Genomic DNA, 57,671 nt, shown 5'->3' on the forward strand with positions numbered 1-57,671 from the left:
GTGTATATCGATGAGGTCGACAAAATTTCCCGCAAATCTGACAATCCCTCGATCACGCGGGACGTGTCGGGCGAAGGTGTGCAGCAGGCCTTGCTGAAAATCATGGAAGGCACGGTGGCTTCTGTGCCGCCGCAAGGGGGGCGCAAGCATCCACAGCAGGAATTCCTGCAGGTTGATACGACCAATATCCTGTTCATCTGTGGCGGCGCCTTCTCTGGTCTGGAAAAGATTATTGCGTCGCGCGGTAAGGGCTCTTCCATTGGATTTGGCGCGGATGTTCGATCCGAAGATGACCGCAAGGTCGGCGTGATCCTGCGGGATGTCGAACCGGAAGATATGGTTAAGTTCGGCCTTATTCCGGAATTCGTTGGCCGTGTGCCGATGATCGCAACCCTGGAAGACCTGGACGAAGAGGCATTGGTCGACATTCTGACCAAGCCCCGCAATGCGCTGGTCAAACAGTATGCGAAACTGTTTGAAATGGAAGATGTCGGTCTGGAATTTACCGCTGATGCCTTGCTGGCAATTGCCAAACGGGCGATTGAGCGTAAGACCGGCGCGCGTGGTTTGCGCTCCATCATGGAAGCGATCCTATTGGATACGATGTATGACCTGCCCAGCCTGGAAGGGGTGGAGGAAATCGTGATCAATAAGGAAGTCGTCGAAGGTCGGGCAGAGCCGCTCTACATCTATTCTGATCGCAAGAATGAAGTCGAAAGCAATGCTTCTTAATTGAGGTTTGCTGATGCATTTGGACCGCGCCTGATGGACTTGTCCACAGCGCGGTTCTTTTGTTTTCATAATCCGTATTCAAATGAGCAAAACTGCGAAAAAATGCCGGAATTCCGTTATGCTTTGCTTGAAGTGTGGGGCAAACAGCCCCACTATTAGTAAGGCCCGGCTGGCGTGGGTCTTTGAGTTCAAGATGGCGCCTTCAGCCGTTTGGTCTCCGGGTAAGGACACGCACAATCTCTGTGATTTTGTCTCACACACCCGATTATAAAAACGCGCGGGATTTCATTCCCTGAATGACCCCGCGCCATGGAGAGAATGATTATGCAAGAACTCAAAACCGCCGTGGAATTGCCTGTCCTGCCATTGCGCGACATTGTGGTTTTCCCTCATATGATCGTGCCGCTGTTTGTGGGGCGCGATAAATCTGTGCGCGCCCTGGAAGATGTCATGCAGGATGACAAACAAATCCTGTTGGTCACCCAGAAGAATGCGGGCGAAGACGATCCCAAAGCGGATGATATCTATGATGTCGGAACGGTCGCGACTGTTCTGCAGCTTTTGAAATTGCCCGATGGCACCGTGAAGGTGCTGGTCGAAGGGGTGCAGCGCGCCCGGATCACACAATTCACCGCCACGGATGATTTCTTCCAGGTTCAGGCGGAAATGATTGATGATCCCGAAGAACCCGAAGCGGACCTGCAGGCCCTGAGCCGCGCCGTGGTTGGTCAGTTTGAACAATATATCAAACTGAACAAAAAAGTTCCGGCAGAGGTGATGATTTCGATCAATCAGATCGAAGAAGCATCCCGCTTGGCCGATACTGTCGCGCAGCACCTGACGCTGAAAATTTCTGACAAGCAGGATTTGCTGGAACTGGAAACGGTTTCGCTGCGCATGGAAAAAATCTTCGGCTTCATGGAAGGCGAGATCAGCGTTCTTCAGGTTGAAAAGCGCATCCGCAACCGCGTTAAGCGGCAAATGGAGAAGACCCAGCGCGAATATTATCTGAACGAACAGATGAAGGCGATCCAGAAGGAATTGGGTGAGGGCGAAGACGGCAAGGACGAACTGTCCGAACTGGAAGAGCAGATTGAAAAGACCCGCCTGTCCAAGGAAGCGAAAGAAAAGGCGCTGGGCGAGTTGAAGAAACTGCGCTCCATGAGCCCGATGTCTGCGGAAGCAACGGTGGTGCGGAACTATCTGGACTGGCTGTTGTCGATCCCGTGGAAGAAGCGGTCCAAGGTTAAAACCGATCTGCGCGAAGCGAAGGAAACGCTGGATACCGATCACTATGGCCTAGAGAAGGTTAAGGAACGGATTCTGGAATATCTTGCGGTTCAGGCGCGCCAGAAGAAACTTAAAGGCCCGATCCTGTGCCTCGTTGGCCCGCCGGGTGTGGGTAAAACGTCACTGGGTAAATCGATTGCGAAGTCGACGGGACGTTCCTTTGTGCGGATGAGCCTGGGCGGCGTGCGCGACGAGTCGGAAGTGCGCGGACACCGTCGGACCTATATCGGGTCAATGCCGGGCAAGGTTATCCAGGGCATGAAGAAGGCGAAAAAGTCCAACCCGCTTTTCCTGCTGGATGAAATTGACAAACTGGGCGCTGACTGGCGTGGGGATCCATCTTCGGCTCTGCTGGAGGTCTTGGATCCTGAACAGAACAGCACGTTCAACGATCATTATCTGGAAGTGGATTATGATCTGTCCGACGTCATGTTCGTGACGACCGCCAATACCTTGCGGATGCCCCAGCCTTTGATGGACCGCATGGAGATCATCCGCATTCCTGGTTATACCGAGGATGAAAAGGTTGAAATCGCCAAGCGCCATCTGATCAGCAAACAGCGCGGTGAAAACGGTCTGACCGAGAAAGAATGGTCGATCACAGACGAAGCGCTGCGGGATCTGATCCGCTATTACACGCGGGAGGCCGGCGTTCGAAGCCTGGAACGGGAAATTGCGAATTTGGCCCGTAAATCCATCAAGGAAATCATGATGGGTGAGCGTGATTCGGTTGCCATTGATGTGGACAATCTGGGCACCTATGCCGGAATTCGGAAATTCCGCTTTGGCGAGATTGAAGATGAAGACATGGTCGGTGTCGTCACTGGCCTGGCCTGGACCGAAGTCGGCGGTGAGTTGTTGTCGATCGAAGGGGTTCTTGTGCCTGGTAAGGGCCGCGTTACAAAGACCGGGAAACTGGGCGATGTGATGCAGGAGTCCATTCAGGCAGCTGAGAACCTGATCAAGAGCCGCGCTGTCTCTTTCGGGATCAAGCCAACCATCTTCAACAAGAACGATATCCATGTTCACGTTCCGGAAGGGGCGACTCCGAAAGATGGTCCTTCGGCCGGTGTCGCGATGGTCACAGCAATCGTTTCCATTCTGACCAGTGTTCCGGTGAAACGGGATGTGGCGATGACCGGAGAAATCACCCTGCGGGGTCGCGTTCTGCCTATCGGTGGTCTAAAAGAAAAACTGTTGGCCGCTTTGCGTGGGGGAATCAAGACGGTCCTGATTCCGAAAGATAATGAAAAGGATCTGGCCGACATTCCCGATAATGTCCTCAAAGGCATGACCATTATTCCGGTCAGCACGGTCGATGAGGTTCTAGGCCATGCCCTGGTTTCCTCTTTGGTGCCGATTGAATGGTCCGCCGAAGATCAGGAACGGGCGGATGCGCCGGTTTGGTCTCGCGAATCGGGGGACGACCGCGATGGAGCAATTGCCCACTAGAATGCCAGATTTTGGGGTGTTTCCCCTAATGTTCGGGTGAAAATGGTATAAAACAGGGCGTCGGTGCTACTACACCGACGCCCTGTATTTTATTTCGGTCTCCCGACACCGAATTTACAAACAAGATATCTAAAAATCCGCAGAAAACCGGGGGAAATTGAGTGTTTCGCGTTGACGGATATCCTCAATTACCCTTACACTTTGCCTCGTTCGGATAATCCTATCCAATTTTTAACATCCCGAAACATTAGGGGGGTTCCTGTGAATAAGAACGATCTCGTCGCTGCCGTTGCCGATTCAGCCGGCCTGTCCAAAGCCGATGCCGCTAAAGCGGTTGACGGTGTACTCGAAGCCATTACCGGTCAGCTGAAAGCTGGTGGTGATGTGCGTATCGTAGGATTTGGTACATTTGCTGTTAGCAAGCGTGCAGCGTCTAAAGGCCGCAATCCTCAGACCGGTGCGGAAATCAACATTCCGGCATCCAATCAGCCGAAATTCAAGGCTGGTAAAGGTTTGAAGGACGCCGTCAACTAAGACCGCGAATCGAAGCAGGCAACTGTTTCAACGAATTAAAACCAACCGCTCTCATAAATTTTGAGGGCGGTTGATTTTTTTTGAAAGCAAGGTTTGATCCTTCGCCAAAGGCACGCTATAGACCCCCTCACACATGGGCGGTTAGCTCAGCTGGCAGAGCATCTCGTTTACACCGAGAGGGTCGGCGGTTCGATCCCGTCACCGCCCACCATGTGACCTTTTCCAACTGTTGACCCTGTGATAGCTCTTACCTGTTTTTATCAAATGGGGAGGACGCAGCATGACTGCAGTAAACCTAAATCAAAAATTAGCAATGTTTTCAGAACATTGGTCCCCAAAGATTGTGGCTGCTTTTAACGGTCACGATGTCATGGTGGTTAAGGTAATGGGGGAGTTTGTGTGGCATTCTCACCCGGATACGGATGATTTTTTCTATGTTCTACAAGGGCGCGTTGTTATCCAAATGAAGGCCGGAGATGTGATCCTGGAGGCTGGAGATTTATATGTCGTGCCAAAAGGTGTTGAGCACCGACCAGTGGCGGAAGTGGAATCACATCTGCTGTTGATTGAACCTCAGGGGGTACCCAATACCGGTGACGCGGGAACCGCGGCAAAAAAAGAAAAGCTATAAACGCCCGATTTTCGCACTCCCCCGCTTTTTCTTGCAAAAAATATGTCATGCGCGTCGTTGGTTGCTTGACAGGGGGGAGGTGGTGCAATATCACCCGTCTCGCTGAGGACGGATCGTTGCTCAGCCACCCATGCGGGGGTGTAGCTCAGTTGGTTAGAGTGCCGGCCTGTCACGCCGGAGGTCGCGGGTTCGAGCCCCGTCACTCCCGCCATTTTCTTAAATAATTTCAAATGTTTTGCGGAACTCCATCAGGGGTTCCGTATTTATATGCTGCGGCGCGTCAATTCGTCATGTTTGGAGACTTTTAAGTCCCACCAACAGCTACTATAGTAAACCATCGTCAGGGGTTGGGATGGCACGCGAAGCCTTGACCGGACCGGTCCGGCGTGCGAAATGGCGTTGCGTTAGAAGGGCGTGTTCAGTCTTCCCTGGTTTAAAGGGTGATCAGCTGAACCGTTTTGGGACATGGGGATTGTGGGGCGTTATTCAAGCTGCCTCGTATCCCCCTTTAACCGGTGCGGAGACCGCGATGGAAGAGCTGCTGAGCCAATACTTCCCAATCTTGGTTTTCCTTGGGATCGCGATGGGCATTGCGATACTCATGGTGGGTGGCAGCATGATTGCCGCGAAACAGCATCCCGACTCCGAAAAATTATCGGCCTATGAATGCGGCTTTGAGGCGTTTGACGACGCGCGGTCGCGGTTCGATGTCCGGTTCTACCTGGTCACATTGCTTTTTATCATTTTTGATCTGGAAGTTGCATTCCTCTTTCCCTGGGCTGTCGCCTTAGGGGATATCGGATTGTTCGGTTTCTGGTCGATGGTGGTCTTTCTGGGCGTGTTGACTGTTGGTTTTATCTACGAATGGCGCAAAGGGGCACTGGAATGGGAGTAACCACCGGTCAACGAGAAACCGTGCTGCCGCCTGGCCCCGGTCAGGATCTGGCGCTGGATGCGGTTACCGACGCACTGCAGGACAAGGGCTTTGTCGTCGCTAACCTGGACAAGCTGGTCAACTGGGCGCGTACAGGGTCGCTGTGGCCGATGACCTTCGGTCTGGCCTGTTGCGCTGTAGAAATGATGCATGCCTATATGCCGCGCTATGACCTGGACCGGTTTGGTGTCGTTCCGCGGGGCAGTCCCCGTCAGTCAGATGTCATGATCGTTGCCGGAACGCTGACCAATAAAATGGCACCGGCGCTGCGCAAGGTTTATGACCAGATGGCAGAGCCACGTTGGGTGATTTCCATGGGGTCTTGTGCGAATGGCGGTGGCTATTATCACTATAGCTATTCTGTCGTGCGGGGCTGTGACCGAATCGTCCCGGTCGATATCTATGTGCCTGGATGCCCACCCACCGCTGAAGCTTTGGTCTATGGTGTGCTGCAATTGCAAAAGAAAATTCGGCGTACTGGAACGATCCTGCGATAAGCGGTGTCGGGATGGCATGTCAGTCCGTTTTGATATGATGTTAGGGTGATCATGAGCGCGACACGCGAAGCCTTGAGAGACCTTGGGGCGTATATCGAGTCCAAATTCGGTGAGCAGATGCACAGCCAAACCCTGATCAATGGGGAACTGGTAGTGACAATCTCGTGCCAGAATTTACTGAAACTGTGTAAGTTTCTGCGCGATGATTCGCATTGCCTGTTCAGCCAGTTGGTCGACATTTGCGGTGTTGATTTTCCAGAGCGCGAAAAGCGGTTTGAAGTCGTCTATAACCTGTTGAGCATGAAGCATAATATCCGCTGTCGCGTGAAGGTTATCGCCGATGCGGATACGACGGTACCGTCCGTTGTGTCGATCTGGCCGGCGGCAGATTGGTACGAGCGTGAAGTCTGGGACATGTATGGTGTGTTCTTTGGCGATCACCCGGACCTGCGCCGCATTCTGACGGATTATGGTTTTGATGGGCACCCTCAGCGTCGTGATTTCCCGCTGACCGGTTTTGTTGAATTGCGGTATGACGAAGAACAGCGCCGGGTCGTCTATGAACCCGTCAAACTGACACAGGAATTCCGTAGCTTCGACTTTATGAGCCCGTGGGAGGGGATGACCCCGAAACTGCCGGGTGATGAGAAAGCCGAAGAGCAGGCGGAAGGGGATAAGGCATGAGCCTCACCGAGCCGTTCGATAGAAGTCTTGCAAGCAAGGCCCTGGGTGGGACCGATCAGGATCCGACCATCAAAACTCTGACGATGAATTTCGGCCCCCAGCATCCTGCGGCCCACGGCGTGTTGCGCATGGTGATGGAGATGGATGGAGAGGTGATCGAGCGCCTGGATCCGCATATCGGCCTGTTGCATCGTGGCACGGAAAAGCTGATCGAGTATAAAACCTATCTTCAGGCGATACCGTATTTTGATCGGTTGGACTATGTGGCCCCGATGGCACAGGAGCATGCCTTCTGTCTGGCGACAGAGCGTCTGTTGGGTCTGGAAGTGCCCTTGCGTGGCCAATATATGCGCGTCTTGTTTGACGAGATCAGCCGGATTTTGAACCATCTGCTGAACGTGCCCGCCTATGCCCTGGATGTCGGGGCCATGACGCCGATGTTGTGGGCGTTTGAAGAGCGCGAAAAGCTGATGGAGTTTTATGAAGGCGTTTGCGGTGCGCGGATGCACGCTGCCTTCTATCGTGTCGGCGGCGTTCACCAGGATATGCCGCCCCTGATGGCGGAGAAGATTTCCGAATGGGTCGATGGTTTTCCGAAATTCATCGACGATCTGGAAAACATGCTGACGGAAAATCGTATCTTTAAACAGCGGTCCGTCGATATCGGGATTATTTCGCCAGAAGACGCCATGGCCTGGGGCCTGACCGGGCCGGTATTGCGGGCGTCCGGTGTTGCCTGGGACTTGCGCAAGTCGCAACCTTACGAGGTCTATGACCGCTTGGATTTTGATATCCCAACCGGCAAGACCGGTGATTGCTATAGCCGGTATCTGGTTCGGGTTGAGGAAATGCGGCAATCCCTGTCGATTATTAAACAATGTCTGCGGGATATGCCCAGCGGGTCCGTCTTAACGGAAAACACGAAGGTTGCCCCACCACGACGGGGTGATATGAAGCGGTCGATGGAAGCATTGATCCATCACTTCAAACTGTATACCGAAGGCTTCCACGTGCCGGAGGGGGAAACCTATACAGCCGTCGAAGCACCCAAAGGGGAGTTTGGCGTCTATCTGGTCTCCGATGGGACGAACAAGCCGTATCGCTGTAAAATCCGGGCACCGGGCTTTGCGCATCTGCAGGTAATGGATCACGTCTGTAAGGGACATATGCTGGCCGATTCGGTGGCCGTGCTGGGCTCTTTCGATGTCGTGTTTGGAGAGATCGACCGTTAATCACGGTTTGTCCTGTAAGGGTAGGTTAGACGATGAGTGCTGAGAGCTTTGAATTCACCGGCGACTTCCTGAAGGAAGCCCAGCGGAATATTGCGAAATATCCGCAAGGGCGTCAGCAGTCTGCCGTGCTCGCCTTGTTGTTCCTGGCGCAGGAGCAACGCCACGATCAGGGCCACTATTGCGACGAAGCGGTTATGCGCACAATCTCTGAAATGCTGGATATGCCCTATATCCGTGTGATGGAGGTTGCCAGTTTCTTCACCCAGATCAATCTGGAACCGGTTGGCGAATTTCACATTCAACTGTGCGGAACAACGCCCTGCATGTTGCGTGGTGCAGAAGACATCAAGTCCGCGATTGAAACGAAGCTTGGCATTCATGCGGGACAGACCACGCAGGATAAGAAATTCACCCTGACAGAGGTTGAATGCCTGGGGGCCTGCTGTAATGCGCCGATGGTTCAGATCAATGATGACTATTTCGAAGATCTGACGCCTGAGATCATGACGGGCCTGATTGATAAATTGGCTAAGGGGGAGGCGGTGACGCCCGGTCCTCAGAATGGACGCTCCGGCTCTGAGCCAGAGGGTGGCCCACAAACCCTGCAAACCGGCCCTGCGCCGCAGATCAGAAGCTAAGGGGGCCGACAGATGCCAGATTGGTCGCCACTTCAAGACGAAGACCGGATTTTCAAGAATCTTTACGGATATCATTCGTGGAACTTGGAATCGGCGAAAAAGCGCGGTGCCTGGGACAATACCAAGGCGTTGATTGACCTTGGTCGTGACAAGATTGTTGAGATCGTGAAGGCATCCGGCCTGCGCGGGCGCGGTGGGGCAGGGTTCCCGACCGGCCTTAAATGGTCATTCATGCCCAAGGCCACGTCGGACAAACCGTCCTATCTGGTCGTGAATGCTGATGAATCAGAGCCCGGCACCTGTAAGGACCGGGAGATCATGCGCAATGATCCCCATACCTTTATCGAAGGCTGCCTGCTGGCTTCCATCGCGATGGGCGCGCATCATTGCTATGTCTATATTCGCGGCGAATATCGCTATGAATATAACATTCTGGAAAAGGCCGTCGCCGAAGCCTATGAGGCTGGTCTGGTCGGCCCGAAGGCCTGTGGTAGCGATTATCCGTTTGATATCTATATCCATCATGGCGCCGGCGCTTATATCTGTGGTGAAGAAACCGCGCTGTTGGAAAGCCTGGAAGGCAAGAAGGGCCAACCGCGCCTGAAGCCGCCTTTCCCGGCCATGGCGGGCCTGTATGGTTGCCCAACCACAGTGAATAACGTGGAGAGCATCGCTGTTGCGCCGGCCATCCTGCGCCGTGGGGCCGAATGGTTCCTGGGCTTTGGTCGCGAAAACAATGCTGGTACCAAGCTGTTCTGTGTGTCCGGCCATGTAGAGAAGCCCTGCAACGTTGAAGAAGCCATGTCGATCCCGCTGAAAGAACTGCTGGAACGGCATTGCGGCGGCGTGCGCGGCGGCTGGGATAATCTGAAAGCAGTGATCCCGGGTGGATCCTCCGTGCCGCTGCTGCCCAAGGATATCTGTGACACGGTGCTGATGGATTTCGATGCGCTGAAGGAACAAAAATCCGGTCTGGGCACGGCGGCTGTGATCGTGATGGATCAATCCACTGATGTCATCAAGGCGATCGCCCGATTGAGCTATTTCTATAAGCATGAAAGCTGTGGCCAATGCACACCGTGCCGCGAAGGCACAGGCTGGATGTGGCGCGTGATGGAACGCCTGGTTAAGGGGCAGGCAGAGATCGAAGAGATCGACACCCTGCTGGAAGTCACCAAACAGGTGGAAGGTCACACGATCTGCGCGCTTGGCGATGCCGCCGCCTGGCCGATCCAGGGGCTGGTCCGCCATTTCCGCGACGAAATCGAAGATCGCATCAAAAACCGTATCCGCGTCGCTGTTGGCGCGGTCGCGGCTGAATAAGGATAGGGCGCTCGATATGGCGACGATAACGATCAAGATTAACGGGCAAGAGCAAGAGGTCGAGCAGGGCATGACCGTGTTGCAGGCCTGTGAGCAGGCCGGCGTTGAAGTGCCGCGCTTTTGCTATCATGAGCGTCTGTCGGTCGCGGGCAACTGCCGTATGTGCCTTGTCGAGGTGAAGCCGGGCCCGCCGAAACCTGCTGCCTCCTGTGCGCTGCCGGTGGCCCCCAATCAGGAAATCCTCACCGAATCTGAAATGGTGGTGAAGGCCCGCAAGGGCGTGATGGAATTCTTGCTGATCAATCATCCGCTGGATTGCCCGATTTGTGACCAGGGCGGCGAATGTGACCTGCAGGATCAGGCCATGGCCTTTGGCCGCGACGGGTCTCGCTATACCGAGAATAAGCGCGCGGTGAAGGACAAGTATATGGGCCCGCTGATCAATACGATCATGACCCGGTGTATTCATTGCACGCGCTGTGTGCGTTTTGTCGCGGAAGTTGCTGGTGCAGAAGAAATCGGCCTGTTGAATCGCGGTGAGAATGCAGAGATTTCCAGCCTGGAGCAGGCTGTCGACAGCGAATTATCCGCCAATGTCATTGATTTGTGCCCGGTCGGTGCCCTGACGTCGAAACCTTATCAATACAATGCACGTCCCTGGGAATTGAAAAAGACCGAAAGCGTGGATGTGATGGATGCCGTTGGCTCCAACATCCGCGTCGATGCGCGGGGCAATGAGGTGCTGCGGGTCCTGCCACGTCTGAACGAAGACGTGAACGAGGAATGGATTTCCGACAAAACGCGCTATGCCTGTGACGGGCTGCGGCGTCAGCGTCTGGACAAGCCCTATATCCGGGGCATGGATGGCAAGCTGAAACCGGCAAGCTGGCAGGATGCCATGGCTGCGGTGGCAAAGGCGGCTAATGGTTTGAAGGGCGAGCAGATGGCTGCCCTGACGGGGGATCAGGCCTGTGTGGAAAGCGTCTATTCTCTGAAGATGCTGATGGAGATGCTGGGATCCCCCAATCTGGATTGCCGTCAGGATGGGGCCAAGCTAGACGCAGGCGTGCGTGCTGGTTACATTTTTAACACCACCATTGCCGGGATTGAACAGGCTGATGCGCTGTTGATCGTGGGGGCCAATATTCGGTGGGAAGCCCCGATTATTAATGCCCGCATTCGCAAGCGGTGGCTGACCGGTGCAATGCAGGTTGCGACCATAGGCGAACAGATCAAAACAACCTATGACAGCGACTATCTGGGGGCTGGCCCTGAGACTTTGAGCGAAGTCGCCGATGGCAGTCATCCTTTTGCAGAAATTTTGAAATCTGCTGAGAACCCGATGATCATCGTGGGGCAGGGGGCGCTTGCGCGTAAAGATGGCGCTGCAGTTCTGGCCGCAGCAAAGAAAATTGCCGATATGTGCGGCATGATTAAAGAAGACTGGAACGGCTTTAACGTTCTGCACACAGCGGCCAGCCGCGTTGGGGCGCTGGATGTCGGATTTGTCCCTGGCGACAAGGGGGCTGATCGTGACGGCATTCTGGCTGGTGCGGTAACGGGCGCGATTAAGCTGGTCTATCTGTTGGGAACCGATGAAATGGACCTGGCCCCGTTGAAAGACAGTGGTGCCTTTGTCGTCTATCACGGTCACCACGGAGATAAGGGTGCGCATGTCGCCGATGTGATCTTCCCGGGCGCGGCCTATACGGAAAAGAATGCGACCTATGTGAACACGGAAGGGCGCGTTCAACTGGCCCGCCGGGCGACCTTCCCACCAGGCGAAGCAAAGGACGACTGGGCGATTATAAGGGCCCTGTCCGAAACAGTGGGTAAACCTTTACCCTGGATCAGTTTTGACGAATTGCGCATGGCGATGCGCGGGGCCCATCCGCATCTGGCGCGCATTGATGATGCGGAAGCTGCAAGCTGGGCTGATTTTGGCACGCCCGGCGCAATGGACGCGGCCGCATTCACCACGCCGATTGAGAATTTTTATATGACCGACCCGATTTCGCGGGCGTCGGAGACGATGGCGGAATGCACACAGACATTTGTGCTGGACCGCAACGGGAAGGGGACCGGGACCCATGGCTGACCTGTTTGACGGCATTTGGTGGTCTGGCTATGTCTGGCCGACGCTGATCACGGTTCTTCTGATCCTGTGCATCATGATTCCGGTTATGCTGTCGGTTGCCTATCTGACGCTGGCAGAGCGTAAGGTCATCGGCTGGATGCAATTGCGCAAGGGCCCGAATGTGGTGGGACCCTTTGGCCTGTTACAGCCCATCGCCGATGCGTTAAAGCTGCTGATGAAGGAAACCATCATCCCGGCAGGTGCCAATCCGGTCCTGTTCCTGATTGCACCGATGCTGACCTTTGTACTGGCACTAATCGCCTGGGCGGTTATACCGTTTGATGACGGTATGGTGCTGGCCGATATCAATGTCGGGGTTCTGTATCTCTTCGCGATTTCATCGCTGGGCGTTTATGGCATCATCATCGCGGGCTGGGCGTCGAACTCCAAATACGCATTCCTAGGCGCATTGCGCTCTGCGGCGCAGATGGTGTCTTACGAAGTATCCATCGGATTTGTGATCGTGACGGTGCTGATCTGCGTCGGGTCGCTGAACCTCAGTGACATTGTGCGGTCCCAGGCCGGGGGTGGTTTCTGGAACTGGTACTTCCTGCCCCTGCTGCCGATGTTTGTGGTCTTCATCATTTCGGCACTGGCGGAAACGAACCGCGCGCCGTTTGATTTGCCAGAAGCGGAAGCAGAGCTGGTTTCAGGCTATAACGTCGAATATTCGGCGATGGCCTTTGCTCTGTTCTTTCTGGGCGAATATGCCAACATGATTTTGATGAGCGCGATGACCGTGGTTCTATTCCTGGGGGGCTGGTTGCCGCCGGTGGATGCGCAGCCCTTCACCTGGGTGCCTGGACCGATTTGGTTTGCCATAAAGGTTGCCTTCGTTTTGTTCATCTTCCTGTGGGTACGCGCGACATTTCCGCGCTATCGATATGACCAATTGATGCGTCTGGGCTGGAAGGTATTCTTGCCCCTGTCGCTGTTCTGGGTCATTGCAACCGCCGGGTTCCTGGTCGCGTTTGACCTGTTACCCCAAGGCATGAATTAAAGGAAAGGAGAGACGCTGGATGGCAAGCCTCGACAGAACTGCCCGATCTTTCCTGCTGGCTGAATTGCTCAGCGGTATGGCGCTGACTCTCAAGATGATGTTCAGCCCCAAACACACGATCAATTATCCTTATGAAAAGGGGCCCTTGAGCCCCCGTTTCCGGGGTGAACATGCCCTGCGCCGCTATCCCAATGGGGAAGAGCGCTGCATCGCGTGCAAACTGTGCGAGGCCGTATGCCCCGCCCAGGCGATCACGATTGAGGCCGAACCGCGCGCCGATGGATCGCGCCGGACGACTCGCTATGACATTGACATGACCAAATGTATCTATTGCGGCTATTGCCAGGAGGCGTGCCCGGTGGATGCAATCGTTGAAGGACCGAACTACGAATTTGCGACCGAAACCCGCGAAGAACTGTTCTATAACAAGGATAAGCTCCTTGCGAATGGGGACCGTTGGGAATCGGAGATCGCTGCTAACCTTGAATTGGACGCGCCGTACCGCTAAACCGCTTGCGGGTCTGCGTACCGATTGATTGAAACCGAGGGGGGAACCAATGGCATTCGCCGGGTTCATGTTTTACATATTTGCCGCGATCTGCGTGGCGTGTGCCGTGATGGTGATAACATCGCGCAACCCCGTGCATTCGGTCCTGTTCCTGATCCTGGCTTTCTTCAATGCGGCGGGATTGTTCGTGCTGATCGGGGCTGAGTTTCTGGCGATGATCCTTGTCGTCGTTTATGTCGGCGCGGTCGCGGTCCTGTTCCTGTTCGTCGTGATGATGCTGGACGTCAATTTCGTCGAATTGCGACGCGGCGTTAAGAACTATGTCTATCTGGGTGCAACATTGGGCGGCATCCTGTTCCTGGAACTGGCGCTGGTAGCGACATCCTGGACCTTGGGCCCGCAAATGTCTGAAATTACCCTGGGGCCTGTCGTTGGCGCGGTCAGCAATACACGCAGCATCGGCCAGATTATCTATACCGACTACATCTATCTGTTTCAGGGGGCCAGCCTGATCCTGTTGGTCGCGATGATGGGGGCGATTGTATTGACCTTGCGTCAGCGCGCCGGTGTCAAAAAGCAGGTTATCGCCGATCAGGTGTCACGCTCTTCCAAGGATGAGCTGATCGTGGTCAAGGTCGACTCTGGCAGCGGCATATAGCGGGGAACGACGGATATGGAAATCGGACTTTCACATTATCTCGCTGTTGCGGCCGTGCTGTTCACATTGGGGCTGTTTGGCATCTTTTTGAACCGCCGGAACGTGATTGTGATCTTGATGTCGGTCGAATTGATGCTGTTGGCCGTGAATATCAATCTGGTCGCTTTCTCGGCCTTCTTGCAGGACCTGACGGGTCAGATCTTTGCCATGTTCGTCTTGACCGTGGCGGCGGCAGAGGCCGCAATCGGCCTTGCCATCCTGGTCGTCTTCTATCGTAACCGCGCGTCTATCGCGGTTGACGATGTCAGCAACATGAAGGGTTAGGGGCGGTACTCCCATGGAATCACTCATCGTATTTCTGCCGCTGATCGGGGCATTGGTTGCTGGCTTTGCCGGGCGCGCCATTGGCGGGCATAAGGGGGATGTGTTCGCACAGATCGTCTCTTCCGGCCTGTTGGTGCTGTCGGCCATTCTGGCCTGGATCGTCTTTATCAAGGTTGGCATTCTGGCGGAAGATCCGACCGACAAGGCCTATACGGTTGAATTGCTGCGCTGGGTGACGGTCGGGAATTTTTCTTTTGATTGGGCGCTGCGCATCGATACGCTGACGGGCGTCATGCTGGTGGTGATCACCACGGTGTCGTCCCTGGTGCATATCTATTCCATCGGATACATGCACCATGATCCCAGCATTCCCCGGTTCCAGGCTTATCTGAGCCTGTTTACCTTTATGATGCTGATGCTGGTGACGGCCGATAACCTGGTTCAGATGTTCTTTGGCTGGGAAGGCGTCGGTCTGGCGTCGTATCTGTTGATTGGGTTCTGGTACAAGAAGCCTTCTGCCAATGCGGCGGCGATTAAGGCATTTGTCGTCAACCGCGTCGGGGATTTCGGGTTTGCGCTGGGCATATTCGGTGTGTTCATTCTGACCGGATCGCTGTCTTTTGACAGTGTTTTCAATGCGATCCCAGGCATTGTTGGAGATGGTGGTACAGCGACCAGCTTCAATTTCCTGTGGTTCACGCTGACCGGACAGGAAGCCGTGACGGCGGTCTGTCTGCTGTTGTTCATGGGCGCGATGGGGAAATCGGCGCAATTGGGGCTGCATACATGGCTGCCCGATGCGATGGAGGGGCCAACGCCCGTTTCCGCGCTGATCCACGCCGCGACCATGGTGACGGCTGGCGTCTTCATGGTGTGCCGTCTGTCGCCGATTTTTGAATATTCGGAAACCGCCCTGATGGTCGTGACCTTTGTCGGGGCTTCGACGGCATTCTTTGCCGCGACAATCGGGCTGACGCAAAACGATATCAAGCGGGTGATTGCCTATTCCACCTGCTCTCAGCTTGGCTATATGTTCTTTGCCGCCGGGGTATCGGCTTATCCCGCAGCGATGTTCCATCTGTTCACGCATGCCTTCTTCAAGGCCTTGTTGTTCTTGGGCGCAGGCGCGGTGATTCATGCCGTCTCCGACGAGCAGGATATGCGCAAGATGGGTGGTCTTGCCCCCTATATCAAAAAGACCATGCTGATGATGTGGATTGGCTCCCTGGCGCTGACGGGGATTGGTATTCCGGGCACATCCATCGGCTTTGCAGGCTTTTTCTCCAAGGACGCTATACTTGAAAGCGCCTATGCGGCGGAGACAGGGATCGGCCGTTATGCCTTCTGGTTGGGCATTGCTGCAGCCATAATGACAGCCTTCTATTCCTGGCGCCTGTTGTGGATGACGTTCCATACCCCGGCGCGCGGTGATGAGAAGGTCATGGCCCATGTTCATGAATCGCCCAATGTCATGCTGGTGCCACTGTATGTATTGGCGATTGGTGCCGTCTTTGCAGGCATTGTCTTCGCACCGTATTTCACGGGTCATCATTTCCAGGAATTCTGGGGGGATTCGATCCTGATCCTTGAGAGCCATCAGGCGCTGGAAAATGCCCACCATGTGCCGATCTGGGTAAAAGTGGCACCCTTGGTGGTCGGGCTTATCGGGATCTTTGGGGCGATTTGGGTCTATCGCGGCGGTTTGGAGCGCGGCAAGTCCATCGGCCGCTTCTGGGGTCCGTTCTACCAATTCTCGTTTAACAAATGGTACTTTGATGAATTGTATGACTTCCTCTTCGTCCGGCCATGCTTTGCCCTTGGGCGGCTGTTCTGGAAACGGGGGGATGGCGACGTCATCGATGGCCTGGGCCCGGATGGCGTGGCAAAGAGCACGTCAATCCTCGCCGGGCGGATCAGCCTGCTGCAAAGCGGTTATCTGTACCACTACGCATTCGCCATGTTGATCGGTGTTGTTGTGCTGATCAGCTTCTATTTGTTGGCTCACTAAGGCCGTCGGGAAGGGACCGAACCTCAAAATGTCGGAAGCCTCGTTTCCTCTTCTCAGTTTGACGACATTCGCTCCTTTGGTTGGGGCGCTGTTCGTCATGATCATCCGTGGCACGCCAGAAGAAGTGGCACGCAATGCCCGATGGGTTGCGTTTGTCGCTTCGGTGACAACCTTTCTGTTGTCCTTGCTGGTGCTGGCTAATTTTGACGGGTCCTCCGCTGATTTCCAACTGGTTGAATATCAGCCCTGGCTGGAATCGGTTGGGATTGGCTATAAGATGGGCGTGGACGGGATTTCGATCTGGTTCGTGTTGCTGTCGACCCTGTTGTCGCCGCTGTGTATCCTGGCAAGCTGGCGCTCCATCAAAGTGCGCGTGCGTGAATACATGATCGCCTTCCTGGTACTGGAAACCATGATGGTTGGCATGTTCTGCGCCCTGGACATGCTGGTATTCTACATCTTCTTCGAAGGTGTTCTGTTGCCGATGTTCCTGATCATCGGTGTCTGGGGCGGCGGGCGTCGGATTTATGCGGCGTTCAAGTTCTTCCTGTATACGCTGCTGGGATCTATCCTGATGCTGGTCGCAATCATCGCCATGTATTACGGCGCGGGGGGAACGACCGATATTCCCACATTGATGACGACACAGTTCCCGCGTGACCTGCAGATGATCCTCTGGCTGGCCTTCTTCGCAAGTTTCGCTGTGAAAGTGCCGATGTGGCCGGTTCATACCTGGTTGCCAGATGCCCATGTTGAAGCACCAACGGCGGGGTCTGTTATTCTGGCCGGCGTGTTGTTGAAGATGGGGGGCTATGGTTTCCTGAGATTCTCCATCCCAATGTTGCCGTTGGCGTCCGAAGCCTATGCGCCACTGGTTTTCACGCTGTCTTGCATCGCGGTTGTTTACACCTCTTTGGTGGCCCTGGTGCAGGAGGATATGAAGAAGCTGATCGCCTATTCCTCCATCGCACATATGGGCTTTGTGACGGCGGCGATATTCTCCATGAATGAAACAGCGATTGCGGGGTCGATCATTCAGATGTTGAGCCATGGTCTGGTCTCTGGCGCGCTGTTCCTGTGCGTGGGCGTGGTCTATGACCGGCTGCACACCCGCGAGATTTCCCGCTATGGCGGGCTGGCGACCAATATGCCGCGCTATGCCCTGGTGTTCATGCTGTTCACTATGGCCTCAGTCGGCCTGCCGGGTACCAGCGGTTTTGTTGGGGAATTCCTGATCCTGTATGGGGCGTTTGAACACAACACCTATGTCGCGGCCTTCCTGGCGACGGGGATGATCCTGGGGGCAGCCTATATGCTGTATCTGTATCGCCGGGTCGTCTTTGGGGCGCTGACAAAGGATGATGTCAAAGGCATGTTGGATATGAGCCCGCGAGAGATCGCGATCTTTGTTCCGCTGATCATTCTGACCCTGTGGATGGGGATATACCCATCGACCTTCCTGGATCCGATTGAGGTGTCAGTGACGAATTTGGTGGAAAATTATGATGCGGCACTGGCCGCGGCCCAATCGGGTGCCGCGCTGGTTACCGGTAACCAATAGAAAGAGGGGGGAGACCTAGTATGTTCGAAACCTCCGCATTCGCACCGGCCCTACCGGAAATCGCATTGGCCGCCAGCGTGATGGCGCTGATGATGGTTGGCGTCTTTTCTGATGCCAAGAAAGCCCTGGGCCGTGTTTCCTTTCTGGCGATCCTGGTGTTGCTGGGCACGGCCGTATTGGTGGTCATAACCGGGACAGACAATCGTGTCGGCTTTGGCGGATTGTTCATTGTCGACAGTTTCGCCGTCTATATGAAACTTCTTGTGCTGATCGCGGCCCTTTGTGGTCTGGTGATGAGCGATCGCTATATCCGGCGCGAAGGCATGGCCCGGTTTGAATATCCGATCCTGCTGTGTTTTGCGACTTTGGGCATGCTGATGATGGTTTCAGCAAATGACCTGATGTCGCTGTATATCGGCCTGGAATTGCAAAGCCTGTCGCTGTATGTCGTCGCCGCGTTTCAGCGTGACCAGTTGCGCTCGACAGAGGCCGGTTTGAAGTATTTCGTGCTGGGCGCCTTAAGTTCCGGCCTGTTGCTGTATGGCTGTTCGCTTATCTATGGCTTTGCCGGAACCACTAGTTTCACCGCATTGGCGCAGGAAATGGCCAATATGGATGCCGCGCCGACGGGCCTGATTGTTGGTCTTGTCTTCCTGTCGGCCGGGTTGGCGTTCAAGATTTCCGCCGTCCCTTTCCATATGTGGACGCCAGACGTTTATGAAGGCGCCCCGACATCTGTGACCGCCTTTTTTGCGGTTGCCCCCAAGATCGCGGCGATGGCGCTTATTCTGCGTGTCATGCTGGGCCCGTTCGGGGACCTGATCGCGGAATGGCAGCAGATCATCTGGATGATTTCCGTCGCCTCCATGATCCTTGGGGCCTTTGCCGCCATTGCACAGACCAATATCAAGCGTCTGATGGCCTATTCCTCCATCGGCCATGTCGGCTATGCCCTGATGGGCTTGGCGGCGGGGACCGAGGCCGGGGCCGGGGCTGTCATGATGTATATGGCAATCTATCTGGCGATGAATGTCGGAACCTTCGCCATTATCCTGTCCATGAAGGTCAAGGACAGGATGGTTGAAAACATCTCTGATCTGGCTGGTCTGTCAAAGACACGACCGGGCATGGCGCTTGCGCTGATGATCTTCATGTTCTCCATGGCGGGCATTCCGCCACTGGCAGGGTTCTTTGGGAAGTTCTTTGTCTTCAGTGCGGCAATTGATGCGGGATTGATCTATCTGGCGGTCATCGGAGCCGTTACCAGTGTTGTCAGCGCCTTCTATTACCTGCGCATCATCAAGGTCATGTATTTTGACGAAGCGGATGAAACGCTGGATGCGATGGAAGGGCGTGCGATGAAGGGAATATTGCTGGTATCGTCGCTGGCGATCCTGGTCTTTATCCTGTTGCCTCAGACTCTGGCGGACTACGCAGCTTACGCGGCGACGTCCTTGTTCGCTGGTTGATCCAGCGCCCGTGCCACACGCCAGTGACTGAAACAACGCTCTATCCGCCCGGTTGGTCCGTTCAGCGGTTCCAGGTGGTTGGATCGACGATGGATATCGCCCGGGATCTGGCCGACCATGATGCCCCCGACAGAACCGTTGTCCGGGCGGATATTCAAACCGGCGGTCGCGGGCGATTTGGCCGCCAATGGGTATCAGAGGCCGGCAATCTGTATATGACATTGCTGTTGCGGGAGGATCGCCCCCTGGCAGATTGTGCACAGCTTTCCTTTGCAGCAGCGCTTGCGCTTTATGATGCAATCGGCCTGCCCGACGTCACCTTGAAATGGCCTAATGATGTCCTGATCGGGGGCAAGAAGACGGCAGGCATCCTGCTGGAGGCAGGCGGTCCCTCAGCAGCCCCGTGGATATTGATTGGCATGGGGGTCAATGTGGCCCACCATCCACAGGATGCGCCTTATCCCGTGACACATGTGGCGCAGGAGGCTTATCCCCATGGAGCAGATACACTGTGCCGCAGTGTGCTGGAAGGAATCGACCATTGGCGCGGAATTTGGCATAAACAGGGAGCCACATCTATTCACGCCGCCTGGCTGGACAAGGCGCATGGGCGCGGTCAGGACATTCGTGTACGCCTGACATCAAAGGAAATTGTCGGGCGGTTTGAGACATTGGATGCAGATGGCGCATTGGTCGTTCTGGATAAGGCGGGCACGCGACACAGTATCTCTGCCGGCGATGTATTTTTTGCGTGATATTGAAGGATGACGTGAATGCTGCTTGCAATTGATTCCGGCAATACAAATGTTGTCTTTGGCGTGTTTGATGGGACAGATTTCGTAAAGGCCTTTCGTTGCGCCAATGATCCAAAACGCACCGCAGATGAGTATATCGTCTGGCTGAGTGAGTTGATGACGTTAAACGGGCTGGATCACACGAAAATCACGGGCACGGTGATCGGGTCGGTGGTACCGGAAACCGAATTCAATCTGGTAAGCCTGTGCCGGCGTTATTTCGACGGTGAACCAATCGTTATTGGTGATCCCGGTGTGGAATTGGGGATTCAGGTCTTGATCGACCGACCGGAACAGGCCGGGGCGGATCGTCTGGTGAATGCGGTAGAAGCGCATCGCACCTATGGCGGGCCATTGATTTGTATCGATTTTGGCACGGCCACAACATTTGATGTGGTTGACGGAGATGGAAATTATCGCGGCGGTGTAATTTCACCAGGGATACGCTTGTCATTAGAGGCCTTGTATCTGGCCTCAGCCAAGTTGCCCCTTGTGGAGGTTGCGCCGTCAGAGACAGTGATCGGAAAGTCCACGGTGCATGCCATGCAATCGGGTATTTTCTGGGGCTATGTCAGTATGATTGAAGGCATGGTGGACCGAATCCGCCGTGAATATGGAGAAGATATGAAAGTTATTGGTACCGGTGGATTGGCAGAGCTATTCGCCGAACGCACGGATGTTATTGAACATACGGATCGATCCCTGACCCTGCGTGGACTTGTTGAAATCTATCAGCGGAACGGGGGTATTGTATGACCGCGCCTGGTTTCCGCGACACGGACACACCGGGTCCTGATGAGTTCCTGTTCCTGCCGCTGGGCGGCACGGGCGAGATCGGGATGAATCTGAACCTGTATGGACATGATGAAAAATGGTTGATGGTGGATTGTGGCATCACCTTTGGTGATGAGCGAACCCCTGGCATTGATGTGATCATGCCGGATCCGGCCTTTATTGAGGAGCGTATCGAAGATTTGTGCGGGCTTGTTCTGACCCATGCGCATGAGGATCATTTAGGCGCTGTTCAGTATCTTTGGCCCAAATTGAAATGCCCGATCTACGCGACGCCCTTTACTGCAGCGGTTCTGCGCCGGAAATTGACTGAGGTTGATTTTGGTCGAAAGGTGGAAATTATCGAAGTGCCGATGTCAGGCACTTTCGATGTTGGTCCGTTCAATATTGAACTGATCACCCTGACCCATTCCATTCCCGAACCCAATGCTTTGGCAATCCGGACATCTGCCGGGGTTGTCCTGCATACTGGCGATTGGAAGCTGGATCCCGATCCACAGGTTGGTCCGACGACGGACGAGGCCCGCTTGATCGCCATCGGGGAAGAAGGCGTGATGGCCATGGTCTGTGATTCGACCAATTCGCTGAATTCCGGGCGCAGCGGATCCGAAGGGGATGTGCGCAAGAATCTGGTGGATGTGGTGCGCGACTGTCAGGGTGGCGTTGCGATTGCCTGTTTCGCATCCAATGTTGCGCGCCTGGAAAGCGCGGCCAAGGCGGCGATTGCCTGTGGCCGTCAACCGGCATTGGCGGGTCGGTCCTTATGGCGCATGAATGAATGCGCCCGCGAATGCGGCTATTTACAGGATTTGCCGCCTTTCCTGAATGATGAGGCGGCGTCCCGCCTGCCAGCAGAGAAGGTTCTGTGGATCTGCACCGGCAGTCAGGGGGAGCCACGCGCCGCCCTGGCCCGAATCGCCCGAGGGGATCATCAGAATATCAAGCTGGGGCAGGGGGATACGGTGATATTCTCCAGCCGCGAGATACCGGGCAATGAGGTGTCGATTGGCGAATTGCAGAATTCTCTGACTGAATTGGGGTGTACAATCATCACCGCCAATGATGCGGAAATTCATGCATCGGGCCATCCAAACAGGGATGAATTGGCGGATATGTATTCCTGGATACGCCCTCAGGTGGCCGTCCCGGTTCATGGCGAACACCGGCATCTTCTGGCCCATGCTAGATTGGCGCAAAGCTGTCAGGTACCCCATGGCATTGTGGCCCAGAACGGGATGTTGATGAGCCTGACCAATAACGGCGCGGAAGTGATTGATCAGGTCTATTCCGGTCGTCTGGCGGTGGATGGGGATCGTTTGATTCCCATGGATCATGGATCGATTCGCCAACGCAAGCGGTTGGCACAGAATGGGGCTGCGGTGGTTTCTATCGCCCTGGATAAGTCCGGTCGTCTGGCGGATGAGGCGCAGTTGACCCTGGCGGGCTTGCTGGATTCCGACGGGCCGGAATGGGATGATCTGCTGGATCTGGCCGAAGAAACGGTAGAGAATCTGTCCAAGGCCCAATTGAAAGATGACGGTCAGGTGGTCGAGGCCGTGCGAATCGCACTGCGCAGGAAGCTGCAGGCAATGACCCGGCGTCGCCCGCAGGTAGACGTGCATTTGTTAAGAGTTTGAATGGATTAGATGGGAGAGTTGCGATGATTGGAAAACTAAATCATGTCGCTATCGTAGTGCCGGATTTGGCGGCAGCCAGTGCGGTGTATCGCGATACATTGGGTGGTGACGTTTCTGATCCGCATGATCTGCCAGAACATGGTGTGACGACGGTTTTTGTCAACTTGCCCAATACCAAGATTGAGCTTTTACATCCCTTTGGGAATGACTCTCCAATCGCAAAGTTCCTGCAAAGCAATCCATCCGGCGGCATGCATCATATTTGTTATGAGGTAGAAGACATCATAGCAGCCCGCGATAAATTGCAGGCGGATGGTGCGCGGGTACTGGGCAGCGGAGAGCCGAAGATCGGGGCCCATGGCAAACCGGTCTTGTTCCTGCATCCCAAGGACTTCTGTGGCACATTAGTGGAACTGGAACAGGTGTAAGGCAGGGGCTATGAGCATCGCATCCTTTATCGTTGTGTACATTATCGCATGGTGGCTGGTGTTTTTTATCGTCTTGCCGATTGGGGTGCAGCGGGATGACAACCCGAAAGAAGGGCATGATGTCGGTGCGCCGGTTAACCATATGATCGGAAAAAAGGCCCTGTGGTCGACCCTGGCAGCCTTCGTCATCCTGTTTGCCTATTGGGTGGCGGCCGACGTGATTCACGTTCATTTGGTGTAGGATCGATGGGCTGGTATTGCGATTATGCGATTGGGGACCCGGTACACGGGGACTACCATGATACGGAATATGGCTTCCCGGAAACTGACGAGCGTCGGTTGTTCGAACGTCTGGTCATGGAAATCATGCAGGCCGGATTGAATTGGGGCCTGATCCTGAAGAAGCGGGAAGGGCTGAACGCGGCCTTCCACGGCTTTGATGTCGATACGGTCGCCCAGTACGGGGATGAGGATATTGTCCGGTTGCTGAATGACCCCATGATCGTGCGCAATCGCTTGAAGGTGAACGCCGCGATCCATAATGCGCAGGTCATTCAACAGCTGCGCGGCAGTCACGGCAGTTTTGCAAATTGGATCGCCGGCCAGCATCCGTTGACGAAATCTCAATGGGTGAAACTGTTTAAGAAGACTTTCAAATTTACCGGGGGCGAAATCACCAACGAGTTTTTGATGTCTATCGGATATCTGCCCGGAACCCATCGGGAAGACTGTCCTGCCTATCAGAAACTCACCGCCCTATCCCCACCCTGGCGGGCGCAAGGCCTGGCATTCTATCAGGAACCCTGATCACGCCTTGGGTTTGGCGATCTCTACCACTTTCTTGTAAAGCAGGGAGTGCGTGTCAGCCAGCGCTTCAACCACCGTGAAATGGTTCAGATTCGGCAGTTCCAGATAGTCGATATCTTTGCGGCGGTCGCGCCAATGGTCGGCGTAATCCTGGCTTTGCCGGCGAAATTCGTCACTTTCCGCACCGCCAACAGCCGCAACAAATGGCGCATTGGATACCAGATTGAGCAATATAGGGCTGAGTGTGCGGGCATCCTCTTCCGTCAGACGCAGGGCATTGTTCAGCCCGATATGGCGCAATGGCTCCAGGTCAAACAGGCCAGAAATTGAAACGGTACCCTTAATCAGGTCGCGTGGAAGATCTGGATCAATCTGCGGCCAATGGGTGGCGGCCAACATTGCGACCAGATGCCCCCCGGCGGAATGGCCGGAAATTGTGATCCAGTCCGCATCATATCCGTTCCGATCCGCCGTCTGATACAAATGCGCCAGGGCGGTGCGGCAGTCCGTGACGATATCACCGATGCTGGCGGGCGGGCACAGGGGATAGTTCAAGGCGGCGACCGCAATTCCAGCCTCTACAATTTTTTTGCAAAGGTGCGCATTGTCCTTTTTGTCCAGTGCCTGCCAATAGCCCCCGTGAATATAAACATGCAAGGGGGCATTCTTGATCCCCTGTGGAAGGTATAGGTCTATTGTGTGGGCGCTGTCCGGCCCATAGCTGATTTCCGCGGTACGGGTTTTTTGATGCGCGGTGCCGTCCACACGCCAGGCGGCCATGATCTGGGCTGCTTCTGGCACAGAAACACGCGGGCTGTATTCCATTGAAAGTTTGGCTGCATCATAATCCAGATAGACTGGATCCTTAGAGGCGGGTGGCACATGGGCAACAGCCGTGAAGGTCACGGAATCGCCCTTGACCAAGGCGATATCCCCGAAGTTTCCCCCCAGAATTTCACGGTATAACAGATCGATTTCCGGCAGGGCCGCGTCAAATGCATCCGGGTCCGGGGTCGTGATCGTCAGGGTGCGGATATGGGGGGGCGCCGCACCCTGTCGCGCCAGGTCCAGGCCCAACGCCCGTGCCGCATCCAGAACGCTATTCGCCAGGGTCTGACCATCAATCGGGCCTGATGTAGCAGTGACGGCTGTGTGTTCGGGGTCAGCCTGGACCGCAGGGGCGGGTTGGTCACGCCAAGTGAAATGCATCAGAAACTCCCGAAGAGAAGGGTCGCGGAAAGAGTGCGACATGCCGATCCATAGACCGGAAAGTCGCACACACGTCTATCTTATCAAGGTGTATACTCATGCCTGGTGTACGGCAATCCGCGGCACCCAATAAATTATCTGGTTGCGAAATTCGGACTGTTGCGCAGGGCACGCCACCGACCCATTGATGTCCCGTCAGCGTTGCATCGCCCGGGCCAGGATGGCGCTGGCCAGGACTTCGACCCCGGCGGCCAGGTCTTCTGCGGTGGCGGATTCCAGTTCATTATGGCTGATGCCATCCTTGCAAGGGACAAAGACCATTGCGGTTGGTTGGTCTTGCGACAGGTAACAGGCATCGTGACCGGCCATGGAAAAGATATCCATCACCGGGATATCCAAAGACGCCGCCCCCGCCTTCAACAGCGCCACAAGATCCTGATCAAAAGTCAGGGGAGGTTCCTGATCCAGTATTGTCCAGCAAACAGTCACTTTCCCCTTTGCTTGCTCCGTCTGCATGGCATCGTCGATCGCAGCCCGCATTGCTGTGATTCCGTCTTGCGTTGGATGGCGCAGATCTATGGAAAACGTGACGGTGCCCGGGATGGTGTTTCTGGAATTGGGATATACGCTCAGGGCCCCTACGGTGCACACACCCTGGGGCGGGTGATCCTGACCAATCTTTTCCAGCGCCACGACCAGGCGTGCGGCGGCAGTCAGGGCGTCCTGGCGCATCGTCATTGGCATCGTCCCGGCATGGCCCTCTGCGCCGGACACGGTCACATCATAGCGCACCTGACTGCGGGCCCCGGTGACAATGCCAACCGAATAACCTTCTCGTTCCAGGATCGGACCTTGTTCGATATGGGCTTCGAACAGACTGTCATAAGGGCGGTTGCCTAAAGGCAGGGGGCCTTTTGCCTCGATCGCGGTCAGCGCGTCTTCAAATCGTATGCCGGTTGGGTCTGTCGCATTATAGGCCTGTTCCAGATCGGCCTTTCCCGCGAACAACGCGGATCCGCTATGGGCAAAGCGGGTTCCTTCCTCATTCGTCCAGGCGACGACCTCAATACTGCGTTCGGTTTCAATTCCCGCATCATTCAGGGCGCGAAGAATTTCCAGCCCGGCCAGAACACCATAGGCACCATCATATTTTCCGCCCGTGGGCTGGGTATCCAAATGGCTGCCGGTGCAAACGGCAGGCAGATCGGGATCACGCGCCAGACGCCGGGCAAACAGATTGCCAACACAATCGGTCTCAACGATGCATCCTGCCGCCTGTGCCCACTGGGTGAACAGCGCGCGGGCCTGTTGATCCTGGGCGGTCAGGGCCTGGCGATTGACCCCGCCTTTCGGGGTTGCACCCAATTGCCCCATCTCTTCATGGCTGCGCCACAGGCGGTCCGCATCAATCGGCAGGCTGGGATGGTTTCTCATTTTAGTGTCATCCCGCCAGCCCGTTGATCGTATCGACCAGAGAGCGCGGCAGGACGATACCGGTGGTCGGTGTCTCCGTGCGGGCCTTGCGGCGGCGCTGTCCGGGCAGGCGTACGCCATCCATCGCAGTCAATTCACTGAACAAAGCCTCGCAATGCTGCGCCCAATGATCCGCGTCGCCGAAATGGGATGGGTCAATCGCCATGATGAATTCGCCGCCAATCGGGGGGCCGCCATCCTTGTTGTCCAATCGGCCAGCCTCAGCGGAAAAGACCGATCCAATCAGGCCGCCCGCCAGCAATTCGACCATCAGGGCGATATTCGACCCTTTGTATCCGCCGAAGGGGGATTGTGCGCCTTTCAGGACTTCTGCCGGGTCCGTGGTTGGGTTCCCATCAACATCAATCCCTGTTCCCGGGGGGACGGGATGCCCGTCGCGTGCATGGATCATCACATCCCCGCGCGCCATCGCTGCGGAGGCCTGATCAAAGACATAAGGGTCCTTGCCGGGGCGCGGCCAGGCAAAGGCCATCGGATTGGTGCCAAAGAAGGGTTTGATCCCCCCAGCCGGCGCGACCATGGGGGAGGCCTGTGTGAAGGCGAAGGCACATAGGCCCTGTTCCGCCAGGGTCTCAACCTCCGGCCATAGGGCGGCAAAGTGATAGATATCCACCAGCCCCATTCCGGCAATCCCCTGAGACTTTGCCTTCTTCGCAAGGACGGGAAGCCCAACTTCCAGGGCAAGGGGTGCAAAGCCGCCGTCGCCCGTCACGCGGACCGCGCCAGGCGCAATTTCAGAGGCGATAGGGCGCGCCGTTCCCTTGACCTTTCCGCTTTTTAAAGAGGCGCAATAGCCCGGCAGGCGGAACAATCCATGACTGGCGCAGCGATCCCGTTCCGCCCGGATCATAATATCAGTGACGGCGCGGGCATTCTCTGCATCTGCGCCATTGGCGGTCAGGGCGGCGGTGGAAAGGGTGGTGGCTTCGGTCAGGCTTAACGTTACGGTGTCGCTCATACTGCGGGCTCCTCTTGATTAATAAGGCAGCCTATCGGGCGTCACAGCATTTGTCAGGGCTTTACGCGAATTTCGGGGGGGACTTCTGGAACATTGCGCTGGCGTTCCCGATAGATTGTGTAAAGCCCGCTGGCGACAACGACCGCGCCGCCGATCAAGGTCCACATATCGGGCAGATTATTAAACACGATATAGCCCATCAACGTTGCCCAGACCAACAATGTGAAATTGAACGGTTGCAGGACAGAGGCCGGGGCACATTCCAGGGCCTTGATCAAAAGCAGGTGCCCCACCGCCCCGGTCAGCGACAATAGCGCCAGCAGACGCCAGGCTTGGGGCGTTGGTTCAATCCAATACAGGGGCCCGATACAGGTCATGATCGCCGCACCGATCACAGCCATATACAGCATGGAGGTGTTGGAACTGTCATTCCGGCTAACGATGCGGGTCAGCACGTGATAGATGGAAAACATCAAGGCGGCGGATAGCGCGATCAGGGATTCCAATTGGAATACGCCAAAGCCGGGCCTTAGGATGATCAGCACGCCCGAAAACCCCACAAGGACCGCAGCCCAGCGCCGAATGCCGACTCTTTCCCGCAAGATCAAGGCGGACATGGCCGTCACCATCAGCGGGAAGCTGGCAAAAAGGGCATGTGTTTCCGCCAGCGACAGAACGCGGATTGCCAGAACGAAGGCACTGATTTCCAGTACAATCAGCAGAGACCGGACAATCTGCAACCAGGGTCGATGTGCCTTGACGACTTGTTTCAGCGGCTGGTTCCAACTGCTGAGGATGACCGCGAAAACCCCGAAAAACAAAAACCGCACCCATAATATCTGTGGCGCGTCATAGGTTTGGGCCAATTGCTTGGTCACAGTGTCCTGACAGGCGAAGATAAACATCGCCATTACAATCATCAGGATACCCTTGGTGGGGTTGTCAGTTTTGTCGGTCATGATCCGGGCATATACTGAAAATGCGCCCGGCTCAACGGGTGTTTATGGTTTCGGCACCGCGGCGTTGACCGCTTTGACGATGTTAATCACCTTGTTCGAGGCACTGATCAACGCATCGGCGCTGGCTTGCTGGGCGTTTAACTGGCTCACCTCCTCTGTCGCGCGACCAATGGCGTCGATTTGTGCTTGGGTCGGTGGCTGCAGAACACTGTGATGATCCATAAGGATCTGCAATCGCGCCTCCAGCTTTTGCAAGTCAGCGGCCAATTCAAGCCGCTCGATCTGTATCTTGTTACGACCCGCATCATTTGGGTTGAGAACCAACCATTTTGATAGTTCCGCCATCAAGGCACGGACTCTGGTTGCTGCGGCGGTTATTTTAGCGGCCAGTATAAGTGTGTCTTCTTGAGACATTGGCATTGTCGTTCCCCCTGTAGTGTTTAAGCGAGACTGCGTTTGCTATTTCGAATCTTTCATTGCAGGGCTGCGACGGTGGAAGACTCTATTTCAGGTCCTGGTTTCTGTTGGGCTTCCAGGGCATCCCGTCGGGTGTCGATTTCTTTTTTCAATGTTTTGCCGAAGGCGAACAGAAACTTGATCTGATCCGTCGTCTTTCGCTGCTTGCCCAAGCCATACAGGCCTTCGGCAACTTTGATCAGATCCGCACCGCCATTGTTGATGGGACCGAGAGAGCCGACCAATTGCGTATTTGTTTCTGACCAGACAGTTTCGAAACGAAATTCGTTCAGGTTGAGTTCTTCGGCAATCTTAAACACCTTGTCTAAATTGGTGTAGATCAGCTGTTCCTGTTTTCCACCCAGCGCAAAGACTTCCTTTCGCTCGCGTTCGAAGTCCTGTTCGGTTTCCTGCAATGTTGTGCGCAGCCGGGCAATACTGGCGGCGCGGTCCTTGCCCTGCTGTAGTGCGGTTTGTTTGATGTCCCCCATGGATCCCGCCAGGGCGGTTGCGGTGTCTCCCGTCGTCACCGAAAGATTTCGCACGGGTTCGGAATTGGAACAGCCCGCCAGACCCAATGCCAAAAGTCCGAACCCGAAAGACATGATAAAACGACATAGGATGCGCATAGGGCGGTTTCTCCTTAATCATCCACGGCTTTGACGCCGATGAAGCCGAAGGTCGCAATCTGTCCAAGTCCAACGGCCAGATCCGCAAGGGTTTCCGGCTTGATCCCGCCTTCCCAATAGGTTGCGATTTCTCCGATGGGGCCATCGATCAGGGCCTTCCAGGATTTTGCGGCATATTCATTCAACAGCACCACTTCGCGATGCTGTATATCCACCAGGCTCATTTCAAAACTGGTGGCGTCGGCTCTTGCGATTGTTTGTGCCTGGACAAAGGATGTGATGCCGCGCGTCGCATAGATCTTATCGCGGCCGTTGGGTGCATCAAGAATCTGGGTCAATGATGCATTTGCCAGCGCGCCGCCATGGTTCGTCAGGGCGTCATATCCATTTCGATACAGGACAACCTCGCGCAGCAATGCCTCCAATCGACCGCGTGCGGCCGTTGCCCGTGTTTCCAACAGCGCCTTGCGGGCTTTTAGGTGATCCAGCCGCAGCTGTTCCTGTGTTAATTGCGCAAGCAGCAGTGCGCGGCCTTCGGGTCGGTTCAGAATGTCCTGTAGGGTTTCAATATCTGTTCCGATGGCGGGCAAACCGGCAGCGACAATTACTGCCTGTCGCAGGGTTTCATTCTCCGCCCCCGCTGCGGATGTTGTTGAGACATCGCTGGAGCCGGTTTTGAAGGCGATCAGGACGGTGTTGATCGCGTCAATGCGTTCTTCGGAAAAGGCCAGATCTTCCCCCAGTTTCCCCAGGGCATCATTCGCTTTGCCGACAAGTTTCCCAACGTCTTCGGCCTTTTCCTGCAACTTCGCGACGGACGATTCCGATGGCTTTACAGCGGTCGCCTTAGTCAATTGTTTGATGGATTGCTTGGTTGATTTTTCAGTAGCAGCAACCTCGTCAAGCGATGCCAGGGTCGTCATCCAGGTATTGAAGGCCTCCCCAATCTCTCCGTCGAATTCTTTTAATTCTTTTAATTCAGGGGTTTGGGTTAATTTGCAGGTGTCATACAAGCTTTGAAGAAAACTCAGCATGGCGTTCTGCGCGGCTGGGCTTGCATCCGCCAGAATGCCTTGCGGCAGGGATGCAGGACGGGGGTTCGACATTAAATTGGCGCAGCTTGGAATGGGTGCAGTTTCGGTGGGCCAGCCGAAAGTGGCCATGTTTACCCGTATTCTCAGGAAATCATCTCCTTTCGTTTCAAATGGTTCAAGGCGCGATAACAAGGTGGAATAGGCGGTCGCTGCGACTTTCATTTTCGTCATTGCTTCATCAAGGGTTGAATTCTGAACCCCCAACTGGGTCAAACGTGTCGCGACGAAAGAGGTTGGGTCATTGGTGCCATTACCATCGTTCAAAGACGTTGGAGATAACCAATGATGTAACGGTGTGGTTGTTTGCAGGGCGGCGTCGACCCGAAGAATTTCAAAGACCTGACGTTTCGCAATATGCGCGCGAACATCGCGATGAACCTGCTTTTCCGCGGTTTGCAGCGTATTGAGGTTATCCCGAATGTTGCTGAATATCGTCGTAAGGTCGACGGCTTCATTATTTGTAACGACAGATTTTGCGACAGCGTGATTTTCCGCGTCATAGATATGGACGCCGCCGCATCCTGCCAGAAACACAGCAGGCAAGATAACCCGACAAATGACTTTAAGGACCAGATATCGTTTCATCATCCGCACCCGCCTAAAGTTCTTAATAGTAGTATTATACACAAAACACTATCAAATGGAAGAATATGATGAATTTCCATTGCTTGATCCATAAGGTCGTGCGCTTTAAGACAGCGCACCGTTACATCATAAGGTTCCGATAATGTCTCAACTCTCTGATCAGGTCGCGCATCGGCGCACCTTTGCGATCATCAGCCATCCGGATGCGGGTAAGACCACGCTGACGGAAAAACTGTTGCTGCGCGGCGGTGCCATACATCTGGCGGGGGAGGTTAAGGCGAAGGGCGATCGCCGCCGCGCTCGGTCTGACTGGATGAAGATTGAACAACAACGCGGTATTTCGGTTACCACGTCGGTCATGACCTTTATCCGCGACGGGGTGATCTTCAACCTGTTGGACACGCCGGGCCACGAAGATTTTTCTGAAGATACCTATCGCACGCTGACAGCCGTTGACAGTGCGGTCATGGTGATTGATGCCGCGAAGGGGATTGAACCCCAGACCCGAAAATTGTTTGAAGTCTGTCGCCTGCGGGACATGCCCATCGCGACCTTTATCAATAAGCTGGACCGGGAAGCCCGCGACCCGTTCGAACTGATGGATCAGATCGCCGATGAACTGGCGCTGGATGTCGCCCCGGTGGCCTGGCCAATCGGGTCTGGGCGCGACTTCAAAGGGTGCTATGACCTGATCAATGATCGCGTACTGCTGATGGGGGAAGACCGGACCGAGATGGTACAGGTCGGTGGTCTGGATGATCCCAAGCTGGCCGATGTAATTCCGGCAGCGCAACTTTCCAAATTACGGGAAGAGGCGGAACTGGTGCGCGCGGCCTGTCCTGAATTTGATCTGACAGCCTATCTGGAAGGGCATATGACGCCGGTCTATTTCGGCAGTGCCTTGCGCAATTTCGGTGTCGGACATTTGCTGTCGGGGATCAGCCTGTATTCTCCGCCGCCCCGATCCCTGCCGACGGATAAGCGTGCAATTGACCCATCTGAAGAGAAGGTGACAGGGTTTGTCTTCAAGGTTCAGGCCAATATGGACCCGAACCATCGGGACCGTATCGCCTTCGTGCGCCTGTGTTCCGGCAAGTTTAAGCGCGGCATGAAGCTGAAGCATGTGCGGTCGGGGAAACCGATGGCGATCTATAACCCGATCCTGTTCTTTGCCCAGGACCGTGAAATCGCTGATGAAGCCTATCCGGGGGACATTATCGGGGTCCCGAATCACGGCACACTGCGCGTCGGCGATACGCTCAGCGAAGCGGAAGATGTGCGCTTCACGGGTATTCCGAACTTCGCACCGGAAATTCTGCGCCGCGTGCGCCTGGATGATCCCATGAAGGGCAAGCATCTGAAGAAAGCGCTGGAAAGCCTTGCGGAAGAGGGCGTGACCCAGGTCTTCAAGCCGGAATTGGGCGCGAACTGGATCGTGGGTGTTGTCGGCCAGTTGCAATTGGACGTACTGCAAACCCGGATTGAAGCTGAATATGGGATCAATGTGACACTGGAACCCGCCCCCTATGAGACGGCGCGATGGGTGTCTGCGGATGATCCAGCCGTGTTGGATAAATTCATGGGCGCGATCCGCAGCGCGATGTCGACGGATCGCGATGGGGCACCTGTATTCTTGGCACGGAATTACTGGGAACTGAATCACCAATTGCAGAACAATCCAGATGTCAGGTTTTCCAAGGTTAAGGAACGCTCTTAAAATATACGTTTTAGGTAATAATCTCTGTTGCTGGAATATGTTGGGGCATGGATAGTAAATTCGCTGCGCGCGATGTTTTGTCGCTATTGCATCACAGGATTTTCAGAAATATAACTCATATTCATAATAAGTAGTGTTTCAGGATACTGACTCCTCATTTCTTGGGATTTGAAGGCTGGCGGATTATGGCTGCGGAATTATCGCTTGTTGAGCAACGGGACCGTTTCGTCGCCTTTGCCTTTGCCGCCTCGGATGTCTTGATGGAAGTGGATCAGGACGGGGTTATTGTATTCGTATCGGGTTCTGTAAAAAGCCTTTTGGGGCATTCTACGAATGAATTGATGGGCACGAAAGTTGCCGGTTTGGCGTCTGATGAAGATTGGGTTGTTCTGACCGAATTTTTGAAAAAGCTTCAGGTCACGGGGCGTGCATCGGATCGGTTGATTACCCTGCGTCATGACGGCGATCAGATTCATCAGGTCAGCGTGTCGGGGATGAGCAGCCCACAGCGGCGCGGCATTCACCATCTGGCGATAAAGCGGGTTCCGCTGGCGTCGCGCCGTTCAGAAGCCCTGATCCCAGAACAGCCGATGAGTGTTCTTGATTTTGCCAACAGTTCGGCCGCGATGGGCGTTGCGGCGCGAAAATCCGGCGAGGGTGTCAATCTGGCCATGTATGATGTTGGTTGGGACGCTGTTGAAAATGCGATCAATCCTGAAGACGCCAGAGCTTTGAATGACACATTGGTTCATACCATGCGCGCCTGGGCTGCTGGTGGCAGTGGCGTTGGACAGATTGGGAAGGGGAAATACTCCCTGCTGCTGGATGAAGGCATTGATCCCAAGTCACTATCCAACCGGATTGCGGAAGTTACGAAGGAACGCCACAGCAATTTGGACTTGAACATTAGTGAGACGGCTTTAAGCCTGTCTGACGTGATAGACACGGATGATTTTGGAAAGAAATTTGAAGAAGCCATGGCACATTTTGACATGGTCGGTGGGGAAAAGTTCGATCTCAGCAATTTCTCTGAGGTTCCCGCCAAGAAAAGGACTCCGCCGCCCCGTCCAACAAAAACGGCGCCGGCTGTTCCCCCTCCGTCTCGTACTCAGACCGCAAGTCAGCGTGCGCGCCGCAAGGGAACCACAGAAGGGTGGGGCTAGGCCTACCCCCGTTTCACAGGTCCAACACATCTTCTGACAGCTGCGTGATACGGCGTCCCGGTGGCTGGTAATGATATCCACAACCGCTAAGATATGGATCATATTGATATCTTTGGAGGATGAGTGTCATGCGCAAAGATCGGTTTTTGAGAGTGCTGTGGACGATGGTTTTCATGCTGGCAGTGACGCTGGGCGTGAATGGTACACCCACAGTGGCAACGGCGGGAGAGATCAACGCCACCAGCATTGGGGGCGTTGCCATTGTTGGGACGGACCCTGTTGCGTATTTCACCGAGGGGAAAGCGGTCGAAGGACGCAGCGACTTCAGTTATGACTGGATGGGGGCGACCTGGCGCTTTGCAAGTGCTGAAAACCTGGAAAAATTTAAGGCCGATCCAGAAGCCTATGCGCCGCAATATGGCGGATATTGTGCCTGGGCTGTTAGCCAGGGCTATACGGCCGCTATAGACCCGGATGCGTTCCGGATTGAAGGCGGTAAGCTGTACCTGAATTATTCCAAGGGGGTTCAGGATCGCTGGTTGTCGGATGTTGCTGGGCACATTGCCGCCGCAGACCGCAACTGGCCGGATGTGAAAAAGGGGCTGTAACAGGTGCCTTTTGGATGCTGAAGTTCCAGTCGCGCCTGGACGAAAATCACGCTAGGCTGAGAGCCATTCAGGGTCACAGCGTTCAGGGTGAGGATTGGTATGCCGCGTATCGCCATTGGCGGGTTTCAGCATGAAACCAATACTTTCGCGCCGGTAAAGGCGGATTTCAATGCCTTTGAAGAGCCAGGCGGCTGGCCCGGACTGGTGCGGGGGGAGGCACTGTTTTCCGCCGTGGACGGGGTCCATATTCCAGTTACCGGTGCACTGGATATCCTGCGCCAAGCGGGGGCGGATATCATTCCGTTATGCTGGTCCGCGGCGACACCGTCGGCACATGTAACGCAGGATGCGTTTGAGCGGATATCGGAAATGATGCTGGCGGATCTGGCTTTGGCTTATCGTGCGGGACTGGATGGATTGTATCTGGACCTGCATGGCGCGATGGTCTGTGATCATCTGCAGGACGGGGAAGGGGAATTGCTGCGTCGCATCAGGGCGCTGGTCGGGCCCGACCTGCCTATTGCAGTCAGTTTGGACCTGCATGCCAATATTACACAGGCGATGGTGCATCATGCCGATGTGCTGGATATCTATCGGACCTATCCCCATGTGGATATGGGGGAAACCGGGGCGCGCACAGCGACGCATTTGCTTAAAATGATCGCCCAGGGTGGCCGCCCGGCAAAAGCCTTTCGGCGCACGGAGTATCTTATCCCATTGAATTTTGGCTGTACGGATATCGAACCACCGAAGAATTTGTATGGTTCCGTGCTGCCCAGCCTTTTAGCGGGTGACAGAAAACTGATGGCACTGGCGCTGGCGATGGGTTTTCCCCTGTCTGACATTGCCGAAATCGGACCGGGTCTTGTGGCCTATGGGACGGATCAGGCGGCAGCGGATCGTGCTGCGGATGCCCTGATGGATCAGATGATTCAGCACGAGGCCGGGTTTGGGGACCGTATCTGGTCCCCGGTGGAGGCAATCGATCATGCCAGAGCATTGTTACAGCAACCGGGATCAGGTCCGGTCGTGTTAGCCGATACGCAGGATAATCCAGGTGGTGGTGGGCCCGGCGATACGACAGGCATGCTGCGCGCGCTGTTGTCTGGTGGCGCAGGACAGGTGCCCGGCGGCGCGACAATAGGCGTGTTCAATGATCCGGAGACTGCCCAGCGCGCCCATCGCCACGCGGTTGGGGCGGTTGTGGATTTTGACCTTGGGGGCAAATTATTTCCTGGGGACGACCCGATATCGGGACCGTTTGAAATCAGGGCCTTAGGCAATGGCGCCTTTACCGGCACAGGACCCATGTGGGGCGGCGCGCGCTATCAGATGGGCCCCTATGTGCGTCTGCACCGCGATGGTGTCGATATCGTTGTCGCCTCGCGACCGGAACAGGCGGGCGATCAGTCTATGTTTCGCCATGTTGGGATAGAACCGTCACAGACTGGCATTCTGGTCGTAAAAAGCTCCGTCCATTTTCGGGCTGATTTCGCACCCTTGGCCCGTGCGGTGCTGACCGTTGCCGCACCGGGCCCTGTCTATGCAGATCCGGGCAGCCTGGATTTCAGAAACATCCGCCCCGGCCTTCGCCTGCGGCCTGGGCAACCAGACTAGAACAGGCGGCGCTTTTCCAGCAGCAATTGGACAATCCTGTCCATGCGCCCCGATGTTTCGGGTGACTGCAGGGACGCGCGCAGATTGGCGGCTGTGGGGGTGGGCAATTTGTCTTTTAGGACAGCCCCTTGCAGGGCGTCCAGGGCGGGTCCGCCGCCGCTGGCGATATCGTGCAATACCAGCGGGCTTAGGGCACCAACCGAATTTATGCGGCCAAAACGGGTGATATTATCCAGGGCGGTCAGAAATTTTGGGCCGACAATTTGCGGGGTGATCTTATCTGGCGCGACCTCGTTTAAGATATTTTCCGTCGCATGGATCAGGAAGGGCAGAACAGGATCACCCTTTCTGAACAGGCAGGCAGCGTTGTGAATATTGCGCCAGGTCTTCAATCGCTTGCCGACATCGGTATCGACCCATAATTCACGCCCAAAGGCATTGGTTTCCGGGATGCTGTCGATTTCCAGTAAGTCCGGCGCGAAAACCAGCAAATCCGCATCAAACCAGACGGCACGGTCATAGCCATTGCTTAACGCATCGCGCAACAATACCAGCCGCGCCAGATCCGCCTGAATGGGCAGATGGTCCTGAAGTTTCAGGCGCAGATCATCCGGCAGCAGGTCAAAGATTTCATCGCCCAGAAACCGGTAATCATATCCCTGTTGTTCCGTCCAGCGACGCACACTGTCGACGCAGGGGCCGATCCAGTCGCGCAGGACCTGGAAGTTATGGCTTTGCAGAATGATGGTTCTGGATGCCGCCACGGCTAAACGCTCAATCGGCACCAGACAGGGGTATGATCCGACGGCTTTTCCTTGCCGCGCGGGCTCTTATCGATATCGCATTCTTCCAACACATCCGCCGCGCGGGGCGACAACAGAAGATGATCGATGCGCAATCCTTCATCCTTTTGCCAGCGACCCTTAACATAATCCCAATAGGAATAGCGGTGGGCTTCATGGGGATGCAGCGCGCGATAGGCTTCGGTCAGACCCAGATTCAGCAACTGGCGGAATCGGTTGCGGCTTTCCGGTTGACACAGGGCGTCATCGGCCCAGCCTTCGGGGTCATAAATGTCATCATCGGTTGGGCAGACATTGTAATCGCCCCCCAGAACGGCGGGCATTTCCATGGGCAGGATCGTGTCGCGGGCATGGGCGACCAGACGATCCATCCAGCGCAGCTTATAGGGAAACTTGTCCCCCTCATCGACAGGATTGCCATTGGGCAGATAGATGGAGGCAACCCTTACCCCCTTGATCGTTGCCTCGATATACCGGGCCTGTTCGTCACCATCGTCCTGCCCTGGCAATTGTGGCAAACCCCGGCGCACATCCTCAATGGCATGGCGCGACAGAATGGCAACACCGTTATAGGTCTTTTGGCCGTGGACTTCCGCCCGATATCCCAGTGCATCCAGCTCCAGGCGTGGAAAATCATCATCGACGCATTTCAATTCCTGCAACAGGACAACGTCGGGCTTGGCCTGTTCCAGCCACTCCGTAACACGGGGCAGGCGGGCCTTAAGAGAATTTACATTAAAGGTCGCGATCAACATGCGCGGACTATATCGCGCACCGCTTGGGATGGACAGACTTTCGAGCGCGATCTGACCAAATTTTCTTTAGTTCTTTAAACTTCGGCACAGCATGATAATTGGTCATGGACAAGACGGTATTGCTTGAGACTAAATACATGGTGCATTGCAACAATTTCAGGAATGGATGGTCTTGCAATGAATGCTGTGTGGGGTAACGGAGCGTGATGGCTGATCCTAGCGATTTCTTTTGCGCTTGTCTGAATGGGGGCGACAGGATTAGACAAATTGTCATGTCCTGACTCAAAATCATAAAAAGCGAGTGTGTCGATGCCTGGGAATTTATCATTTGAAGATTTGAAGTCCGCCGTTCAACGCGGGGAGATTGATACCGTGTTGGCCTGTATCGTTGATATGCAGGGACGCCTGATGGGCAAGCGCTTCCAGGCAGAGTTCTTCGTGGAAAGCGGTTGGAACGAAACACACGGCTGTAACTATCTTCTGGCAACAGATTTAGAGATGGAAACGGTTCAGGGCTATGCGTCGACCAATTGGGCCGCAGGCTATGGTGATTACACTTTCAAGCCGGATCTGACGACATTGCGTCATGTTCCCTGGCTGGAGGGAACCGCCCTGGTTCTGTGCGATGTGCAGGATCATCACCACAATGATATCGCCCATTCCCCGCGCGCTATTTTGAAAAAGCAGGTGGCGCGCCTGAAGGATATGGGGCTTCAGGCATTCATGGCGACAGAGCTGGAATTCTTTCTGTTCGAACCCTCCTATGAGGAAGCGGCGGAAAGCGGCTATCGCGGGTTGCAGACGATCAGCAACTATAATGAGGATTACCACATCTTCCAGACCACGAAGGAAGAGCATGTCATGCGGGCGATCCGCACAGGCTTGCAGGGTGCCGGTATCCCCGTTGAAAATTCCAAGGGTGAGGCGGATGCGGGCCAGGAAGAAATCAATGTGCATTACTCCGATGCCCTGGATACCGCTGACAATCATGCCTTTGTCAAAAACGCCTGTAAGGAAATCGCCTGGACGCGTGGGCGCGCACTGACCTTTCTGGCGAAATGGCACACGGACAGGGCGGGAAATTCCAGTCATGTGCATCAGTCGCTTTGGAACCTGGATGGTACATCCGCCTTTTATGACCCCAAGGCCCCGATGGGGATGTCGGACCTGATGCGCCATTACATGGCTGGCCTGTTGGCCCATGCCAGTGATATCACCCTGTTCCTGGCCCCCTATGTGAACAGTTACAAACGGTTTCAGGAAGGAACCTTTGCGCCTACCAAGGCGATCTGGTCTCGCGACAATCGCACGGCGGGATATCGGCTGTGTGGCGAGGGGACAAAGGGCATTCGTGTTGAATGTCGCGTTGGCGGGGCGGATTTGAACCCCTATCTGGCGATGTCTGCCCTTTTGGCGGCGGGGATCGATGGGATCGAACGCAAGCTGGAACTGGAGGAGCCCTATACGGGTGATGCCTATAAAGGGCGCAAGTTGCGGCATATTCCCAATAATCTGCGGGATGCGATGGCGGTCACCAACAAGTCCAAAATGCTGCGGGCGGCTTTTGGCGATGGGGTAATCGATCATTATCTGCGCGCGGCGGATTGGGAATTGTCTGAATACAATCGATGTGTCACAGACTGGGAAGTCGCACGCGGCTTCGAAAGGGCCTAAATCAGCATGTCTCAAACGGTTCAGTGTGTTTCTCCGATAGACGGTTCCGTCTTTGCGGAGCGCCCGATTTTGTCCCTTGAGGCGGCAAAATCAGCAATAAAGAATGCCCGGAAGGCTCAAAAGGATTGGGCGGCGAGACCGCTGCAGGATCGGATTGATCTTGTCCGCGCCGGGGTCGCCCGCCTGGGGGAGATGTCCGATCAAATCGTGCCGGAATTGGCGCATATGATGGGGCGCCCAATACGCTATGGCGGTGAGTTTCGCGGTGTGGATGAGCGCGCCAGTTATATGGCCGATATTGCAGCCGAAAGCCTGGCTCCTATGGTTGTTGAGGAGAGCGATCGTTTCGAGCGGCGTATCCTGCGCGAGCCCCACGGGGTGGTCCTGGTGATCGCGCCCTGGAATTACCCCTATATGACAGCAATCAACACTGTTGCACCTGCCCTGATCGCAGGAAATGCCGTGATGTTGAAGCATGCCAGCCAAACCCTTCTGGTGGGGGAGCGTATGGTCGCTGCCTTTACCGCTGCGGGCATTCCAGCAGACGTGTTCCAGAATGTGTTTCTGGATCATCAGACCACGGCGGATCTGATCGCGGACAGGCAGTTCAATTTCGTGAACTTCACCGGATCTGTTGGCGGGGGGCAGGCAATTGAACGCGCTGCGGCGGGAACTTTTACCGGATTGGGGCTTGAGCTGGGCGGTAAAGACCCGGGCTATGTGATGGAAGATGCCAATCTGGAGGCTGCTGTCGATACCCTTATCGATGGGGCGATGTTCAATTCCGGCCAGTGCTGTTGCGGGATAGAGCGGATTTACGTGGCGGCACCGTTGTTTGATGCCTTTGTGGAGAAGGCTGTTGCCATTGTTTCCGGCTATACACTTGGGAACCCGCTAAATCCAGAAACCACGCTGGGCCCAATGGCGCACCGGCGGTTTGCGGCAGAAGTCCGCGCCCAGACACAAGACGCCCTTCAAAAGGGGGCCCGTGCCCTGATCGACCCGGCCCTGTTTCCACAGGATGATGGCGGCGCGTATCTGATGCCTCAGATTCTGGTCGATGTGACCCATGACATGCGGGTGATGCGCGATGAAAGTTTCGGGCCCGTTGTTGGTATCATGAAGGTCAAAGATGATGCTGAAGCCATCGCGTTAATGAATGACAGCGAATTTGGTCTGACCGCGTCTTTGTGGACCCAGGATGTCACCCGTGCGGCGGCCCTTGGTGCACAGATTGAAACCGGGACTGTGTTTATGAATCGCGCTGATTATCTGGATCCTGGCCTGTGCTGGACCGGATGCAAAAACACGGGGCGGGGCGGGGCCTTGTCGATCATCGGGTATCAGTCGCTGACCCGTCCGAAATCTTACCATTTAAAGAAAGCCTGAACTATGAGCACTACAGCCAATTGGTCCTATCCCACAGCCATCAAATTCGGGGCCGGTCGCATCGCGGACCTGGCAGAGTCCTGCCGTGCGGCGGGTATGTTGCGCCCCTTGCTGGTTACAGATCGCGGGCTTGCCAATATGCCCATCACACAGGATGCGCTGGATCGCCTGAATGAGGCTGGCCTGGGACGCGCCTTGTTTTCTGAGGTCGACCCGAACCCGACCGACGCTAATCTGGAAGCCGGGATCAAGGCATTTCGGGCCGGGGATCATGATGGCGTTGTCGCCTTTGGCGGAGGGTCCGGCCTGGATATCGGCAAACTGATCGCCTTTCAGGCGGGTCAGACGCGCCCGGTCTGGGACTTTGAAGATATTGGTGATTATTGGACGCGGGCAGATGCCTCTGCGATTTATCCAATCGTTGCGGTGCCGACGACGGCGGGGACCGGGTCGGAAGTGGGGCGCGCCGGTGTCGTGACCAACAGTGAAAAACAGGTTAAATCGGTCATCTTTCATCCCAAAATGCTGCCTGCAGTCGTGATATCGGACCCGGCGCTGACCGTTGGCTTGCCGCCTGTCCTGACCGCCGGGACAGGATTGGACGCCTTTATTCATTGCCTGGAGGCGTATTGTTCGCCGTTCTATCACCCGATGTCGGAAGGCATTGCGGTTGAGGGAATGCGTCTGGTCAAAGACAATCTGCTGCGAGCCTATAAGGATGGGTCGGATATTGAGGCACGAGGGCATATGATGTCTGCCGCCGCCATGGGTGCCGTCGCCTTCCAGAAAGGCCTGGGCGGGATACACAGCCTGTCGCATCCAACAGGCGTTTTGTATCATACCCATCATGGCCTTACGAACGCGGTCTATATGCCCTATGTCCTGAGGCATAATCGCAGCGCTATTGAAGGCAAGATCGACCGTTTGTCGGCCTGGCTGGGTATTTCCGGTGGGTTTGATGGCTTTATGGAGTGGGTGCTTGATTTCCGCGCCAAGCTTGCGATACCGGAAACCTCTAAGGATCTGGGTATCGACGATGCACAGTTCCATCGCATGGCCGAAATGGCTGTGGTCGATCCAACGGCGGGGGGTAATCCCATTCCGCTGACCGTGGCGGATTGTGAAACCCTGTATCAGCGTGCCTATGATGGGGACGTCTAGGTGCTGACATTCGCCGCAGCGGTATTCTTTCTGATCATCACACCGGGTCCAGGTGTTCTGTCGACGGCGGGGGTCGGCGCCAGCTATGGGGCCGGGGCGGGTTCTCGGTATCTCCTGGGGTTATGGCTTGGCACCAATCTGGTCGCCCTGGCGGTCGTATCGGGTATGGCGGCAGTCATACTGGCTGATCCACGCATTCGCACCGTCCTGTTGTTCGCATCGGCGGCGTATCTGTTGTATCTGGCGGCCAAGATCGCCTTTGCCGGGTCGAAAATTGCCTTTATCCAGCGCAGCAAACCGCCTGGCATTATTGGTGGATTGGCATTGCAGGCAATTAACCCAAAGGCTTATGCGGTCAATACAGCGCTGTTTACCGGCTTTGCCTTTATGCCCGACAGTACCTTAACGGAAACCCTGATCAAATTTGCCATTATGAATGCGATCTGGGTTCCGATCCATTTCCTGTGGCTTTGGGCGGGGGTCACCCTGCATCGGTTGGACCTGTCAGACCGCACACAATTCATCATCAATGTGGCGATGGCCCTATCGATGCTGACCGTGGTCGGCCTGGCGGTGTATTCTCAACTGTAGTTGGCGTCACGGATCGATAGGGCTGGGCGGAACACCGCCGCTTTCGATAACAGCCCCGGCGGCGAACAGCAGGTCTTCGCGATAGCGGGGCCCAACCAGTTGCACGCCAATCGGTGCCGTTCCGCTGAACCCAGTGCTGACCGTCAGGGCGGGCACCCCAAAGAAGGGCAGCGCGACCTGGGTTAACTGTGCTTCAAAAACACGATCAAACCCTGAGGGTGAGGACACATCCAATTGAACCGGGAAAGGGGGCTCCAGGGATACGGGCAGAATGACAATCGGGTTCTCCTGCAAAAACATCTGCCATTCACGGACCAACTGTGCGCGCAATTGCAGCGCATCCATCACAGAATTGAAATCAGGCACACCGCCGTGGCGTTCCAGTTGCGCATAGACGAATTTAGAATCCGCCTCATCCTCTTTCTCCAGGGCCTTCAGGGCGCCACGTTTGAATTCCGAAAGCCACAAGGTCACCTGAGCTGCCACAGCGGCGCGCAAGGGTGGGCAGGGGCCTTCGACCACATCCCATCCGGCATTACTCAATTGATCGGCGGCCTTGCGTAAGGCAGCAATGACATCCGGGTGAACAGATGTATTCTCCGGTGCGCTGGCCAGGACCACACGCTTTGGCAAATCCGGCATTGCTGCTGGCGCAGGGACATACCAGCTATCGCGAATATCTGGCGCACTCATCGCTTTAAAGCCAAGCTCTAAATCTTTGATTGTGCGCGCTATTGGGCCAGATACAGCCATCAATTGTCCGCCAATATGACGATCGGGGGCGGTGAAGTTCACGGCTGGAACCCGTCCTACTGTCGGGCGCAGGCCATGAATGCCACAGGCATAGGCGGGATAGCGTATTGATCCTGCGATATCCGTCCCATGCGCCAGGGCACCGATCCCGGAGGCTACGGCTGCCGCCGCGCCCCCGGAAGATCCTCCCGGCGTCAGGCCAGGATCGCGCGGGTTTTTTGTTGTGCCATGCAGATTGTTCTTTGTGAACCAGCGCAGAGAGAAGGCCGGTGTGTTGGTGCGCCCGATGATGACAGCCCCGGCCTTGCGCAAGTTGGCGACAACAGGGCTGTCTTCCTGTGCAATCAGGTCTTTCTGCTGGGTCAGGCCATTGGTTGTTGGATGACCCTTTTGATCGACATTGACCTTCACCGTTACGGGAACCCCTGCAAGGCATCCCACCGGGTCGCCCTTCGCAACGGCTTGATCTATGGCTTTCGCTGCGGCTATAGCCTCGTCGGGCATTTCTGTCACGACGGCGTTCAGCTTGGGATTTACTGCGGCCAGTCGCGCCAACGCACTTTCTGTTGCGGCCTGTGCTGAAAATGTGCCGCTTTGTATTCCAGATGCCAGGTCCGCAGCAGACAGCCGCCATAGATCGGATGTATCGGTCATGTAAAATCCTTCACTGCGCAAAACGCGACAGGCGATAGGGGGCCAGCAGGGGGGACTCCTCGTTGTTTAGAATTTCCTGCGACAAGAGCTTCGCGGTAATCGCTGCCAGCGTAAAGCCGGAATGCATCATGGCGATATAGGCGCCGTGAAGGGACGGAATCGCGCCGATTACCGGGAAACCATCCCCCGGGATGGGGCGTGTTGCAATTGTGGTGCGTTCCACACTCAGCATACCAAGGGCGGGCAATAGTTTCTGCGTCGTTTCAATCATTTGAGTAATGGTCGCTTCTGGGTTGTCCAGCGCACCGGGGGCGTGATCATTCTCACCAATTACCAGCCGATCATCGGACAATTGCTTGACATGCACCGTGTCGGACCACAACGCGCGGGTCATTCGTTTGGTAACCGGGGCCGTGGTAATCAAAAGACCGGCCCGATTCGCTGTTGGCAGGGGGATAGCGTGCTCGGCCAGCAGATCCGAAATTCCAGTTCCCGCCGCCAGGACGGTCACATCCGCATAGAGGGCACCGAAATCAGTTTGGACGCCGGTGATGCGGTCATTCTCATGGATCATTGACTTAACGCGCCGACCAAAAGCGCAGCGTGCCCCGATAGATTGCGCTGCCTCAATCAGTGTTCGGGTCGCATATGCACCATCGACCAAACCATCATCAGCTGAAAACAGAGCACCATCGGGTGGGGATGTCAGGAGGGGTTCCAGCGCACGAATTTCATCGGCTGTGACAGTTTTAACATTTCCGCCCCAATTCTTTTGCGGGGCGTTTACAACCTTGGGGGAGTATAGGCCAGGATCCCATATCAACGCGCCTGTCCAATCAATCTTCAGGCGCCCCGATAGTTCTTTTTCCAGATCGTGATAGGCAGCCAGGCTGGCCTGACGCAGGTCAAAATAGGATTTATCACCGGCTGAAACGGCATTCAGCCACGCCCAGGAGCCACCTGAGGCCCCATTATGAGCCTGTCCGGCGTCTACGATCGTCACATGCAGTCCTGCACGCGCCAAACGATAGGCCAGACATGCGCCAATGATTCCGGCACCAACAACGATAGCGGTTTTTGTGGTCATACAAGGCATCCTTAGCAGAAAATTACGACCTCAGCCTAGCATGCGGAAGGGGTGCGATGAAAAGTAACAAGTTGCATTCAAAATAAAGAAAGACATTTTTCCCAAGCTGGTGTTACACTTACACCAATCGAGCGATCTGGTTTAACAGTTCGTATCGAATAAATATCCGCACAAAGTTGCGGGAACGGGATGAATGCTGGGAATTCATAGATGACATCGCATCGCGGTGTTTTTGTATAAGTCGCCTAACTTCAGGCGATGATAGCGCCTATTTGCTTGGGGGAGATTCGAGCAGATGGATAGAGTTTTTATAACGATTGCTCAACGGCTTGGCCTTGGTGTGGCCACGCTGTTTGTTGTCAGTTTGATCATTGCAGGCATGTTAGAAACCCTGCCAGGTGATTTTTGCCAGGCTTTCTATGGGCAACAGGCGACAGAAAAAACAGTTAATGAATGTCGCCTTCGCAATCACCTGGATGAATCCTTCATCGTCCGATACGGCATATGGGTAAAAGACGCGGTTCAATTCGATTTTGGGGAATCGTTATCCAACAAGCGTGATGTTGCCCAAGTCATTGGTGTGCGACTGGAAAACACATTGTTTCTGGCGGGTTTCGCGGCTGCGATTTCAGTGCCCCTGTCATTGTTACTTGGTATCCTGGCTGCGCTGTATCGGTACAGCTGGTATGACAGACTGGTGAACGTTTTCACCCTGACCTCGATTTCTTTTCCGGAATTTTTCGTCGCGTACATTTTGATTCTGTTGTTATCGATTTCGGCCATTGGCGCAGATGGGACGCCATTGTTTCCAGCTATGGCCACAGTGAATGTGGATACGCCGTTCTGGACAAGGGCGCACATGATGTTCCTGCCCGCCCTGACGCTGACTCTTGTAGTGGTTGCCCATATGATGCGCATGACGCGGGCGGCGATCATCAATCTTCTGGCCAGTCCTTATATTGAGATGGCCCGGCTGAAGGGCATTTCGAATTCCAGAATTATCGTGAAACACGCCTTGCCCAATGCTCTGGCGCCCATCGTCAACGTGATTGCCCTGAACCTGGCCTATCTGATTGTCGGTGTGGTGATTGTCGAAGTTGTCTTCAATTATCCAGGTCTTGGCAAAATTCTTGTCGATGCGGTGAAGTTCCGGGATTTTCCCCTGGTGCAGGCCAGCGTGATGATTTTTGCTGCGACCTATGTTCTGCTTAACCTAACGGCCGATATTGTGACGATTGTCAGCAATCCGCGCCTTCTGCACCCAAGATAAGGAGGCGCTAAGATGTCTGCGACCGATATCATTCCGCCGCCGGAACTTGCCAAACCAGCTACGATGGCCTGCCGTTTGGGAAGTGCCCTGACAGTGCTGATACCTCTTGCGGTGTTTGCCATTTCGTTTTCCGCTGACAGCGCAAGCGCGATTGCCGGAATGGTGGCTTCCGTCGTATTTGGCGGTATTTTGTATCGTTTTTGGGGACGGCTCAGTCTTCCTGCCATGCGTGAGCAGGCAATTGTGTTCTGCATCGTGGTTTATGGTGCATTTGTCGCTGTGTATCTGGAAGGCTTCAGCCTTTATCCCTGGTCGACTTTTTCGGGCTTGGTCAGCGTTGTCTTGATATCCATGATGGTGGCCGTGACCTGGAAAGAAACTCGCAAAGCGCCGATCACGGCAAAATTCGGACTGATTATCATCGCCCTGAATATTCTGATGGTGTGTATTGCCCCAATTTTGGCACCGCATGGACAATCACAGGTTTTGGGCGGGTCATACCTGGTATGGGGAACGCCCTTTTCAGACGGTGGCACAGCATGGCTTGGAACGGATGAACTGGGTCGCGACTATCTTTCACGCATGATCTTTGCAATCCGCAATACAGTCGGGATTGCCATTGTGACGACGGCGCTGACCTTCATTGTAGGCGCTTTTGTCGGGCTGTTGGCGGCCTCTTTGCGGGGCTGGGTTGATCAAGGTCTCAGCCGTATGGTCGATGTTCTGATGGCAATTCCCCCGCTGATCTTCGCCTTGCTCATTCTGACCGTGGTGGGGACCGGGGTTGTTAAGCTGGTACTGGTCATCGCCCTGTTGGATTCAACGCGGGTATTCCGCCTGTCGCGCTCTGTCGCCATGAATATTGTCGTGATGGATTATGTCGAAGCGGCTAAGTTGCGGGGCGAGAAGCTGATGTATGTGATTTGGCGCGAAGTATTGCCAAATGCCGCAGCGCCCTTGATTGCGGAATTTGGATTGCGGTTCTGTTTCGTCTTTCTGTTTATCAGCTCGCTCAGCTTCCTGGGGCTTGGCTTGCAGCCGCCGACGGCTGATTTGGGGTCCATGGTCCGCGACAGCGCCAATCTGATCAATTTCTATCAGTTTAACAAATTGATGGCCATCACCCCGCTGCTGCCGGCCTGCGCGATTGCCTTGCTGACAATCGCGGTGAACTTCGTGGTGGACTGGTTCTTGCACAAGACAAGTGGATTGAAAGAATGACCGACCAAGAAAATCGCGGTTCCAAAGGGGATATCCTGTTGGAGATCAAGGGCCTGAAAATCGAAGGCCGCGCAGACGAGGACTGGATCGAGATCGTCCATGGCGTAGATGTGACGCTGAAGCGGGGGGAAGTCCTGGGCCTGATTGGTGAGTCCGGGGCGGGCAAGTCAACGATTGGACTGGCAGCCATGGGTTATGCCCGGGACGGCTGTCGTTTGAGCGGCGGGGAAATCTGGTTCGACGGGTTGGAATTGCGTGGGGCATCCGATGAACAGCGCCGTAAATTACGCGGCCATCGCATCGCCTATGTCGCCCAATCGGCGGCGGCGTCCTTCAATCCGGCCCATAAGCTGATAGATCAATATTGCGAAGGACCGGTTCAACACGGTGTAATGTCTCGCGATAAGGCGGAAAAGGATGCCAAGGATCTGTTTCGGCGGTTGCGCTTGCCCAATCCCGATACGATTGGCTATCGATATCCGCATCAGGTGTCGGGTGGACAGTTACAGCGCGCCATGACGGCCATGGCGATGGCCTGTCGCCCGGACCTGATCGTGTTTGATGAACCGACAACCGCCCTGGACGTGACAACACAAATTGAGGTTCTGGCGGCCATCCGGGACATTGTTGAACAGTTTAATACCGCTGCTATCTATATCACCCATGACTTGGCGGTCGTGGCCCAAATGGCGGATACGATCAAGGTCTTGCGTCATGGTCATACAGTAGAGGAACGCGATACAAGAACCCTATTGTCCAAGCCGCAAGAGCAATACACATCGGATCTGTTGGCCGTGCGCAGCTATGCACGGGAAGAGCGCCAAAGGCCCAATGATGAAGGGCCCGTCCTGCAGGTCCGCGGCGTCGATGCGTCTTATGGCACGGTGCCTGTATTGTTTAATGTCAGTTTTGATGTCTACAAGAAGCGCACTGTCGCTGTGGTGGGCGAATCCGGCAGTGGCAAGAGCACAACAGCGCGGGTTATCACTGGCCTGTTGCCCCCCAAAAAAGGCGATGTTCTCTATAAAGGTGAAGTTCTACCTGTCGACTATCGTGCCCGCAGCAAGGATCAACTGCGCAAGATGCAGATGATCTATCAGATGCCCGATACAGCCCTTAATCCCAAATCGCGTATTCGCGATGTGATCGGGCGGCCTGCCAGCTTCTATTTGGGGCTCAGTGGTAAGGCACTGGAAGCCCGCGTGAAGGATCTTCTGCGCTTGGTCGAGCTTGAGCCGGATCAATATTACAACCGCCTGACCACGGAACTGTCGGGGGGACAGAAACAGCGTATCTGTATCGCCCGCGCTCTGGCGGCGGAACCCGAAGTTATCATCTGTGATGAAGTTACCTCGGCCCTGGATCAGTTGGTGGCTGAAGAAATCTTGAAGCTTTTGCAGCGGATGCAGGATGAATTCGACCTGTCCTATATGTTCATCACCCATGATCTGGCAACGGTGCGCGCCATTTCAGATGAGGTGGTGGTGATGCAGAATGGCAAGGTTGTCGAGTCGGGGCCCAAGGGGGAAATGTTCACCCCACCGCATCACGACTATACGGATCTGCTGTTGTCATCTGTGCCGGAAATGGATCCGGATTGGCTGGACCATCTCCTCGCCGAACGCGAAGAAATGGCCCGCCAGGGTCGCGTGCTGAAAGCCGCTGATAACTAAGATTTACCCAACAGCAATTCAGGCAGATACAACACAATTCCGGGCCAGGCGATCAGGCCCGCGATTGTCAATGCATCTGCGATGAAGAAGGGGGTGGCCCCCTTGAAGACCTGTTGCACCGTAATATCAGGCCGCACGCCCGCAACCACGAAGCAGTTTAATCCAATGGGGGGCGTGATCAGACACAGCTCCGCCATTTTCACCACGATGATCCCAAACCAGATCGCACAGCCAACGCCCGACATGCCAAAGGCACTGTCTGCGGCGCTGACGTCCAGGCCACCATTCAGGGCCATGACCGCCGGATAGACGACAGGCAGCGTCAACAGCAGCATGCCAATCGCATCCATGAACATGCCCAGCACGGCATAGGCCATCAGGATGATGATCAGGGTCAGCATCGGGCTTTGATGCAAGGATCCGATCCATTCTGAAAAGGCACCTGGCAGGTCTGCAAACCCCAGGAAGCGAACGTAAATCAACACGCCCCAGATGATTGTAAAAATCATCACCGACAGTTTTGCTGTTTCCAACAGGGCGCTTTTCAGTTCTTTCCACCGCATGCCGCGATACAGTGCCATCAGGAAGACAACGAAGGCCCCCAAGGCACCGCCTTCTGTTGGCGTCCCCCAGGCGTCCCCGCCGAACGGGTTATAGACAAAGAAGATAATGATCGCGATGACGAAGAAGATCGGGAAGGCGCCGGGCAGGGATTTAAATCGCTGAACCCAGGTAAATCCGCCGACGGGCGGCCCAAAATTCTTGAAGGTCATGGCCAGACCAATGACCAGACTGCCATAAATCACGGCGGAAAAGGCACCCGGCAGAAACCCGGCCAGCAGAAGCGCGCCGACATCCTGTTCCACAATAATGGCATAAATCACCAGAATGGCAGATGGTGGAATCAGGGAGGCAAGCGTGCCTGCTGCCGCGACAACGCCTGCGGCAAACCGTTTGTCATAGCCAACGGCCAGCATTTCAGGAATCGCCACCCGCGCGAAAACGGCAGAGGTTGCCACCGATGCACCGGAAACCGCTGCGAAACCTGCTGTCGCAAATACGGTAGAGACCGCCAATCCGCCCGGCAGCCAGCCAACCCAACGCTTGGCGGCTTCAAACAAGGCCTTGGTCAGGCCCGCGTAATAAGCCAGATAGCCGATCAGGATAAAGGTTGGGATCAGCGATAAAGCCTGTGAAGAAATCTTTGAATGGGGGACCTGGCCTGCGGTCTTTACGGCAACCGTCAGGGCCCAGAAGAACTGATCGCCCGCCATGCCTTTCTTGGCCCAGAAGATCCAGACCAGACCGATGAGGCCGGCCAGAGCAGCCGCAAAAGCAACCCGCATACCAATCATGACCATGATCAACAGGATGATGGTAACCGCAATTCCGATATCGATGCTGCTCATTGTTTTGTACCCTTTTCATCAACATCGAAACCGGAAACGGTTTCCGCTTCACGCGCTGCAACGGTGCTGGCGTCTTCGATCATGGGCACTGCGACAGGATCGTTTGTCCCGCGAATCAGGGCCGCGCCATAGCCCCAGATTTGTAAGACCAGGCGCAGACACAAAACACTGAAAGCAATAGGTGCCAAAAGCTTCGCGGGCCAAATCGGCAAGCGAATGTCCAGTGTCGAATCGCGGCTCCACATCGGGGAGGCAAAGTCGAAGGAGCGCTCAAAATGGGCATAGCTGCCCCAGACCATCAGCATCATCAATATCAGCATGACGACGCAGGAAACGACTTCCGCCAACCAAAGCGGGCGTCCTTTTAGGCGTCCGATCAGGATATCCATGCGAATATGACCGCCAAGGCGCTGACAATACGCGATCCCGATGAAGGCGATCAGCGGCATCGCTTGTTCGATCCAATCGACATAGCCGGGCAGGGGGGAATTAAAAAAGTGGCGGCCGGTCACACTGACTACGGCCAGTAACATTAACGAAAAAACAGCAATTCCGCCGATCAGGGCAAAAAACTCTTCCAGCCGATAGAGGCTGCGATCAATTTTGCTTAAGGTTGAATTGTCGGTCAGTATCGATGTCGCGCCGGACATGGTGCCTTGCTCCCCAATGGAAACCATAGAAATTGCAAGAAGGGACCGCCACCGTTTCACCTGATGGGGCTGAAACGGTGGCGGACAATGTGACCAGCCCGATAGGGGCGTGTCAGGCGTAATCCTTACTTGGCAATTACACTATGCACCAAATCCAGCAGTTCTTGTGCGGGAAGGCCGCGGGCGTTGTTTTCCTCAACCCAGGCTTTGGCCGCCGGACCGGCGACTTTTTCACGGAACGACGCCAGAGTGGCTTCGTCATAGGTGATCCGCTCGACCCCCTTGGAATCCAGCAACGGACCCCATTTGGCCATGGTTTGGTTATTGTAGTAATCGATGTAGTAAGCCAAGGCTTCGTCCACTGATCCCAACAAGGCGTCGCGTTCCTTATCGCTGAGGGCGGCAAGGGCATCTGTGTTGACGACGACTGGGCAATTCACGGTGCCGGGATTCAGATTCGTCGTCCACCATTTGGCATTTTCAACGGTGCCAAAGGACATATGGGCATGGGGGGCAAATGCAACCGCCTTCACGACGCCGCTGTCCATTGCCTGGCGGGTTTCTGCGGCAGGAACTGAAGTCGGGATTGCGCCAAGTGTGCTCATCGCTGCGCCGATCCCACCGGTTGCCCGGACGCTCAAGCCGTCAAACCCGGCCAGTGTTTTTGGCGCATCGCCAACGCCGACAATGTTATATTGTGGCATCGGGGTTGGCATCAAAAGCGTTGCATTCCAGCGCGCTAAATCTGCGACAACCGCTGGATGGCTGTAGACCGCTTGAGACACTTCAACTTCTTTTTCCAATGAATCAACGCCCAGGAATGGAAGCTCCAGCACAGTGATCGATGGGTTCTTATCTTCATGATAACCGGCACAGAACTGTGCCATTTCAAAGGCGCCGATGGAAATGCCATCCAGGTTTTCTTTTGCCTTGGACAGGCCGCCATAGGAAATATTCAGGGTAAATTCGCCGTTCGTCTTTGCGCTGACCAGTTCAGCGATTTTTTCGACGTTTTCGGTGAAGGCGCGGCGTTTGCCCCATACAGAGACATTCCATTCTGTCGCCAAGGCTTCGCCGGCAAAAGCAAATACCAATGTGGTTGTGGCCGCAAGACCGAGCAGGTTGCGTTTCATTGTTACCTCCCAAAGGTTATAGATACGCAGTTGATGCGTTTATAGTCGAACTATAACGGGTTCCTGCCGTTCAACCCATGAAGGAATCTGCCAAACAGCCATTTTTGCCCTGCGGATTTCCGCAGGGCTTCAAGAATGACTGATTACATCACTTATTCTGGAATTTAATTTGCGGCAGACTTGGCACGGGCCATAAGGGTTTCTGGGGTATCCTCAGGCTCCAGCGCGGTCGCTCCCCCTATGGCCCAGGCCCGAACGGACTGCATCACATCTTCCCCCAGATTGAACTCTGAGTTATGCAGGATACCGATAATGCGCTGGGTAACACCATTTGCCTCTGCGCGCGGTGTTTCTGGAAGCAGGATGCCAAATGCATCGGGCCCAATACGCGCAACCGTATCTTCAATACGGGTCATGCTGGTGATCCAATCGGCCAGTTGATGGGCCAGTATTTCAGCATTTTCGGTACCGTATTCTTCCTTGATACGGGGCAATGTTGGGATGGACAGATAGGCCATCGCCAGGCGGGCGTTACGCGCCTGGGCGGTTTCAATGGTTCTGGCCAGATGCGCATCCCAGAAATCTTTGGAATAGGCGACGCCGCTGATATCGGCTGTTTCATCCTTCAGCAATGCCTTGAAAGGATCGCGCAATGTCCAGCGCAGCCGTTGGCGGCCAACCAGCATATGGATATAGGTGCACAGTCGATCCGCATCGGACAGGCCAGACAGAACGATTGCGGCACCCCCCCGATAGAAATCCTTGGCGCGATCGCGTGTGGCTGGGGCCGTCAGCACAAGTGTTGGCAAATTAAACAGGCGAGGATTGTGTCGAATATGCCCACACAGATATTGCGTGCGTTCAAAATCATCGGCACTGGCGGTCATGATCACGGCGGCATCGAACCGACCATTGTCCAATGCATCCGCCGCGCGGAAATACCCGGTTTCCGGCACGCATTCGAAGCCACCATCGTTCAAGGCTTCGACCAGATCGATCATCGACGCATCATCGGGGGCAACGGCAAGCACCAGGGGCCGCACCGGATAGGCGCGAACAAAATCCTTTGGATCAACTGTTAACCCAAAATCTGCCGCCGTTTTGATGCGCCGGGACAGTTCTGCCTGCATGACCGACGAGCGGGTTAATCTGGGCAGGCGTAACAGCAGTTCCTGGTTGTCATCATTAGGTCCCAGAATGTCATCGACATCTTCATCCCGAACCAGGGTCAGCAGGTCTGCCTGGGGCGGCAGATCCAACAGGACGATGGGAATGGATTGCGTCGCGTCTGCTGTTTTCAACGCCCTAACAATATTCAATGAATCCACGGGGGCGCTGAATTGCCCCATAAGGATGACGTCTGGCATTCGCGATCCGGCCAGCCCGATCAGCGTGTGAGCATCAGAAGCCTGAATACAGCGATAGCCTGCCGCATTCAGAAATTCTGCGCGCGAAAGCGCGCGTTCCGGGTCCGGGTCTCCGATCAGGATGTAAGCCAGATGTGGCATTGCCTTTTAAACCCTTCCCCAACAGTCTTGTTCTGTGACTATAAAACCCGTCATTCAATCGCAATCGGTCTTGACCAAGGCGCTTCACTAAACAACAAAGATAGGAAAATCAAACCGGTGTGGCGAGCAAAATCAGGCATAACTCGCAGTTCCGGAGAATGATCTGCGTTTTGGAGGAGCATCAATGTCACAAAGGCATGAATCGATATATGATCGAGACCTGGATCGGGGGGAGGCGAATTATGTGCCCCTGTCGCCAATTAGCTTCCTGAAACGCGCGGCAACGGTGTTTCCGAACCGCACGGCCATCATTCACGGCGATCTGCGCTATACCTATGGAGAATTTTATTCCAGGGTTCGTCGATTTGCCTCCGCTTTGAAGGCGCGGGGCATCGGGCGCGGGGATACGGTATCTGTGTTAAGCCCAAATGTGCCTGCCTTGCTGGAGGCGCATTATGCGATCCCGATGATCGGTGCGGTGCTGAATGCCCTGAATACAAGGCTGGATGGCGCGACCATCGCTTTTATCCTGGAGCATGCGGAAACAAAGGCTGTGCTATCGGAATGTTCCCTGAATGGGGTGATGGGGGAGGCCTTAAGGCTGACCAAGAACCGACCAGAGATCCTGATCGACATTGTTGACCCGATGGAACCGGAAGGGCCGCGCATTGGCACGACGGATTATGAAACGATGCTGGTGCAGGAAGGGGATCCCACCTTCACCCATAGTCTGCCTGCCGATGAATGGGATGCGCTGGCGCTGAACTATACATCCGGCACGACGGGCAATCCGAAAGGCGTCGTCTATCATCATCGCGGGGCCTATCTGAATGCGATGTCCAATGCCCTGACGTTCCAATTAAACAGCCGGTCGGTGTATTTGTGGACATTGCCGATGTTCCATTGCAATGGCTGGACCTATACCTGGGCCGTCACAGCCGCCTGTGGCACGCATGTATGCTTACGGCGTGTCGATCCGGCGCTGATTTTTCCAATGATCCGCGATCATGCGGTGACGCATATGTGCGGGGCACCAATTGTGCTGACCATGTTGATCCATGCCCCGGCCGACCAAAAAGTTGAATTCCCGCAACGGGTTGAGGTCTGTACAGGGGGCGCAGCACCACCGTCTTCGGTGATCGCAAAGATGGAGGGTATGGGCTTTAACGTCACGCATATGTACGGCATGACGGAAAGCTATGGCCCAGCAACGGTGTGTTCCTGGCAGCCAGATTGGGATGGGCTGGAATTGTCGGAACGCGCGCCCCTGATGGCGCGACAGGGGGTTGCAATGGTCGCCCTGGAAGAACAGCGCGTTGCGGATCCTGAAACCTTTATTGATGTGCCCAAGGATGGGGAAACGATCGGGATACTGATGCTGCGATCCAACACTATCATGCGCGGTTATTTGAAGAACCCGACAGCGACACAGGAAACGCTGAAGAATGGCTGGTTGAATACCGGTGATCTGGCGGTCATGCATGAAGATGGCTATGTCGAGATCAAGGACCGCGCCAAGGACATCATCATTTCAGGCGGGGAGAATATATCGTCCCTGGAAGTGGAAGAGGTCCTGTTCCGCCATCCAGATATCATGGAAGCCGCCGTGGTTGCGGCACCTGATGAAAAATGGGGGGAGACGCCCTGTGCCTTCGTAACGCTGGCACCAGGCAAGGAAGGTACCTTGGATGATGTTGCGGTGATTGAATATTGCAAACAGAATATGGCCCGCTTTAAGGCACCCACTCGGGTGATATTCGGGCCTTTGCCAAAGACAGCGACAGGGAAGATCCAAAAATTTGTACTGCGCTCTCAAGCAAAGGAAATCTGAGACGATGGAATTAAGGTTGGACGGAAAACGCGCCCTTGTGACAGGCGCTTCCAGCGGTTTTGGGCAACATTTTGCGCGCACACTGGCCATGGCGGGGGCGGATGTCGCCCTGGCCGCACGCCGTATTGATCGGCTGGAAACAGAGGCTGCGTCGATCACACAGGATACCGGACAAAGGGCCATTCCCGTTGCGTTGGATGTCGCCGATGTTTCGTCGATTGAAACCTGTGTTTCTGCCACTGTCGATGCGCTGGGCGGCATTGATCTGCTGGTGAATAATGCCGGTATCGTCGTCACCAAACCGTCCCTGAAACAGACTGAAGCCGATTGGGATCAGGTGATGGATGTCAATTTGAAGGGGGCGTTCTTCGTCGCCCAGGCCTGTGCCCAGCATATGGCGGACGGGAGCGGGGGCGCGATCGTCAATATTGCCAGCCTGCTGGGAGAGCGCGTTTCAAAGACGGAAATATCCTATTGCGTGTCCAAGGCGGGACTGGCGCATATGACCAAGGCGCTGGCCTATGAATGGGCGAAACATGGCATACGGGTCAATGCGATATCGCCTGGCTATGTTAAAACCGATCTGAACCGTGCTTTTCTGGAAGGGGAGATGGGGCAGACAATGATGCGCCAGATTCCAATTCGACGCTTTGGGGAGCCGGAAGACCTGGACGGCGCATTGCTGTATCTATTAAGTGACCTCGCGGCCTGGACAACAGGCCATATCCTAACCGTCGATGGGGGCCATTCTCTGGCGACCCCCTGATCAGAAAGGTGACATATCATGATTATCGACCACCGCACCTATACCGCCCATCCTGGCAAGCTGCCGGCATTCCTGAAAGCCTATGAGGAGCTGGGTTTTGCCCTGCAGACCAAACATCTGGGCAATCCCGTCGGCTGGTATATCTCGATGGATATCGGGGAGCTCAATCAGGTGATCCATATGTGGCAGTATGAAGATCTGGCGGATCGCGCCGCGCGGCGCGCTAAATTGGCGGCAGAACCTGGCTGGGCCATTTATCTGAAGGAAGCCACCCCCTTCCTGCAGAAGATGGAAAACAAGATTTTGACGGTTGCTCCCTTCTTCAAACCATAATTGAGAGATAATACGTTATGGATTTCACATTACCGGCTGAGGTCGATCGCCTGCGTCTTCAGGTGCGCGAATTTGTTGATACACATCTGATCCCTATGGAATCGGATATAACCACATATGACGCGCATGAAAACATTGCAGATGTCCCATTGGCGGCCATGCGGGCCAAGGCCAAGGATGCCGGTCTGTGGGCCCCGCAAATGCCGGTGGAGAGCGGTGGTCTGGGCCTGAACACCCAGGGCATGGCGGCGTTCTATGAAGAAGCGAACAAGTCGATCTTTGGGCCGGTCGTATTCAACTGTGCGGCACCGGATGACGGCAATATGTTCATCCTGAACCGCATTGCGCGCGACGATCAAAAGGAAAAGTGGTTACAGCCCATTGTGAATGGGGATGTGCGTTCTGCCTTTGTCATGACGGAACCAGCCCCTGGCGGCGGATCAGATCCGTC

Annotated in this window: 54 protein-coding genes and 2 tRNA genes (2 of these 56 only partly in view); 41 read left to right on the forward strand and 15 right to left on the reverse strand. The window is 55.2% G+C overall.

What is annotated here, in order from left to right:
- The 26 genes from clpX to ACOSDR_RS12990 all read left to right on the forward strand — a co-directional run.
- Positions 1-732, forward strand: the 3' portion of a protein-coding gene (gene clpX / locus ACOSDR_RS12865) for an ATP-dependent Clp protease ATP-binding subunit ClpX (RefSeq protein ID WP_420723861.1). Its footprint begins 537 nt before the window's first position; only the last 732 of its 1,269 coding nucleotides appear in the window; the start codon falls outside the window, past its left edge; it ends in the stop codon at positions 730-732.
- A 324-nt stretch (positions 733-1,056) separates the two neighbouring features.
- A complete protein-coding gene (lon, locus tag ACOSDR_RS12870) occupies positions 1,057-3,474 on the forward strand; it encodes an endopeptidase La (protein WP_420723862.1) in 2,418 nt (805 codons plus the stop codon).
- A gap of 261 nt (positions 3,475-3,735) precedes the next feature.
- Entirely contained in the window at positions 3,736-4,008 is a 273-nt protein-coding gene (locus ACOSDR_RS12875; protein ID WP_420723863.1) for an HU family DNA-binding protein, read from the forward strand.
- A 135-nt stretch (positions 4,009-4,143) separates the two neighbouring features.
- Positions 4,144-4,219: transfer RNA gene (locus ACOSDR_RS12880), tRNA-Val, on the forward strand.
- 69 nt (positions 4,220-4,288) lie between these two features.
- Positions 4,289-4,639, forward strand: a complete 351-nt coding sequence (locus tag ACOSDR_RS12885) for a cupin domain-containing protein (protein WP_420731536.1) — start codon at positions 4,289-4,291, stop codon at positions 4,637-4,639.
- A gap of 134 nt (positions 4,640-4,773) precedes the next feature.
- Positions 4,774-4,850: transfer RNA gene (locus tag ACOSDR_RS12890), tRNA-Asp, on the forward strand.
- A 318-nt stretch (positions 4,851-5,168) separates the two neighbouring features.
- Positions 5,169-5,534: an NADH-quinone oxidoreductase subunit A gene (locus ACOSDR_RS12895; protein WP_420723865.1), complete on the forward strand. Its 366-nt coding sequence runs from the start codon at positions 5,169-5,171 to the stop codon at positions 5,532-5,534.
- Positions 5,525-6,070: a NuoB/complex I 20 kDa subunit family protein gene (locus ACOSDR_RS12900; RefSeq protein ID WP_420723866.1), complete on the forward strand. Its 546-nt coding sequence runs from the start codon at positions 5,525-5,527 to the stop codon at positions 6,068-6,070. The genes ACOSDR_RS12895 and ACOSDR_RS12900 overlap by 10 nt, the downstream gene beginning before the upstream one ends.
- 51 nt (positions 6,071-6,121) lie before the next feature.
- A complete protein-coding gene (locus ACOSDR_RS12905) occupies positions 6,122-6,754 on the forward strand; it encodes an NADH-quinone oxidoreductase subunit C (RefSeq protein WP_420723867.1) in 633 nt (210 codons plus the stop codon).
- A gap of 83 nt (positions 6,755-6,837) precedes the next feature.
- On the forward strand, positions 6,838-7,986 hold the full coding sequence (locus ACOSDR_RS12910) for an NADH-quinone oxidoreductase subunit D (RefSeq protein ID WP_420731651.1): 1,149 nt from the start codon (positions 6,838-6,840) through the stop codon (positions 7,984-7,986).
- A 32-nt stretch (positions 7,987-8,018) separates the two neighbouring features.
- Positions 8,019-8,624 carry an NADH-quinone oxidoreductase subunit NuoE gene (nuoE, locus tag ACOSDR_RS12915; RefSeq protein ID WP_420723868.1) on the forward strand — a complete coding sequence of 202 codons (606 nt, stop codon included), beginning with the start codon at positions 8,019-8,021 and terminating at the stop codon, positions 8,622-8,624.
- Between the two features lie 12 nt (positions 8,625-8,636).
- On the forward strand, positions 8,637-9,947 hold the full coding sequence (gene nuoF, locus ACOSDR_RS12920; RefSeq protein ID WP_420731537.1) for an NADH-quinone oxidoreductase subunit NuoF: 1,311 nt from the start codon (positions 8,637-8,639) through the stop codon (positions 9,945-9,947).
- Positions 9,948-9,963: 16 nt separating this feature from the next.
- Complete coding sequence (gene nuoG, locus ACOSDR_RS12925; RefSeq protein ID WP_420731538.1) at positions 9,964-12,045, forward strand: NADH-quinone oxidoreductase subunit NuoG; 2,082 nt, start codon at positions 9,964-9,966, stop codon at positions 12,043-12,045.
- Complete coding sequence (gene nuoH, locus ACOSDR_RS12930; protein ID WP_420723872.1) at positions 12,038-13,084, forward strand: NADH-quinone oxidoreductase subunit NuoH; 1,047 nt, start codon at positions 12,038-12,040, stop codon at positions 13,082-13,084. The genes nuoG and nuoH overlap by 8 nt, the downstream gene beginning before the upstream one ends.
- A gap of 19 nt (positions 13,085-13,103) precedes the next feature.
- Positions 13,104-13,592, forward strand: a complete 489-nt coding sequence (nuoI, locus tag ACOSDR_RS12935; RefSeq protein WP_420723873.1) for an NADH-quinone oxidoreductase subunit NuoI — start codon at positions 13,104-13,106, stop codon at positions 13,590-13,592.
- A gap of 49 nt (positions 13,593-13,641) precedes the next feature.
- Positions 13,642-14,250, forward strand: a complete 609-nt coding sequence (locus ACOSDR_RS12940) for an NADH-quinone oxidoreductase subunit J (protein ID WP_420723874.1) — start codon at positions 13,642-13,644, stop codon at positions 14,248-14,250.
- 15 nt (positions 14,251-14,265) lie between these two features.
- A complete protein-coding gene (nuoK, locus tag ACOSDR_RS12945) occupies positions 14,266-14,574 on the forward strand; it encodes an NADH-quinone oxidoreductase subunit NuoK (protein WP_420723875.1) in 309 nt (102 codons plus the stop codon).
- Between the two features lie 13 nt (positions 14,575-14,587).
- A complete protein-coding gene (nuoL, locus tag ACOSDR_RS12950; RefSeq protein WP_420731539.1) occupies positions 14,588-16,582 on the forward strand; it encodes an NADH-quinone oxidoreductase subunit L in 1,995 nt (664 codons plus the stop codon).
- A 28-nt stretch (positions 16,583-16,610) separates the two neighbouring features.
- Positions 16,611-18,143, forward strand: coding sequence for an NADH-quinone oxidoreductase subunit M (locus tag ACOSDR_RS12955; protein WP_420723877.1), 1,533 nt, complete (start codon positions 16,611-16,613; stop codon positions 18,141-18,143).
- A gap of 20 nt (positions 18,144-18,163) precedes the next feature.
- Positions 18,164-19,612, forward strand: a complete 1,449-nt coding sequence (nuoN, locus tag ACOSDR_RS12960) for an NADH-quinone oxidoreductase subunit NuoN (protein WP_420723878.1) — start codon at positions 18,164-18,166, stop codon at positions 19,610-19,612.
- A 23-nt stretch (positions 19,613-19,635) separates the two neighbouring features.
- Positions 19,636-20,367, forward strand: coding sequence for a biotin--[acetyl-CoA-carboxylase] ligase (locus ACOSDR_RS12965; RefSeq protein ID WP_420731540.1), 732 nt, complete (start codon positions 19,636-19,638; stop codon positions 20,365-20,367).
- A gap of 18 nt (positions 20,368-20,385) precedes the next feature.
- Positions 20,386-21,162, forward strand: a complete 777-nt coding sequence (locus ACOSDR_RS12970) for a type III pantothenate kinase (RefSeq protein ID WP_420723880.1) — start codon at positions 20,386-20,388, stop codon at positions 21,160-21,162.
- Positions 21,159-22,835 carry a ribonuclease J gene (locus ACOSDR_RS12975; RefSeq protein ID WP_420723881.1) on the forward strand — a complete coding sequence of 559 codons (1,677 nt, stop codon included), beginning with the start codon at positions 21,159-21,161 and terminating at the stop codon, positions 22,833-22,835. Before ACOSDR_RS12970 ends, ACOSDR_RS12975 begins: the two co-directional genes overlap by 4 nt.
- A gap of 23 nt (positions 22,836-22,858) precedes the next feature.
- A complete protein-coding gene (gene mce / locus ACOSDR_RS12980) occupies positions 22,859-23,263 on the forward strand; it encodes a methylmalonyl-CoA epimerase (RefSeq protein ID WP_420723882.1) in 405 nt (134 codons plus the stop codon).
- 10 nt (positions 23,264-23,273) lie between these two features.
- Positions 23,274-23,504: a DUF1467 family protein gene (locus ACOSDR_RS12985; protein WP_420723883.1), complete on the forward strand. Its 231-nt coding sequence runs from the start codon at positions 23,274-23,276 to the stop codon at positions 23,502-23,504.
- 5 nt (positions 23,505-23,509) lie between these two features.
- Complete coding sequence (locus ACOSDR_RS12990) at positions 23,510-24,070, forward strand: DNA-3-methyladenine glycosylase I (RefSeq protein WP_420723884.1); 561 nt, start codon at positions 23,510-23,512, stop codon at positions 24,068-24,070.
- On the opposite strand, the gene ACOSDR_RS12995 is transcribed toward ACOSDR_RS12990, so the two are convergent.
- From ACOSDR_RS12995 to ACOSDR_RS13025, 7 genes are all read right to left on the reverse strand, one after another.
- Positions 24,071-25,279 (reverse strand): alpha/beta hydrolase, encoded by a 1,209-nt coding sequence (locus ACOSDR_RS12995; protein ID WP_420723885.1) that lies wholly within the window; start codon positions 25,277-25,279, stop codon positions 24,071-24,073. It lies immediately after the preceding gene.
- A gap of 195 nt (positions 25,280-25,474) precedes the next feature.
- A complete protein-coding gene (locus ACOSDR_RS13000; RefSeq protein ID WP_420723886.1) occupies positions 25,475-26,713 on the reverse strand; it encodes a Zn-dependent hydrolase in 1,239 nt (412 codons plus the stop codon).
- A 7-nt stretch (positions 26,714-26,720) separates the two neighbouring features.
- Positions 26,721-27,731: an Ldh family oxidoreductase gene (locus ACOSDR_RS13005; protein WP_420723887.1), complete on the reverse strand. Its 1,011-nt coding sequence runs from the start codon at positions 27,729-27,731 to the stop codon at positions 26,721-26,723.
- A 53-nt stretch (positions 27,732-27,784) separates the two neighbouring features.
- On the reverse strand, positions 27,785-28,690 hold the full coding sequence (locus ACOSDR_RS13010) for a DMT family transporter (protein WP_420723888.1): 906 nt from the start codon (positions 28,688-28,690) through the stop codon (positions 27,785-27,787).
- Between the two features lie 42 nt (positions 28,691-28,732).
- Complete coding sequence (locus ACOSDR_RS13015; RefSeq protein WP_420723889.1) at positions 28,733-29,110, reverse strand: hypothetical protein; 378 nt, start codon at positions 29,108-29,110, stop codon at positions 28,733-28,735.
- Positions 29,111-29,163: 53 nt separating this feature from the next.
- Positions 29,164-29,775: a hypothetical protein gene (locus ACOSDR_RS13020; protein ID WP_420731541.1), complete on the reverse strand. Its 612-nt coding sequence runs from the start codon at positions 29,773-29,775 to the stop codon at positions 29,164-29,166.
- Between the two features lie 14 nt (positions 29,776-29,789).
- Positions 29,790-31,457: a hypothetical protein gene (locus ACOSDR_RS13025; protein ID WP_420731542.1), complete on the reverse strand. Its 1,668-nt coding sequence runs from the start codon at positions 31,455-31,457 to the stop codon at positions 29,790-29,792.
- Between the two features lie 139 nt (positions 31,458-31,596).
- Here ACOSDR_RS13025 and ACOSDR_RS13030 point away from each other — a divergent pair, with 139 nt between their 5' ends.
- From ACOSDR_RS13030 to ACOSDR_RS13045, 4 genes are all read left to right on the forward strand, one after another.
- Positions 31,597-33,171 (forward strand): peptide chain release factor 3, encoded by a 1,575-nt coding sequence (locus tag ACOSDR_RS13030; RefSeq protein WP_420731543.1) that lies wholly within the window; start codon positions 31,597-31,599, stop codon positions 33,169-33,171.
- Positions 33,172-33,356: 185 nt separating this feature from the next.
- The gene (locus ACOSDR_RS13035; protein ID WP_420731544.1) at positions 33,357-34,334 is read left to right on the forward strand and encodes a PAS domain S-box protein; all 978 of its coding nucleotides are present in this window, start codon (positions 33,357-33,359) and stop codon (positions 34,332-34,334) included.
- Positions 34,335-34,462: 128 nt separating this feature from the next.
- A complete protein-coding gene (locus ACOSDR_RS13040; RefSeq protein ID WP_420731545.1) occupies positions 34,463-34,942 on the forward strand; it encodes a YHS domain-containing (seleno)protein in 480 nt (159 codons plus the stop codon).
- Between the two features lie 99 nt (positions 34,943-35,041).
- Complete coding sequence (locus tag ACOSDR_RS13045) at positions 35,042-36,559, forward strand: M81 family metallopeptidase (RefSeq protein ID WP_420731546.1); 1,518 nt, start codon at positions 35,042-35,044, stop codon at positions 36,557-36,559.
- Here the strand turns inward: ACOSDR_RS13045 and ACOSDR_RS13050 are convergent.
- Complete coding sequence (locus ACOSDR_RS13050) at positions 36,556-37,323, reverse strand: hypothetical protein (RefSeq protein ID WP_420731547.1); 768 nt, start codon at positions 37,321-37,323, stop codon at positions 36,556-36,558. The genes ACOSDR_RS13045 and ACOSDR_RS13050 overlap by 4 nt on opposite strands.
- Positions 37,324-37,325: 2 nt before the next feature.
- A complete protein-coding gene (locus ACOSDR_RS13055; protein WP_420731548.1) occupies positions 37,326-38,117 on the reverse strand; it encodes an exodeoxyribonuclease III in 792 nt (263 codons plus the stop codon).
- A 309-nt stretch (positions 38,118-38,426) separates the two neighbouring features.
- Here ACOSDR_RS13055 and ACOSDR_RS13060 point away from each other — a divergent pair, with 309 nt between their 5' ends.
- Genes ACOSDR_RS13060 through ACOSDR_RS13075 form a run of 4 tightly spaced genes read left to right on the forward strand, consistent with a single transcriptional unit; the run spans position 38,427 to position 42,932 of the window.
- Positions 38,427-39,791 carry a glutamine synthetase family protein gene (locus ACOSDR_RS13060; RefSeq protein WP_420723898.1) on the forward strand — a complete coding sequence of 455 codons (1,365 nt, stop codon included), beginning with the start codon at positions 38,427-38,429 and terminating at the stop codon, positions 39,789-39,791.
- A 6-nt stretch (positions 39,792-39,797) separates the two neighbouring features.
- Positions 39,798-41,180: an aldehyde dehydrogenase family protein gene (locus ACOSDR_RS13065; protein ID WP_420731549.1), complete on the forward strand. Its 1,383-nt coding sequence runs from the start codon at positions 39,798-39,800 to the stop codon at positions 41,178-41,180.
- Between the two features lie 3 nt (positions 41,181-41,183).
- Entirely contained in the window at positions 41,184-42,341 is a 1,158-nt protein-coding gene (locus ACOSDR_RS13070) for an iron-containing alcohol dehydrogenase (RefSeq protein WP_420723900.1), read from the forward strand.
- Positions 42,342-42,932 carry a LysE family translocator gene (locus tag ACOSDR_RS13075; protein ID WP_420723901.1) on the forward strand — a complete coding sequence of 197 codons (591 nt, stop codon included), beginning with the start codon at positions 42,342-42,344 and terminating at the stop codon, positions 42,930-42,932. It abuts the gene before it with no gap.
- 6 nt (positions 42,933-42,938) lie between these two features.
- On the opposite strand, the gene ACOSDR_RS13080 is transcribed toward ACOSDR_RS13075, so the two are convergent.
- Together ACOSDR_RS13080 and ACOSDR_RS13085 are read right to left on the reverse strand one after the other, a co-directional pair.
- Positions 42,939-44,339 carry an amidase family protein gene (locus ACOSDR_RS13080; RefSeq protein WP_420723902.1) on the reverse strand — a complete coding sequence of 467 codons (1,401 nt, stop codon included), beginning with the start codon at positions 44,337-44,339 and terminating at the stop codon, positions 42,939-42,941.
- A 10-nt stretch (positions 44,340-44,349) separates the two neighbouring features.
- Positions 44,350-45,426, reverse strand: a complete 1,077-nt coding sequence (locus tag ACOSDR_RS13085; RefSeq protein ID WP_420731550.1) for an NAD(P)/FAD-dependent oxidoreductase — start codon at positions 45,424-45,426, stop codon at positions 44,350-44,352.
- 295 nt (positions 45,427-45,721) lie between these two features.
- Here ACOSDR_RS13085 and ACOSDR_RS13090 point away from each other — a divergent pair, with 295 nt between their 5' ends.
- The 3 genes from ACOSDR_RS13090 to ACOSDR_RS13100 are packed head-to-tail and all read left to right on the forward strand — an operon-like array spanning position 45,722 to position 49,590.
- The gene (locus ACOSDR_RS13090) at positions 45,722-46,696 is read left to right on the forward strand and encodes an ABC transporter permease (RefSeq protein WP_420723904.1); all 975 of its coding nucleotides are present in this window, start codon (positions 45,722-45,724) and stop codon (positions 46,694-46,696) included.
- Positions 46,697-46,708: 12 nt separating this feature from the next.
- Positions 46,709-47,917, forward strand: a complete 1,209-nt coding sequence (locus ACOSDR_RS13095) for an ABC transporter permease (protein ID WP_420731551.1) — start codon at positions 46,709-46,711, stop codon at positions 47,915-47,917.
- On the forward strand, positions 47,914-49,590 hold the full coding sequence (locus ACOSDR_RS13100; protein WP_420731552.1) for an ABC transporter ATP-binding protein: 1,677 nt from the start codon (positions 47,914-47,916) through the stop codon (positions 49,588-49,590). The genes ACOSDR_RS13095 and ACOSDR_RS13100 overlap by 4 nt, the downstream gene beginning before the upstream one ends.
- Here ACOSDR_RS13100 and ACOSDR_RS13105 read toward each other — a convergent pair.
- From ACOSDR_RS13105 to ACOSDR_RS13120, 4 genes are all read right to left on the reverse strand, one after another.
- Entirely contained in the window at positions 49,587-50,999 is a 1,413-nt protein-coding gene (locus tag ACOSDR_RS13105) for a TRAP transporter large permease (protein WP_420731553.1), read from the reverse strand. The genes ACOSDR_RS13100 and ACOSDR_RS13105 overlap by 4 nt on opposite strands.
- Positions 50,996-51,649 carry a TRAP transporter small permease subunit gene (locus tag ACOSDR_RS13110; RefSeq protein ID WP_420723908.1) on the reverse strand — a complete coding sequence of 218 codons (654 nt, stop codon included), beginning with the start codon at positions 51,647-51,649 and terminating at the stop codon, positions 50,996-50,998. The genes ACOSDR_RS13105 and ACOSDR_RS13110 overlap by 4 nt, the downstream gene beginning before the upstream one ends.
- 125 nt (positions 51,650-51,774) lie before the next feature.
- Positions 51,775-52,782 (reverse strand): C4-dicarboxylate ABC transporter substrate-binding protein, encoded by a 1,008-nt coding sequence (locus tag ACOSDR_RS13115; protein WP_420723909.1) that lies wholly within the window; start codon positions 52,780-52,782, stop codon positions 51,775-51,777.
- Positions 52,783-52,946: 164 nt separating this feature from the next.
- Positions 52,947-54,290: a diguanylate cyclase domain-containing protein gene (locus ACOSDR_RS13120; protein WP_420723910.1), complete on the reverse strand. Its 1,344-nt coding sequence runs from the start codon at positions 54,288-54,290 to the stop codon at positions 52,947-52,949.
- A gap of 184 nt (positions 54,291-54,474) precedes the next feature.
- Between ACOSDR_RS13120 and ACOSDR_RS13125 the strand changes: the two genes are divergently transcribed.
- The 4 genes in view from ACOSDR_RS13125 to ACOSDR_RS13140 are tightly spaced (at most 18 nt apart) and all read left to right on the forward strand, a layout consistent with a single transcriptional unit that may run on beyond the window.
- Positions 54,475-56,121, forward strand: a complete 1,647-nt coding sequence (locus tag ACOSDR_RS13125; RefSeq protein ID WP_420731554.1) for an acyl-CoA synthetase — start codon at positions 54,475-54,477, stop codon at positions 56,119-56,121.
- Between the two features lie 4 nt (positions 56,122-56,125).
- Positions 56,126-56,887 (forward strand): SDR family NAD(P)-dependent oxidoreductase, encoded by a 762-nt coding sequence (locus ACOSDR_RS13130; RefSeq protein ID WP_420731555.1) that lies wholly within the window; start codon positions 56,126-56,128, stop codon positions 56,885-56,887.
- Positions 56,888-56,905: 18 nt separating this feature from the next.
- Positions 56,906-57,220, forward strand: coding sequence for an NIPSNAP family protein (locus tag ACOSDR_RS13135; RefSeq protein WP_420723913.1), 315 nt, complete (start codon positions 56,906-56,908; stop codon positions 57,218-57,220).
- Between the two features lie 17 nt (positions 57,221-57,237).
- A protein-coding gene (locus ACOSDR_RS13140; protein WP_420723914.1) for an acyl-CoA dehydrogenase family protein crosses the window boundary here: on the forward strand, positions 57,238-57,671 show its 5' end (the start). It continues 766 nt past the right edge of the window; the window shows 434 of its 1,200 coding nt (coding positions 1-434); its start codon is at positions 57,238-57,240; its stop codon lies off the right edge, out of view.

The organism is Hwanghaeella sp. 1Z406, from assembly GCF_048892425.1.
GTDB lineage: Bacteria > Pseudomonadota > Alphaproteobacteria > UBA8366 > Aestuariispiraceae > Pacificispira.

Bases quoted from the DNA above. Each gene is read 5' to 3' on its own strand.
- lon (WP_420723862.1), top strand. From the start codon at position 1,057: ATGCAAGAACTCAAAACCGCCGTGGAATTGCCTGTCCTGCCATTGCGC.
- ACOSDR_RS12885 (WP_420731536.1), top strand. From the start codon at position 4,289: ATGACTGCAGTAAACCTAAATCAAAAATTAGCAATGTTTTCAGAACAT.
- ACOSDR_RS12895 (WP_420723865.1), top strand. From the start codon at position 5,169: ATGGAAGAGCTGCTGAGCCAATACTTCCCAATCTTGGTTTTCCTTGGG.
- ACOSDR_RS12900 (WP_420723866.1), top strand. From the start codon at position 5,525: ATGGGAGTAACCACCGGTCAACGAGAAACCGTGCTGCCGCCTGGCCCC.
- ACOSDR_RS12905 (WP_420723867.1), top strand. From the start codon at position 6,122: ATGAGCGCGACACGCGAAGCCTTGAGAGACCTTGGGGCGTATATCGAG.
- ACOSDR_RS12910 (WP_420731651.1), top strand. From the start codon at position 6,838: ATGAATTTCGGCCCCCAGCATCCTGCGGCCCACGGCGTGTTGCGCATG.
- nuoE (WP_420723868.1), top strand. From the start codon at position 8,019: ATGAGTGCTGAGAGCTTTGAATTCACCGGCGACTTCCTGAAGGAAGCC.
- nuoF (WP_420731537.1), top strand. From the start codon at position 8,637: ATGCCAGATTGGTCGCCACTTCAAGACGAAGACCGGATTTTCAAGAAT.
- nuoG (WP_420731538.1), top strand. From the start codon at position 9,964: ATGGCGACGATAACGATCAAGATTAACGGGCAAGAGCAAGAGGTCGAG.
- nuoH (WP_420723872.1), top strand. From the start codon at position 12,038: ATGGCTGACCTGTTTGACGGCATTTGGTGGTCTGGCTATGTCTGGCCG.
- nuoI (WP_420723873.1), top strand. From the start codon at position 13,104: ATGGCAAGCCTCGACAGAACTGCCCGATCTTTCCTGCTGGCTGAATTG.
- ACOSDR_RS12940 (WP_420723874.1), top strand. From the start codon at position 13,642: ATGGCATTCGCCGGGTTCATGTTTTACATATTTGCCGCGATCTGCGTG.
- nuoK (WP_420723875.1), top strand. From the start codon at position 14,266: ATGGAAATCGGACTTTCACATTATCTCGCTGTTGCGGCCGTGCTGTTC.
- nuoL (WP_420731539.1), top strand. From the start codon at position 14,588: ATGGAATCACTCATCGTATTTCTGCCGCTGATCGGGGCATTGGTTGCT.
- ACOSDR_RS12955 (WP_420723877.1), top strand. From the start codon at position 16,611: ATGTCGGAAGCCTCGTTTCCTCTTCTCAGTTTGACGACATTCGCTCCT.
- nuoN (WP_420723878.1), top strand. From the start codon at position 18,164: ATGTTCGAAACCTCCGCATTCGCACCGGCCCTACCGGAAATCGCATTG.
- ACOSDR_RS12970 (WP_420723880.1), top strand. From the start codon at position 20,386: ATGCTGCTTGCAATTGATTCCGGCAATACAAATGTTGTCTTTGGCGTG.
- ACOSDR_RS12975 (WP_420723881.1), top strand. From the start codon at position 21,159: ATGACCGCGCCTGGTTTCCGCGACACGGACACACCGGGTCCTGATGAG.
- mce (WP_420723882.1), top strand. From the start codon at position 22,859: ATGATTGGAAAACTAAATCATGTCGCTATCGTAGTGCCGGATTTGGCG.
- ACOSDR_RS12985 (WP_420723883.1), top strand. From the start codon at position 23,274: ATGAGCATCGCATCCTTTATCGTTGTGTACATTATCGCATGGTGGCTG.
- ACOSDR_RS12990 (WP_420723884.1), top strand. From the start codon at position 23,510: ATGGGCTGGTATTGCGATTATGCGATTGGGGACCCGGTACACGGGGAC.
- ACOSDR_RS12995 (WP_420723885.1), bottom strand. From the start codon at position 25,279: ATGCATTTCACTTGGCGTGACCAACCCGCCCCTGCGGTCCAGGCTGAC.
- ACOSDR_RS13000 (WP_420723886.1), bottom strand. From the start codon at position 26,713: ATGAGAAACCATCCCAGCCTGCCGATTGATGCGGACCGCCTGTGGCGC.
- ACOSDR_RS13005 (WP_420723887.1), bottom strand. From the start codon at position 27,731: ATGAGCGACACCGTAACGTTAAGCCTGACCGAAGCCACCACCCTTTCC.
- ACOSDR_RS13010 (WP_420723888.1), bottom strand. From the start codon at position 28,690: ATGACCGACAAAACTGACAACCCCACCAAGGGTATCCTGATGATTGTA.
- ACOSDR_RS13015 (WP_420723889.1), bottom strand. From the start codon at position 29,110: ATGCCAATGTCTCAAGAAGACACACTTATACTGGCCGCTAAAATAACC.
- ACOSDR_RS13020 (WP_420731541.1), bottom strand. From the start codon at position 29,775: ATGCGCATCCTATGTCGTTTTATCATGTCTTTCGGGTTCGGACTTTTG.
- ACOSDR_RS13025 (WP_420731542.1), bottom strand. From the start codon at position 31,457: ATGATGAAACGATATCTGGTCCTTAAAGTCATTTGTCGGGTTATCTTG.
- ACOSDR_RS13030 (WP_420731543.1), top strand. From the start codon at position 31,597: ATGTCTCAACTCTCTGATCAGGTCGCGCATCGGCGCACCTTTGCGATC.
- ACOSDR_RS13035 (WP_420731544.1), top strand. From the start codon at position 33,357: ATGGCTGCGGAATTATCGCTTGTTGAGCAACGGGACCGTTTCGTCGCC.
- ACOSDR_RS13040 (WP_420731545.1), top strand. From the start codon at position 34,463: ATGCGCAAAGATCGGTTTTTGAGAGTGCTGTGGACGATGGTTTTCATG.
- ACOSDR_RS13045 (WP_420731546.1), top strand. From the start codon at position 35,042: ATGCCGCGTATCGCCATTGGCGGGTTTCAGCATGAAACCAATACTTTC.
- ACOSDR_RS13055 (WP_420731548.1), bottom strand. From the start codon at position 38,117: ATGTTGATCGCGACCTTTAATGTAAATTCTCTTAAGGCCCGCCTGCCC.
- ACOSDR_RS13060 (WP_420723898.1), top strand. From the start codon at position 38,427: ATGCCTGGGAATTTATCATTTGAAGATTTGAAGTCCGCCGTTCAACGC.
- ACOSDR_RS13065 (WP_420731549.1), top strand. From the start codon at position 39,798: ATGTCTCAAACGGTTCAGTGTGTTTCTCCGATAGACGGTTCCGTCTTT.
- ACOSDR_RS13070 (WP_420723900.1), top strand. From the start codon at position 41,184: ATGAGCACTACAGCCAATTGGTCCTATCCCACAGCCATCAAATTCGGG.
- ACOSDR_RS13080 (WP_420723902.1), bottom strand. From the start codon at position 44,339: ATGACCGATACATCCGATCTATGGCGGCTGTCTGCTGCGGACCTGGCA.
- ACOSDR_RS13085 (WP_420731550.1), bottom strand. From the start codon at position 45,426: ATGACCACAAAAACCGCTATCGTTGTTGGTGCCGGAATCATTGGCGCA.
- ACOSDR_RS13090 (WP_420723904.1), top strand. From the start codon at position 45,722: ATGGATAGAGTTTTTATAACGATTGCTCAACGGCTTGGCCTTGGTGTG.
- ACOSDR_RS13095 (WP_420731551.1), top strand. From the start codon at position 46,709: ATGTCTGCGACCGATATCATTCCGCCGCCGGAACTTGCCAAACCAGCT.
- ACOSDR_RS13100 (WP_420731552.1), top strand. From the start codon at position 47,914: ATGACCGACCAAGAAAATCGCGGTTCCAAAGGGGATATCCTGTTGGAG.
- ACOSDR_RS13105 (WP_420731553.1), bottom strand. From the start codon at position 50,999: ATGAGCAGCATCGATATCGGAATTGCGGTTACCATCATCCTGTTGATC.
- ACOSDR_RS13110 (WP_420723908.1), bottom strand. From the start codon at position 51,649: ATGTCCGGCGCGACATCGATACTGACCGACAATTCAACCTTAAGCAAA.
- ACOSDR_RS13115 (WP_420723909.1), bottom strand. From the start codon at position 52,782: ATGAAACGCAACCTGCTCGGTCTTGCGGCCACAACCACATTGGTATTT.
- ACOSDR_RS13120 (WP_420723910.1), bottom strand. From the start codon at position 54,290: ATGCCACATCTGGCTTACATCCTGATCGGAGACCCGGACCCGGAACGC.
- ACOSDR_RS13125 (WP_420731554.1), top strand. From the start codon at position 54,475: ATGTCACAAAGGCATGAATCGATATATGATCGAGACCTGGATCGGGGG.
- ACOSDR_RS13130 (WP_420731555.1), top strand. From the start codon at position 56,126: ATGGAATTAAGGTTGGACGGAAAACGCGCCCTTGTGACAGGCGCTTCC.
- ACOSDR_RS13135 (WP_420723913.1), top strand. From the start codon at position 56,906: ATGATTATCGACCACCGCACCTATACCGCCCATCCTGGCAAGCTGCCG.